We start from the raw sequence: 55,377 nt of genomic DNA on the forward strand, positions 1-55,377 counted from the left end.
GACGGTTCGCCGACCTCGGCCTCGGTCACGTTGTTGCTGGTCATCGATGCATCTTCCATGATCGGGAGTTACACCGAACGTTTTACAGTCCCGTTCCAGCTGTCCGCACGGCCTCCACACACGAGTCCGAGCCGACGCCGAACGCAAAAAGGGCCCTGGTCAATGACCAGGGCCTTCATCAAAGAGCGGGTGACGAGAATCGAACTCGCGCTCTGAGCTTGGGAAGCTCATGTTCTACCATTAAACTACACCCGCGAGGCGCGCCGATCACCGGCGCTGCATCGTTCCACACTCTACCCCATGCCAGGCCCCCGGCGGATGAGCCGTGGGGCCTTCGCGTTGTGTGTCCGGTTGGAGTGGGTGGGTGGGTGGAGCGGGCGGGTGGAGCGTGCGGGTGGACGGGAGTGTGGTGGGCGGGAGTTGGGGGCGTAGCGTGGGTGGTCGGAGTGCCGCGTGAGGTGGCGTCCTGTTCATCCCCTAATGTGGCGTTCTCGTCCATATGTGGTTGGGGAAGGGACTTGATGGAGTCGATGGAGCGCACCGTCGTCCGCTGTGCCGCAGGGCACGTTTTCGCTACGCCGTCGTTCCCGATGCAGCAGCTCGGGTCCGACCGGATCGGGCCCGGGAGACTGATCCGGTGTCCTCGGTGTGCGCGGTTGCGGCAGGCCGTGCCGGTGGCGTTCGGGAAGCGGTAGGCGACACATCTCGGTGCACGGAGGCGTTTCCGGCCCTGCCCCAGTCGGTCGTGGCCGGCAGGAGCGTCGTCGCCGGACGGTGGTAGCCGGCGGCGGCCGCGCCGGGCGCCGGGCGCGTAGGCGGTAGCGGTAGGTGAAGAGGGCGTAGGCGGCTGGGCGGCGGAGGGGGTTTCGGCAGGCGCGCGGGTGGTCCGGTTGGGGCGGGCTCGCGCGTTCTGCGTATCCTCGGGACGTGCTTCTCTCAGACAAGGACATCCGGGCCGAGATCGACTCCGGCCGCGTCCGTATTGATCCGTACGACCCTTCGATGGTGCAGCCGTCGAGCATCGACGTGCGGCTGGACCGCTACTTCCGGGTGTTCGAGAACCACCGGTACCCGCATATCGACCCCGCCGTGGAACAGCCCGACCTGACCCGCACGGTCGAGCCGGAGGGCGACGAGGCGTTCATCCTGCACCCCGGGGAGTTCGTGCTGGCGTCCACGTACGAGGTGATCTCGCTCCCCGACGATCTGGCTTCGCGGCTGGAGGGCAAGAGTTCGCTCGGGCGGCTCGGGCTGGTGACGCACTCGACGGCCGGGTTCATCGACCCGGGGTTCTCCGGGCACGTGACCCTGGAGCTGTCCAACCTCGCCACGCTGCCGATAAAGCTGTGGCCGGGCATGAAGATCGGGCAGCTGTGCCTGTTCAAGCTGACCTCGTCGTCCGAGTTCCCGTACGGATCCGAGCGGTACGAGTCGCGGTACCAGGGGCAGCGGGGCCCGACGGCCTCGCGGTCGTTCCAGAACTTCCATCGGACCCAGGTGTGATGAACCATGGCGAGTGACGTGCGGGAGAACCTGACCTACGAGGGTTTCGGGCGGGCGGTGCGCGAGCTGGCGCAGGCCGTCGCCGACGACGGGTACGAGCCCGATGTGGTGCTGAGCATCGCGCGCGGTGGCGTGTTCGTCGCGGGCGGGCTCGCTTACGCACTGGACTGCAAGAACATCCACCTGGTCAATGTGGAGTTCTACACGGGCGTCGGGACCACGCTGGAGATGCCCGTCATGCTGGCGCCGGTGCCCAACGCGATCGACTTCTCCGAGAAGAAGGTCCTGATCGCCGACGACGTCGCCGACACCGGCAAGACGCTGAAGCTCGTCCACGACTTCTGCGTCGACCATGTCGCCGAGGTGCGCAGCGCCGTCATCTACGAGAAGTCCCACTCCCTCGTGAAGTGCGAGTACGTGTGGAAGAAGACCGATCAGTGGATCAACTTCCCGTGGAGCGTCGAGAAGCCCGTCGTGCGGCGGAGCGGGCAGGTCCTCGACGCTTAGGAAGCGTGATGGTTCCGGGCGCCTGGAAAGGCGCGTGGAGAACGGAAAAGGCCCCTGGCTCGCGTAACGCGGTCCAGGGGCTTTTTCGCGCGGTCGCTCAGATCGTGCCCAGTTTGATGATCGACAGCAGCGCGATCAACTGGATCGCCGAGGCTCCCAGCGCCTTGGGCCACGGCAGGTCGTGCGACTTGCTGACCATCGAGGTGAACAGCGCCCCGGCCGCCAGCCAGGTCACCCAGCCCACGATCTGGACCAGGGAGTTCTCGCCGCCCAGGAAGAGGGCGAAGAGGAGGCGCGGCGCGTCGGTCATCGACATGATCAGCATCGACAGGCCCACGGTCGGCTGCCACGAGCCCGTTCCGCCGAGCTGGCGGGCCAGGGTGTGGGTCACCGCGCCGAGGACCAGGCCGCCGAGGACGAAGCCGACGCCGGTGAACAGGACGTACGGGATGGCCGTCGAGATCGTCGCGTTGATCGCTTCTTCGCGCGCCTGGTCGAAGCCGAACAGCGCGAGCAGGCCGTAGACGAACGTGACGACGAGCGCCGGGCCCCAGACCGGGTAGTCCCGCATCTGCCAGAACGTCGGCCCCGGGCGCGTGACGATGCCGGTCAGCAGTTCCTTCCAGCGCAGCCGCGGGCCCGCCGGCGGGGCGGGGGCGGAACCGGCCTGGTAGGTGTTGCCGTCGCCGTAGGCGTCCTCGTCCACGCGGAACGCCTGCGTGTGACCCGGGTTGTTGGCGTACGGGTCGTGGGGTGCCGGGTCCGCGTACGGGTCGCCGAAGTACTCCGGCTCGCCGTGACCGTGCCCGCCCCGGGCGTGGTGTCCGCCGTGCCCGCCCTGTCCGGGGCCCGCGTAGCCGCCGGTGTTGTACGGGGGGCCCTGCGGGGCTCCGTACGGGGGTGGCGCGGCGCCGTGGCCGGGGGGTCCTCCTGCCGTCGGCCACGGCTGAGCACCGTACGGCGGCTGTGGTGCCTGCCCTCCGTACGGCTGCTGCCGCTGCTGCTGCGGTTGTTGCGGGGTGCGGTTGTCCCGGCCGCGTCCGATCCTGAATCCAGCCACCCGTCGAACGTACCTGGTCCCCGGCGGTGGCGGGCCGGGGGCGGGGGAACCCGCGGGCCATTGCGGCCGACCTGTGACATCCCCTAAGGGCTCCCGGGGGCCTCGGGGAGGGGGAGTTCAGGGGTGGGACAGCGCCGTGGAGAAGGCGAGTACCGGAGCGTCCGTGTTACCTGCCGTGTCGAGGGCGATCAGGTCCTGGCCCTGGCCCTGGCCTTGGTCGTGATCCTGTTACTGGTCCTGGCGTTCGCCTCGGTACGTCCGCACCACCGTGTCCGGCTCCTTGTCGCCGTCGCCGTCGCCGTCGCCGTTGCCGTTGCCGTCGCCGTCGCCGTCGCCGTCGCCGTGGCTGTCGCTGTCGTCGGACTGGCCGTGGCCCCCGCACGGAAAAGCGGCCGGTCCCGCCCCCGAGGCAGGTCCGGCCGCTCATCGCGTGTACCGCTTTACGTCGTTATGTCACTTCTCGTGCTGGTGTCCTGTGCTGGTGATGCGTTGCTTCCCGTGCCGCGTCACTTCGCCGGTTCGGGCTCCGGCGCGTTCGCCTGATCCTGGTCCCCCGCCGGGTCGGCCGGGGTCTTCACCGATTCCAGGAGGAGCTGGGAGACGTCCACGACCTGGATGGACTCCTTGGCCTGGCCGTCGTTCTTCTTGCCGTTGACCGAGTCGGTCAGCATGACGAGGCAGAAGGGGCAGGCGGTGGAGACGATGTCCGGGTTGAGGGCGAGAGCCTCGTCGACGCGCTCGTTGTTGACGCGCTTGCCGATCCGCTCCTCCATCCACATCCGTGCGCCGCCGGCGCCGCAGCAGAAGCCGCGCTCCTTGTGGCGGTGCATCTCCTCGTTCCGCAGCCCCGGGACGTTCGCGATGATCTCGCGCGGCGGCGTGTAGATCTTGTTGTGCCGGCCCAGGTAGCAGGGGTCGTGGTACGTGATCAGGCCCTCGACCGGGGTCACCGGGATCAGCTTGCCCTCGTCGATGAGGTGCTGGAGCAGCTGGGTGTGGTGGATGACCTCGTACTCGCCGCCGAGCTGCGGGTACTCGTTCGCGATCGTGTTGAAGCAGTGCGGGCAGGTCGCGACGATCTTCTTGGACGACTTGGGCTTCTTCGTCTCCGGCTCGACGTTGCCCTCGTCGTCGAAGGACTCGCCGTACGCCATGTTCAGCATGGCCACGTTCTCCTGGCCGAGCTGCTGGAACAGCGGCTCGTTGCCCAGGCGGCGGGCGGAGTCCCCGGTGCACTTCTCGTCGCCGCCCATGATCGCGAACTTGACGCCCGCGATGTGCAGCAGCTCCGCGAATGCCTTCGTGGTCTTCTTGGCCCGGTCCTCCAGGGCGCCCGCGCAGCCGACCCAGTACAGGTAGTCGACCTCGGTGAGGTCCTCGACGTCCTTCCCGACGATCGGGACCTCGAAGTCGACCTCCTTGGTCCACTCGACGCGCTGCTTCTTGGCCAGCCCCCAGGGGTTGCCCTTCTTCTCCAGGTTCTTGAGCATCGTGCCCGCCTCGGACGGGAACGCGGACTCGATCATCACCTGGTAGCGGCGCATGTCGACGATGTGGTCGATGTGCTCGATGTCGACCGGGCACTGCTCCACGCAGGCGCCGCAGGTGGTGCAGGACCAGAGGACGTCCGGGTCGATGACGCCGTTCTCCTCGGCGGTGCCGATGAGGGGGCGCTCGGCCTCCGCGAGGGCGGCGGCCGGGACGTCCTTGAGCTGCTCCTCGGTGGCCTTCTCGTTGCCCTCCATGTCCTTGCCGCCGCCGGCCAGGAGGTAGGGGGCCTTGGCGTGCGCGTGGTCGCGCAGCGACATGATCAGGAGCTTCGGCGAGAGCGGCTTGCCGGTGTTCCACGCGGGGCACTGGGACTGGCAGCGGCCGCACTCGGTGCAGGTGGAGAAGTCGAGGATGCCCTTCCAGGAGAACTGCTCGACCTGGGAGACGCCGAAGGTGTCGTCCTCGCCCGGGTCCTCGAAGTCGATCTCCTTGCCGCCCGAGGTCATGGGCTGGAGTGCGCCCAGGGCCACCTCGCCGTCGGCGTTCCGCTTGAACCAGATGTTCGGGAAGCCGAGGAAACGGTGCCAGGCGACACCCATGTTGGTGTTGAGCGAGACCGTGATCATCCAGATCAGCGAGGTGCCGATCTTGATCATCGCGACGAAGTAGATGAGCGTCTGGAGGGTGCTGAGGCTCAGCCCCTTGAAGGCGAGGACCAGCGGGTACGAGACGAAGTACGCGGGGCCGTAGCTCTCGACGTGGTGGATCGCGCCCTCCAGGCCGCGCAGCACCAGGATCGCGAGGCCGATGATCAGGATGACGTACTCGACGAAGTACGCCTGCCATGCCTTCGAGCCCGCGAAGCGAGACTTGCGGCCGGCCCGGGAGGGCAGGTTCAGCAGCCGGATCGCCATCAGCGTCACGATGCCGACGACCGTCATCAGCCCGATGAACTCGATGTACATCTCGAACGGCAGGAAGGTGCCGATGATCGGCAGCACCCAGTCCGCCTGGAAGAGCTGCCCGTACGCCTGGAGCAGCGTGGGCGGAAGTGTCAGGAAGCCGATGGCGACGAACCAGTGGGCGAAGCCGACGATCCCCCACCGGTTCATCCGGGTGTGGCCGAGGAACTCCTTGACCAGGGTGATCGTCCGCTGCTTGGGGGCGTCGGTGCGGCTGCCTGCTGGTACGGGCTGTCCCAGACGGACGAAGCGGTAGATCTGCGCGACGGCTCGGGTGATGAGCGCAACGCCGACGACCGTCAGCACCAGCGACACAATGATCGCGGCGAGTTGCATTTCGGGGCTCCTCGGGCCTGCGAGAGCGGGATCCTGTGACTACTACCCACTACTACTAAGCAGTAACTTAATTAGTCTGTGCTGACACTATCCACTTATTCCACCGCGCTGTAGCCAGGTCGTCGGTGATCTGTGTCGCTCAGGGGTGCCTTGGTTCGGCGGGCCTTCCGGAGCAGCGTCCCCACGGGGTGGCGCGCGGCTTCGGCGAGGATCGCCAGGTCGAGCACTACTCCATGGTGCTCTGCGTAGTGCTGGTCCAGCAGGGCGGGGTCGTCCCACGGCATGCCGGACCGTGAGCGCACCTGCGCCAGTCCGGTCAGCCCCGGGCGCAGCTCCTGCCGCCACTGCCGGGCGCCGGGCCCCGCCGCCCGCGGGTCGCCGGGGGCGAGCGGGACGGGGCCGACCAGGGACAGATCGCCCCGGACGACGTGGGGCAGCCGCGAGAACAGGTCCAGCCGGAGTCTGCGGGTGCGCAGGCTGCGCAGTTCGAAGACCCGGCCGCCCAGGCCGGTCCGGGGCCGGCGGTCCCAGGCCCCGCCCGGGGTGCGCCGCACGGTCAGGACGAGGGCCGCTACGGCGACGGCGGGGGCGGTCAGGGCCAGCAGGGCGGTGCCGAGGAGCAGGTCGAGCACGCGTTCGGCCGGGGTGCGCGGAGCGAGGCGGTCCGCCAGCCGCCCGGCCCGGTCGGTGATGCCGGTCAGGTGTACGGCGGAGCGGGAGGGGAAGTGGCCCCTGGCCGTCCCCGTCGCCGCGCGGGGCCGAGGGGTTCGCCGGTCCCCGCGGGCGCTCCTTCGGTCCGTCCGGTCCGTCTGGTTCTTCCGCCGTACGCGCGGCTTCCTCGCGTTCTGCATCGCGCCCGCCCGGGGTTCGAGGTTCGATGGTGTGACGATCCACGGTGAAACCTGCCGGTCGGCGACGGTTGCGACCGTCTCACGGCATTTTGTGCCAGAACGATCCCATGGTGAGACGGTGGGACGGGTGGTGCGCGAGGGGTGTGGCGTGCGCGGGTGCGGCCGTGAGGGGGCGGAGACCGGCGGGCTGAGCCCGGCTGTGCTGTGTCTGAGCACATAAGTTGAGCGTAAGCGACTCAGGTCTGTTGACTCCGGGAGCGGCGTCATGCATCCTTGAGTCAGATCCACTCAAGTAGTCAGTTGGAGGAATTGAAATGGCACGTGCGGTCGGCATCGACCTGGGCACGACTAACTCCGTCGTCAGCGTTCTCGAAGGCGGCGAGCCCACCGTCATCACCAACGCCGAGGGCGCCAGGACCACGCCGTCCGTCGTCGCCTTCGCCAAGAACGGCGAGGTGCTCGTCGGCGAGGTCGCGAAGCGCCAGGCGGTCACCAACGTCGACAGGACCATCCGCTCCGTCAAGCGCCACATGGGCACTGACTGGAAGATCGACCTGGACGGCAAGAGCTTCAACCCGCAGCAGATGAGCGCCTTCATCCTGCAGAAGCTGAAGCGTGACGCCGAGTCCTACCTGGGCGAGAAGGTGACCGACGCGGTCATCACCGTCCCGGCGTACTTCAACGACTCCGAGCGTCAGGCGACCAAGGAGGCCGGTGAGATCGCGGGCCTGAACGTCCTGCGCATCGTCAACGAGCCGACCGCCGCCGCCCTGGCGTACGGCCTCGACAAGGACGACCAGACGATCCTCGTCTTCGACCTCGGCGGCGGCACCTTCGACGTGTCCCTCCTGGAGATCGGCGACGGCGTCGTCGAGGTGAAGGCCACCAACGGTGACAACCACCTCGGTGGCGACGACTGGGACCAGCGCGTCGTCGACTACCTGGTGAAGCAGTTCGCCAACGGACACGGTGTGGACCTGTCCAAGGACAAGATGGCTCTCCAGCGTCTCCGCGAGGCCGCGGAGAAGGCGAAGATCGAGCTCTCGTCCTCGACCGAGACCACGATCAACCTGCCGTACATCACGGCGTCCGCCGAAGGCCCGCTGCACCTGGACGAGAAGCTCACGCGCTCGCAGTTCCAGCAGCTGACCGCGGACCTGCTGGACCGCTGCAAGACCCCGTTCCACAACGTCATCAAGGACGCGGGCATCCAGCTCTCCGAGATCGACCACGTCGTTCTCGTCGGTGGCTCCACCCGTATGCCCGCCGTCGCCGAGCTCGTCAAGGAGCTGACCGGCGGCCAGGAGGCCAACAAGGGTGTGAACCCGGACGAGGTCGTCGCCATCGGCGCCTCGCTCCAGGCCGGTGTCCTCAAGGGCGAGGTCAAGGACGTCCTGCTCCTCGACGTCACCCCGCTCTCCCTCGGCATCGAGACCAAGGGAGGGATCATGACGAAGCTCATCGAGCGCAACACCACGATCCCGACCAAGCGCTCCGAGATCTTCACGACGGCCGAGGACAACCAGCCGTCCGTGCAGATCCAGGTCTACCAGGGCGAGCGCGAGATCGCGGCGTACAACAAGAAGCTCGGGATGTTCGAGCTGACCGGCCTGCCGCCCGCCCCGCGTGGCGTGCCGCAGATCGAGGTCGCCTTCGACATCGACGCCAACGGCATCATGCACGTCGCCGCCAAGGACCTCGGCACCGGCAAGGAGCAGAAGATGACCGTCACCGGCGGCTCCTCGCTGCCGAAGGACGAGGTCAACCGGATGCGCGAAGAGGCCGAGAAGTACGCGGAGGAGGACCACGCCCGCCGCGAGGCCGCCGAGTCGCGCAACCAGGGCGAGCAGCTCGTCTACCAGACGGAGAAGTTCCTCAAGGACAACGAGGACAAGGTCCCCGCGGACGTGAAGACGGAGGTGGAGACCGCCGTCGGCGAGCTGAAGGAGAAGCTCAAGGGCGAGGACTCCGCCGAGATCCGCACGGCCACCGAGAAGGTCGCGGCCGTCTCCCAGAAGCTGGGCCAGGCGATGTACGCCAACGCCCAGGCCGAGGGTGCGGCCCCGGGCGCCGAGGCTCCGGGCGACGCCCAGGCCAAGGCCGACGACGACGTCGTCGACGCCGAGATCGTGGACGACGAGAAGGACTCCAAGGGAGGTGCGGCGTGACCGAGGAGACTCCGGGCTTCGAGGAGAAGCCCGACGTCCCCTCCGGCGCCACCCCTGATGACGCCGAGCCGAAGGCCGCCGACCCCTCCGAGGAGGAGGCGGCGGCCCCGGCCGGGGACACCGACCCGACCGTCGGTCTGACAGCGGAGCTGGACCAGGTGCGCACCGCGCTCGGTGAGCGCACCGCGGACCTCCAGCGGCTCCAGGCCGAGTACCAGAACTACCGTCGCCGCGTCGAGCGGGACCGGGTGACGGTCAAGGAGATCGCTGTCGCGAACCTCCTGTCCGAGCTGCTGCCCGTGCTCGACGACGTCGGCCGCGCACGGGAACACGGCGAGCTCGTCGGCGGCTTCAAGTCGGTCGCCGAATCGATGGAGACCGTCGTCGCGAAGCTGGGCCTCCAGCAGTTCGGCAAGGAGGGCGAGCCCTTCGACCCGACGATCCACGAGGCTCTGATGCACAGCTACGCGCCGGACGTCACCGAGACGACCTGCGTGGCGATCCTGCAGCCGGGGTATCGCATCGGCGAGCGCACCATCCGCCCCGCGCGGGTGGCCGTCGCCGAGCCGCAGCCGGGCGCCACGCCCGCCGCGGCCAAGGAAGAGAAGACAGACGACGAGGAGAGCGGTGGCACCGAGGAGGTCTGACGGGAGCCCGTCCGACCACCACGCTGCACACCGACCGGCCCGGCGGCCGGCCCACGGGCCGGCCGCTCGGCCGATCGTCCGGAAGGAGGGACGTCGATGAGCACGAAGGACTTCGTCGAGAAGGACTACTACAAGGTTCTCGGCGTCCCCAAGGACGCCACCGACGCCGAGGTCAAGAAGGCGTACCGGAAGCTCGCCCGCGAGTTCCACCCGGACGCCAACAAGGGTGACGCCAAGGCCGAGGAGCGCTTCAAGGAGGTGTCCGAGGCGAACGACGTCCTCGGTGACCCCAAGAAGCGCAAGGAGTACGACGAGGCGCGCGCGCTCTTCGGCAACGGCGGCTTCCGCCCCGGCCCCGGTGGTGCGGGCGGCAACTTCAACTTCGACCTGGGCGACCTCTTCGGAGGGGGAGCCCCGGGTGGCGGACAGGGCGGCGCGGGCGGCGGCTTCGGCGGCGGTGGCGGTCTCGGCGACGTCTTCGGCGGGCTGTTCAACCGCGGCGGCGCGGGCACCCGCGTCCAGCCGAAGCGCGGCCAGGACATCGAGTCCGAGGTGACGCTCAGCTTCACCGAGGCGGTCGACGGGGCCACGGTCCCGCTGCGGATGTCGAGCCAGGCACCCTGCAAGGCGTGCTCGGGCACCGGCGACAAGAACGGCACCCCCAGGGTCTGCCCGACCTGTGTCGGCACCGGTCAGGTCTCGCGCGGCAGCGGCGGCGGCTTCTCGCTCACCGACCCCTGCGTGGACTGCAAGGGCCGGGGCCTCATCGCCCAGGACCCCTGCGATGTCTGCAAGGGCAGCGGCCGGGCGAAGTCGGCGCGCACCATGCAGGTGAGGATTCCGGCGGGCGTCTCCGACGCCCAGCGGATCCGGCTGCGCGGCAAGGGCGGCGCGGGCGAACGCGGCGGCCCGGCAGGCGACCTCTACGTCGTCGTCCACGTCGACGCCCACCCGGTCTTCGGCCGCAAGGGCGACAACCTCACGGTCACCGTGCCCGTCACCTATCCGGAGGCGACGCTCGGCGGCGAGGTGAAGGTCCCCACTCTCGGCGGCCCCCCGGTCACCCTGAAGCTCCCCGCCGGCACCCCCAACGGACGTACGATGCGCGCCCGGGGCAAGGGCGCGGTGCGCAAGGACGGCACCCGCGGCGACCTGTTGGTCACCGTGGAGGTGGCGGTCCCCGGGGACCTGGGCCAGGAGGCCCGGGACGCCCTGGAGGTCTACCGGAAGGCGACCGCGGACGTGGACCCGCGGGCGGAACTGTTCCAGGCGGCGAAGGGAGCTTGAGATGGACGGCCGTCGACGCAATCCGTACCAGCTGACCGACGAGACACCGGTGTACGTGATCTCGATCGCGGCCCAGCTCTCGGGCCTCCACCCGCAGACACTGCGCCAGTACGACCGCCTCGGCCTGGTCTCCCCGGACCGTACGGCCGGGCGCGGCCGGCGCTACTCGGCCCGCGACATCGAGCTGCTGCGCACCGTGCAGCAGCTCTCGCAGGACGAGGGCATCAACCTCGCGGGCATCAAGCGGATCATCGAGCTGGAGAACCAGGTCGCCGCCCTCCAGCAGCGCGTCGCCGAGCTCTCGGCGGCGGTGGACGGCGCGGCGGTCGCCTTGCGGCAGCGCGAGGCCCAGGTGCACGCCTCCTACCGCCGGGATCTGGTGCCGTACCAGGACGTGCAGCAGACCAGCGCGCTGGTGGTCTGGCGGCCGAAGCCGAAACGGCCGATGGACTGAGGACCATCCCGCCCTCGCCGGCGGGATGGTGCGCGACGGGGCCGGGAGAGCGGATGACGCTCTCCCGGCCCCGTCGTCGTGTTCGCTTCCCCGGCCCCCGCCCCGGCCGACGAGCGCCCGCCCGTCCCCGGTGGCCGGAAACCTCCGCCGTGATCGGTCGCGCGTCTCCGACAGCACGCCCGTCGGTGTGGGCGTGGGACCGGTGCCGGCCAGGGCGGCGAGGCCGGTGGCCGCCGGGCCGGGGCCTCCGGCGCTATCCGGGCAGGGCTGTGCTGATCGCGTCGACCAGCATCATCCACATCGGCTGGCCGCCGGTGCCGAAGGCCGCCGACAGCGCGTAGCCGATGGCCGCGTCGAGCGGTTCGACGGTCCCGGCGTCCTCCCGCCACTCGGCGATCACCCGGCGGTCGCCGTCCGACGAGAAGTCCCCGAGGCGCTTGCCGTCCCGGGTCAGCCGGCTGCTGGGGATCGAGTCGGGGACGAGCCGGTAGCGCGTGCCCGCGCAGACGACGTCGACCCGGTACGACCGCCGCCGCAGCTTGCCCTTGGCGGGGGTGATCGTCGCGGCCTCGCCGTCCACCGTGATCGTGAGGTGCCGGGGGTCCCGGGTGCCGATGACGATGTGGTCGTCGACCTCGGCCCCGGGCGCGCGGACGAGGGTGACCGTGGGAATCCGCTCGCCACTCACGACGAGCTTCTCCCGCCGGTCGCCCAGGAGTTCGACGGAGATTTCGCCGTAGTGGTCGTCCTCGGTCGCGGCGGGCAGAGGCAGGGGCGTGGTGTCGGTCATCTGGATCCTTGAACCCTTCGGTCGTGCTGAGGGGGGTGTTCAGCGAGGGAGTGTCCCGCAAGGGGGCGTGGTGGCGAGGGGGCGCCCGGCGGGGCGGTGTCCGGTGGGCGGGGCTCTCGGCCGGGCGGTGGTCGGTGAGCGGACGTCTCGTTCGGTGAGGGGGAGCGCCCGGCGAAGAGGCGTTCGGTACACGGGTGTTCGGTTCGGGTGGGTTGACGCACGGAATTCTCGCAGGGCCGGGGCGGCTGCCCGAATCATCCGTTCAGCGGGGTGCGGTCGGCCCGGCGGGGGTCAACTGCGTCGCGGTGAGGACCCGGTGGAGGGCGTTGTGCTCCAGCAGCTCCTCGTGACGTCCGTGGTCGCTGACCCGGCCGCTCTCGAACAGTTCCAGCCGGTCCGCCGAGGTGGCCGTCGAGAGCCGGTGGGCGATGAGCGGCACCGTGCGGTCACGCCGTGCGTCCTCCTCGGCTACGCGTCAGCCTTGCCGGACGCCGTGGCTGCCTCGTACGGGCTGCTGCTGACCGTGGGGTGGGCGGCGGGGCCGGGTCTCGCGCGGGCGGCCGTCTCCCCGTCCGCCGTGACCTCTGGCGCTCCGCCGGGACGCCTGGCGTGCGACGCTCCGCCGGGACGCCTGGTGTGACGCTCCGCCGCGGTGCCCGGCGTGCGACGCTTCGCCGCGATGCCGGAGCCCGGCTGTTCCGTCGCCGTCGGGGTCACGCACCGGCGCCGGGCGGGATCGCGTGATCGGGGCCCGATTCCAGGATTCCCGACCGTGCGATCAGATATCCGAGTTGAGCCCGGCTGTTGCTGCCGAGCGCGACGCTGAGCTTGGCGATATGCGACCGGCAGGTGCGTACGTTCATGCCGAGGCGGCGGGCGATCGCCTCGTCGACGTGCCCCTCCACGAGGAGTTTCGCGATCGAATGCCTCACCCCGGAAATTCCGTCCGTCCCGGAGTCGTACGGAATCTGTTCCTGAAGGGGCACCGCGCGGTGCCAGAACTGCTCGAAGACCTTGGTGAGGTACTCCACGATGCCGGGATGCCGCAGCTCAAGGGCGACGGTGCGGTCGTCCGTGGCCGGTATGAAGGCGACGGTGCGATCGAAAATCATCAGCCGTTCTATCAGCTCTTCGAGCGTCCGGATCTCGACTTTGCTCTCGGCCATCCGGGCCGCGTAATTGAGAGTTCCGTGGCTGTGGCGGACGGTGTGCTGGTACAGACTTCGCATCCCCACGCCGCGTGCCGTGAGCATCTGGCCGCGTTCCATGGCAATGGTGAGCGCGTTCTCGCTGCGCCCGCCGCCCGGCTGAATGGTGAGGACTTCCGAGCGGCACTCGGCGAGGGCCAGCTCTATCGAGGCGTTGATGCGGCCGATGCCTTCGAGAACGGTGATCGCGTGCGTCGTCGGCGGAGCCTGGGCGCTGATCGCCATGAAGGGTTCGAACGCCTCGGTGAGCTCGACGGAGAGCCGCCTCCGCTCCTGGATCTCCCGCTCGATCGGATGCAGGCGCTGGGTGAGCGCCGCGGACGGGGGTACCGGACGCAACCAGTCGGCGTCGTCGGGATCAGGATGCAGGAGGGCGAATTCCAGCAGACAAGGGGCCTCTTCCGCCTCCACACGAGCTATCTTGCCCACACTCAACGCACTGGCGTAGAGCCGTGCGCCCTCGTCACACAAGGCACTAACCGAGTGGGGATGTACCGCTTTGGTGTTGTCTGTGGTCAATTCTCCACCCCCCAGGAACATGAATCAGCAGGAACATGATGCATCGCTTCTGTGGCGTTGACGTGCCTGGATGAGCCATCGTCTTGTTCTGCGGGGGAGAGGAAACCTTGGAAGTGAGGACGAAGCCCATCATGAGTAACAAAACGCTTCGCTCGGTGCTTGCTGTTGCCTTCTCCGTTGGGCTGACGACCGGGGCGCTGAGTGTTCTTGACCTCGTTGAGGGCGGCGTGACCCACGGTACGGCCGGCCAGCAGGTGCAGGCCGCTCCGCCTCCGGACCTGGCCTGGGACTCGATGCCCGCACGGACGACGGACACGGCGCCGGGATCGCCGGCGGAGAGCACTCCGGCCGTACAGGGCCGGGCATGAGCACCCCGCCGGACGACCGCACCTTCCGACGCGAGATGGCGACCGCCTACCGCTCCGGGTGGCATTTCATCGATCTGCTCACGGCCCTCCCCCGCCGTGGCGACTCGGTGATGGTCACCCTGTTCGGAGAGCCGATCGTCGTGGTGATGGAAGAGGACGAGGACGTCCGCGCCTATCGCTGTCTCCGTCGGCCCCGCGGCGCGCCGCAGCCGGTCCGCTGTGCCGTCAGGTACGGCATGATCTTCGTCAATCTCGATCAGCGGGACCACGAGCTGTTCGAGGCAGAACCCCTTTCCGCCACCCCCCGCAGTGCCTGAGCGATTCCCCCGTCGTCACCTATCGCTCCGGCGCTTCCCCCACACAGCGGCGCCACCGTGACCTGAACACGGTGGCGCCGTTGTGCTGTTCCCGTCCGGGGGCGGAGCGAGGGGGCGGTGGCCGGGAAGGGCGTCAGGCTTTGCCGAGCGCCCGTTCGAGGGTGATCTCGATGACGACCCGGGTCGGGTTGATCCGCGGGGCGCGGCCGTAGCGCTCCGTGTGGCGGGCCTCCGCGTCCGCGACGGCCTCCGGTTCGGTGCGGATGACCGCGCGGCCCTCCAGGGTCGCCCAGCGGGCCCGGTCGATCTGGCATACGGCCACGCGCGCCCCGTCCGGCCCGGCGGCCCGGATGTGCGCGACCTTGCGGCTGCCTCCGTCGGTGATCACGCGCGCGACCCCGGCCTCCGGGTCGTACGTCACGCACACCGGCACCACGTGCGGCGTGCCGTCCGGGCGGGGAGTCGTCAAGGTGGACAGGTGGCTCTCACGCCAGAACGCGACGTATTCGGGAGCGGGATTGCGTACGTCTGCCATGGATGCAGCGTACGAGGGACGCCGCCGGGGCTCCGCAGCGCGTGCGCCCATCGCCTTGAGTGGAATAGACTCAACTTTGTGCAGGTTATCGAAGTCAATACAGGACTCACGAGTTCCCTGCCCGACCCACCAGCCGCGAGGAGGAGTGACCACACGTGGACGCCGAGCTGACGAACAAGAGCCGGGACGCCATCCAGGCGGCCACCGGCAGGGCCGTGAAGGACGGACATCCCGACCTCACCCCGGGGCACCTTCTCCTCGCCCTGCTGGCGGGCGAGGAGAACGAGAACATCATCGACCTGCTCGCCGCCGTCGAGGCCGACCAGGCGCTGGTGCGCGGCGAGACCGAGCGGCTGCTCGGGTCCCTGCCCAGCGTCACCGGCTCCACCGTCGCCCCGCCGCAGCCCGACCGCGAGCTGCTCGCCGTCATCCAGGACGCCTCGGAGCGGGCGAAGGAGCTGGGCGACGACTACCTCTCCACCGAGCACCTGCTGATCGGCATCGCGGCCAGGGGCGGCCGTGCCGGTGAGATCCTCGACCGGCAGGGCGCCAGTGCCGGGAAGCTGCTGGCCGCATTCGAGACGAGCAGGGGAGGGCGCCGGGTGACCACACCCGACCCGGAGGGCCAGTACAAGGCCCTGGAGAAGTTCGGCACCGACTTCACGGCGGCCGCGCGCGAGGGGAAGCTGGACCCGGTCATCGGCCGTGACCAGGAGATCCGCCGCGTCGTGCAGGTGCTGTCGCGCCGGACGAAGAACAACCCCGTCCTCATCGGCGAGCCCGGCGTCGGCAAGACCGCCGTCGTCGAAGGGCTCGCCCAGCGCATCGTCAAGGGCGACGTCCCCGAGAGTCTGAAGAACAAGCGGCTGGTCTCCCTCGACCTCGGCGCGATGGTCGCGGGCGCGAAGTACCGCGGTGAGTTCGAGGAGCGGCTGAAGACCGTCCTCTCCGAGATCAAGGAGAGCGACGGCCGGATCATCACGTTCATCGACGAGCTGCACACCGTCGTCGGCGCGGGCGCCGGCGGCGACTCCGCCATGGACGCGGGCAACATGCTCAAGCCGATGCTGGCCCGCGGTGAGCTGCGCATGGTCGGCGCGACGACGCTCGACGAGTACCGCGAGCGCATCGAGAAGGACCCCGCCCTGGAGCGCCGCTTCCAGCAGGTGCTGGTCGCCGAGCCCTCCGTCGAGGACACCATCGCGATCCTGCGCGGGCTCAAGGGCCGCTACGAGGCCCACCACAAGGTGCAGATCGCGGACTCGGCGCTGGTGGCCGCCGCCACTCTCTCCGACCGCTACATCACCTCCCGCTTCCTTCCCGACAAGGCCATCGACCTGGTCGACGAGGCCGCGTCCCGGCTCCGTATGGAGATCGACTCCTCGCCCCTGGAGATCGACGAGCTCCAGCGCTCCGTCGACCGCTTGCGCATGGAGGAGCTGGCGCTCAAGAACGAGTCGGACGCCGCCTCCAAGGAGCGCCTGGAGAGGCTGCGCCGCGACCTCGCCGACAAGGAGGAGGAGCTGCGCGGCCTCAACGCCCGCTGGGAGAAGGAGAAGCAGGGCCTCAACCGGGTCGGTGAGCTGAAGGAGCGCCTCGACGAGCTGCGCGGCCAGGCCGAACGCGCGCAGCGCGACGGCGACTTCGACGCCGCCTCCAAGCTGCTGTACGGAGAGATCCCGGGCCTGGAGCGGGAGCTGGAGGAGGCCGCCGAGGCGGAGCAGGAAGCCTCCAAGGACACCATGGTCAAGGAGGAGGTCGGCCCGGACGACATCGCGGACGTGGTCGGCGCCTGGACGGGCATCCCGGCCGGGCGGCTGCTGGAGGGCGAGACCCAGAAGCTGCTGCGGATGGAGAGCGAGCTGGGCAAGCGGCTGATCGGGCAGAGCGAGGCCGTGCAGGCCGTCTCCGACGCCGTGCGCCGCACGCGGGCCGGGATCGCGGACCCCGACCGGCCCACCGGCTCGTTCCTCTTCCTCGGGCCCACCGGCGTCGGCAAGACGGAGCTGGCCAAGGCGCTCGCGGACTTCCTGTTCGACGACGAGCGGGCCATGATCCGCATCGACATGAGCGAGTACGGCGAGAAGCACAGCGTCGCCCGCCTAGTCGGCGCCCCGCCCGGTTACGTCGGGTACGAGGAGGGCGGCCAGCTCACCGAGGCCGTCCGCCGCCGCCCGTACAGCGTGGTGCTCCTGGACGAGGTCGAGAAGGCCCACCCAGAGGTCTTCGACATCCTGCTCCAGGTCCTCGACGACGGCCGGCTCACCGACGGCCAGGGCCGCACGGTCGACTTCCGCAACACCATCCTCGTCCTCACCTCCAACCTCGGCAGCCAGTTCCTGATGGACCCCCTGGTCAAGCCCGAGGTGAAGAAGCGGCAGGTGCTGGAGACGGTGCGGGCCTCCTTCAAGCCGGAGTTCATCAACCGGCTCGATGACCTGGTCGTCTTCTCCGCCCTGTCCGGGGACGAGCTGGCGCACATCGCCGGGCTCCAGATCGACCGGCTGGCGGCCCGGCTGGCCGACCGGCGGCTCACCCTGGAGGTCTCGCCCGAGGCGCTGGCCTGGCTCGCCGAGGAGGGCAACGACCCGGCGTACGGCGCCCGGCCGCTGCGCCGGCTCATCCAGACGGCGATCGGCGACCGGCTCGCCAAGGAGATCCTGTCCGGCGAGATCCGCGACGGTGACACCGTACGGGTGGACCGTGCCGAGGACGGGCTGATCGTCGGCCGCGCCTCGTAACCGCCGGTCACGGGTCGTCGCAGTCTGTGGACGAAAGCCCGGCGGGCCCCGTCCCCGCGCGCTGTGTGTCAGCTTGTGGCGGATCGGGGCCGCCGGGGCTTGCCATGCCCCGCCCGCCATGGGAGAGGATGGCCGGACTCGTCACGAAGGGAAATAACGGTGAGCATCGATCCGTCCTCGATTCCTAATTTCGGGGGCCAGCCCGAACCGCAGGCGGCAGGACCGGAGGGCCCCGTCGTCCCCGACCAGGACCTCGTCAAGCAGCTCCTCGACCAGATGGAGCTGAAGTACGTCGTCGACGACGAGGGCGACCTCGCGGCGCCGTGGGAGGAGTTCCGGACGTACTTCATGTTCCGGGGCGAGGACGAGCAGCAGGTCTTCTCGGTCCGTACGTTCTACGACCGCCCCCACGACCTCGACCAGCGTCCCGTCCTCCTGGACGCCATCGACGACTGGAACCGCCGCACCCTGTGGCCCAAGGTCTACACCCACGCCCACGAGGGCGAGGAGGGCGAGGCGGGTTCCGTCCGGCTGATCGGTGAGGCGCAGATGCTCATCGGCACCGGCGTCAGCCTGGAGCACTTCGTCTCCTCGACGGTGAGCTGGGTCCGCGCCTCGATCGAGTTCGACAAGTGGCTCGTCGAGCGCCTCGGCATCCAGCCCGCCGAGGGCAAGCCGGAGGGCGAGGAGCCCGCGGGCGCCTGACGTCCCGGCCCATGGCAGCGGCCCGGGGGACGGTCCCAGCGACCGTCTCCCGGGCCGTCGCCGCACTCAGCCGAGCCGGCTCAGCCGCTCCACCGCCTCCTCCAGCACGTCGTCGCGCTTGCAGAAGGTGAACCGGACCTGGCTCCGGCCCGCCTCCGGGTCGTCGTAGAAGACGGAGTTCGGCACCGCGGCCACCCCGCAGCGTTCGGGGAGCGCGCGGCAGAAGGCGTAGGCGTCCTCGTCGCCGAACGGGGCGATGTCGGTGGTGACGAAGTACGTCCCCTCCGGTTCGTACACCCGGAAGCCCGCGGCGCGCAGGCCCTTCGCGAGCAGGTCCCGCTTGCGGCGCATCCCCTCCCGGAAGCCGGTGAAGAAGGTGTCGGGCAGGGCGAGCGCCTCGGCGATCGCGTACTGGAACGGGCCCCCGCTGACGAAGGTCAGATACTGCTTCGCCGCGCGCACGGCGGCCACCAGCGGGGCTTCCCCGGTGACCCAGCCGATCTTCCACCCCGTGTACGAGAACGTCTTCCCCGACGAGGAGACGGACACCGTGCGCCCGCGCATTCCGGGCAGGGCGGCGATCGGGTGGTGCGCGCCCGCGAACACCAGGTGCTCGTACACCTCGTCGGTGACCACCAGCAGATCGTGCTCCACCGCGAGGGCCGCGATCCCGGCCAGCTCGTCGGGGGTGAGCACGGTGCCGGTCGGGTTGTGCGGGGTGTTCAGGAGCAGCAGCCGGGTGCGCGGGGTGATCAGGGTGCGCAGCTCGTCGAGGTCCGGGCGGAAGGCGGGGGCCCGGAGCGTCAGCGGGACGCGTACCGCGCCCGCCATCGCGATGCAGGCGGCGTACGAGTCGTAGTACGGCTCCAGCGCGATGACCTCGTCGCCCGGCTCCAGCAGGGCGAGCAGCGAGGCGGCGATCGCCTCGGTCGCCCCGGTCGTCACCAGGACCTCCGTTTCCGGGGACCAGGTCAGGCCGTAGAAGCGTTCCTGGTGGGCGGCTACGGCGGTGCGCAGCTCCGGGACGCCGGGGCCCGGCGGGTACTGGTTGCCGTGCCCGGCCCGCAGCGCCCGGACCGCCGCCTCCCGGATCTCCTCGGGGCCGTCGGTGTCGGGGAAGCCCTGGCCGAGGTTGATGGAGCCGGTCCGCACGGCCAGCGCGGACATCTCCGCGAAGATCGTCGTGCCGAACGCGGCGAGGCGGCGGTTGAGCAGTGGTCGTCCCTGTGTCGCTCGTCCCTGTGTCATGGGCGCCATCCTGGGCCGAAGCTCTGGAGTTGCTCAAGTTCGCTTTGGCGCGCGGAGGTCCGGGGAATCCCCCTGTCACACGACAACGGGGAAGCGGCGGGGGACCGCGCTTCGGGGGAAGGGCGGGTGGGGGACATGAGTATCTTCGCGGTGCTGATCGTCGTGGCGGCTGCGGGAGTGCTGCTGGCCCGGAGGAGGGGCGGCGGCGGGCACGGCCTGCCGCGGGTGCGTGGCGGGCGCAGGCGCTCCGCGGGCGGGTCCTCGGCCGGGGAGGCCGGCGGCGGCGCCTGGTGGGCGGGCGGCGGTGACTCGGGTACGTCCTGCGGCGGCTCCGGCGGGCATTCGGGCGGCCACTCCTGCGGCGGCGGCTCGTCGAGCGGCGGCGGGGGCGGCTGCGGCGGCGGCAGCTGACCGGGCCGCCACTCGCACGGACATTCGGCGGTGAGGTGACGCCGGGCGCCCGGGGGACGAACTCCCTCCGGGCGTCTTTTCGTTGCACGACTCGGACGTTTTCGGTTGAACAAGTGAACCCGTGGGCCCCCGAGGGGATGGAAACCACGGCAAGTTGGGCGAAAACGCTGTGGGTGGGCGTACTTCGTGATTCCCTCGTTGAAGAGAACAATCAGCCCTCGGACCCCAGTTGGACCAGATCGGGCGCTCCCCACCTCCCACGCGCAGTCACCCGGGGGCGTCCTGCTGTCCATGCGTCCATGTGTGTTTGCGGAGCCCACCCATGCTCACCACCCTCCAGACGGCCTATTCCGATACCCGCGCCGCCGACCTGGCCTGGATGCTGGGACGGGAGCCGCTGCCCGCCCTGGCGGTCCTCGACCTCCGGCTCGACGGCGCCGAACTCCAGTTGAGGCTGCTCGGCGCCTCCCATCAGGTCCTCCTCCAGGAGGAGCGCGGAGTCTGCTCCGAGACCGTGGCCTGCATGCCCGGCAGCAGCACCCCCCTGCCCCTCGGCGTCGCCAAGCGGCTCGGGGACTGGGAGTACGAATTCGCGGCCCGCGTGGAGACCCTGACCCAGGGACAGTTCGCGGGCCGCGCACAGGAGTTGCTCGCCCTGGTGAGCGACCACCCGCACGGCCTGGCGGGCACCTTTCCCGGCAGCCCGCACGCCTTCACCGCGATGCTCGCGCAGCGCACCGAGGGCCAGGTGCGGTGGCGCACCTGGCACGCGTACCCGCAGGAGGGGCAGTTGGTGGTCACCCGGACCCGGGTGGGGGTGCGCATTCCCGCGCCCGCGGCCTGAGCGGCAGCGGCACTTGCACCCGTGTGGGTGACAAACCGCGACGATGCGGTGACGTAGCGTTCGGTCATGATCGACCAGCAGATGTCGCTGCGAGGGGGCGCGGCGCGGCTTCCCGTGCGGCCGAGGACCGGCCGGTTCCTCGTGCTGGCCGCCGTCTTCGTCTGTGCCGCCTGCGGACTCGTCTACGAGCTCGAACTGGTCGCGCTCGCCTCCTACCTGATCGGCGACTCGGTCACCCAGGCGTCCGTCGTGCTCTCCGTGATGGTGTTCGCGATGGGCATCGGCTCCCTTCTCGCGAAACGTTTGCGCTGCCATGCCGCCGTCGGTTTCGGCATGGTCGAGGCGGCCCTCGCGCTGATCGGCGGCTCCTCGGCCCTGGTGCTCTACGCCTCGTTCGCCTGGCTCGGCGAGTCGCAGTACGCCCTGGTCGGGTTCTCGCTGGCGATCGGAGTGCTGATCGGCGCGGAGATCCCGCTGCTGATGACGCTGATCCAGCGCGTCGACCGGCAGGACGCGGGCGGGGCCGTCGCGGACCTCTTCGCCGCGGACTACGTGGGCGCGCTGGTCGGCGGGCTGGCGTTCCCCTTTCTGCTGCTGCCGATGCTCGGGCAGTTGACGGGGGCGCTGTTCACCGGCGCGGTCAACGCGGCGGCGGGCGGGGCACTGGTCCTGTGGGTGTTCCGGCGCGACCTCAGCTCCCGTTCCCGGTGGCTGCTCGTCCTGGCGAACGTCTCGGTGATCGCGGTCCTGGCCACCGCCACGGTGCTGGTCGACGACTTCGAGCGGGCGGCGCGGCGGGCGGTCTACGGGGACCAGGTGCGGGTCGCCGTGCAGACCGGGGTGCAGGAGGTCGTCCTGACCGGCTCCGACCGCGATTCCCTCGGCCTCTATCTGGACGGCCGGCTGCGGGTCAGCGCCCGCGACGAGTACCGCTACCACGAGGCGCTGGTGCATCCCGTGATGAACGGGCCCCGCGCCCGCGTGCTCATCCTGGGCGGCGGCGACGGGCTCGCCGCCCGCGAGGTGCTGCGGTACGGGGACGTCCGCTCGGTCACCGTCGTGGAGCTGGACCCCGCCGTCACCCGGCTGGCCCGCACGGACCCCGCCCTCTCCGAACTGAACGGCCACGCCTTCCGCGACCCGCGCCTCACGGCGGTCGGGGCGGACGCCTTCCCGTGGCTGCGATCCGGGCGGGGGCGCTACGACGTGGTGATCTCCGACCTCCCGGACCCGGGCATCACCGCCAGTACGAAGCTGTACTCCGCCGAGTTCTACGGGCTGGTCGCGGAGACGCTGGCGCCGGGCGGGCGGCTCGTGGTGCACGCCGGTCCGCTGGGCGCCCGGCCGCAGACCTACTGGACGGTGGAGGCGTCGATGCGCGCGGGCGGCCTCACGACCCGCCCGTACCGCGTCACCGGCCGGTACGCGGGCTTCGCCGCCGGGCCGGACCGGGGCGGCGGCGACGGCCGGAAGCCGGAGGACTGGGGCTTCCACCTCGCCGGCCGGGGCGCGGTGGCGCGGCCCGCGCTGGCCCCCCAGGGCCCCGCACCGCGGTCGCTGGCGGACCGGGAGCTGCGCGAGGGTGCGCGGGCCGCGGCCGGCGCCCGGCTGCCGGGGCTGCCCCCGTCGACGCTGGTCCATCCGCGGTACTGAGGGGGGCGGTGAGCCTGCCCGGGTGCGGGGCCCGGGGTGCCGGCAGGGCGCGCGGGCCCCTGCGGGTGGGGGGCCGGGCCTTCCCCGGCGGGTCCGTCCGGCTGCTTCCGGCGGGCGGAAGCGCTGACGTCCGGGCCCGGTCCGATTAGGCTCGGTTGCCATGGAGCATGAGGTGTTCGTTCCGGTTCCCGTCCCGGCCCTGCGGCGCGCGCTGGGCGACCCCGCCCGGGTCGCCCGCTGCGTTCCCGGTCTCCAGCAGGACGCCGACGCTTCGGCGTCGCCCCTGGCGGGCCGGCTGAAGTTCCGGGCCGACGGCCACACCATCACCTACCGGGGCGAGTTGCGGCTCACCGGCCCGGAGGGCGGCGGCGGTGCGGACGGGCAGCGCTTCTCGGTGTCCGGCAAGGGCGTCGAGGCCCGGGGCACCGGTGCGGTGGAGCTGTTCCTGACCATCAACCTGACGGAGGCGGACGGCGGGACGGTGCTCGCCTACCGCGGCACCGCCGGCGGGGACGGGCGGCTGGCCGGGCTGGAGGCGGACGCGGCGCTCGCGGCCGCCCACCGGCTGCTGGACCGCTTCACCCGGCAACTGGTGACGGAGTCACTGGCCGCGCGGGACGAGGACGTGCCCGAGGACCGGCGGGCGCGACCGGGCGAGACCCAGGACCCGGACGCGGGCGCGGATGCGGACGCCGGCGCGGGCGGGGCCCGGGGCTCGGACGCGGGCGAGGTCGGGGGCCCGGTGGCGGCCCAGGACCCACGTGCGGGCGGGGATGCGGACGCCGGCGCGGGCGGGGCCGGGGGTCCGGAAGCGGCCCAGGGCCCACGTGCGGACGCCGGCGCGGGCGGGGCCGGTGCCGACGATCCCGGGCCGGAGGAATCCGGGTCCGTGTTCGACTCGCCCGTGCCGCCGCCCTCGCTCGATCCCGTCGCCGGGGTGGAGTTCACCGTTCCGGACGAGCCGCCCGCCGAGGCCGCGCACGCCCGCCGCACCATGATCGGGCGCAGTGCCGAGGAGGTCGACCACGCGCCTCCGCGGGGCCGCTACGCCCCCGTGCCCTCCCCGGAGGCGGGCGGGGCGAGCACCACCCTGCGGTGGGCCGCCCCGGCCGCCGCCCTCGCGCTCGCCTCCGCCGTGGTGCTGGGCCGGGCGTTGCGACGCCGGAGGTGAGCGGTGGCCAGTAGGGTCGTCGGGTGAGCAGGAGCGAAGAGAACGTCAGGCTGGCCGTCGGCGACGCCGAGTTGACCGTCGACCCCGTGCACGGCTGCCGGATCAGCAGCCTCCGGATCGGGGGCGCCGAACTGCTCCGTCAGGGCGAGCGGTACGGCAGCTTCCCGATGGTGCCCTGGTGCGGACGCACCGGACAGGGGCGGTTCCGCAACGGCGACGTGCTCCACGAGCTGCCGCTGAACTCCCCGCCGCACGCCATGCACGGCACCGGCCGGGACACCGCCTGGCACACCGTCCACGCGGACGGGGACCGGGCGGCCTTCTACTACGACCTCGCCGAGCCCTGGCCGTATCCGGGGCGGGTGACGCAGACCTTCGAGCTGACCGGGGACACGCTGACGCTCGGCCTCGCCGTGGAGACGTACGGCGACTCCTTCCCGGCCCAGGCCGGCTGGCACCCGTGGTTCCGCCGCACCGTCGACGGCGTGGACGCCGAGCTGTCCTTCGACGCGGCCTGGCAGGAGGAGCGCGGCGCCGACCATCTCCCCACCGGACGCCGCATCGACCCCCGGCCCGGCCCGTGGGACGACTGCTTCGGGATGCCCGACGGCGTGGACGTGAGGCTCACCTGGCCGGAGCGGCTGGAGCTGACGGTGAGGAGCCGCAGTGAGTGGGTGGTGGTCTACGACGAACAGGACGAGGCGGTCTGCGTGGAGCCCCAGTCCGGGCCGCCGAACGGGCTGAACACCACGCCCCGGCTGGTCACGCCGATCGACCCGCTGGAGTTGGCGACCACCTGGAGCTGGGTGCGGCTCGGGGCCGGGCGGGGGCCTGGCGTGCCGTGAGGGTTTCCGGCACCGCTTACCCTCGTGGACATGACTGACGTACGCGCTGACCTGCTCCAGCAGATCAAGGACAAGGCCGTGGTGCACGGCAAGGTGACCCTCTCCTCGGGTCTGGAAGCCGACTGGTACATCGACCTGCGCCGCATCACGCTGGACGGCAAGGCCGCGCCGCTGGTCGGCCAGGTCATGCTCGACGCCACCGCCGAGCTGGACTACGACTGCGTGGGCGGGCTGACCCTGGGCGCCGACCCGGTCGCCACCTCGATGCTGCACGCCTCCGCCGCCCGCGGCGGGAGCCTGGACGCGTTCGTCGTCCGCAAGGCGCAGAAGGCGCACGGGATGCAGCGCCGGATCGAGGGCACCGACGTGAAGGGCCGCCGCTGCCTGGTCGTCGAGGACACCTCGACGACGGGCGGTTCGCCGCTGACCGCCGTCGAGGCGGTGCGCGAGGCGGGCGGCGAGGTCGTCGCCGTCGCCGTGATCGTGGAGCGCGGGGCCGCCCCGGCCATCGCCGAGGCCGGTCTGCCGTACGTCCACGTCTACTCGGTGGCCGATCTCGACCTGGGCTGAGCCGCTCGATCCCATGGCCAGGGCGTGACCTGCGGTTTTCGGCGGGGGGGGGGGGGGTGGGCGGGAAAAACACCCCCCCCCCCCCCCCCCCCCCCCGGGGCAACGGGGGCGCCCGGGGGGGCCCCGGGGGGGGGGCCGGCCGGCCCTACCATGTGGCGGGGGGCCCCGACCCCGCCGGGGGCGCCGCCGCCCCCCCCCGGGCGGGGGGGGGGGCGGGGGTTGGGGGGGGGGGGGGGGGGTTCCCCGGCCCCCCCCCCCCCCCCCGCCCCGTAACCGCCCCGTGTCCAACGGGGTCCGCCGGGTGGAGCCGGAGGGAGAGTCTGGGAAGATGGGGGCGACGATGACGTCGCCCCCAGGTCAGGGAATCAAGCCTGCACACCCGCACATCCCAAGGAGCGGTCAGATGCCCATCGCAACCCCCGAGGCTTACGCCGAGATGCTCGACCGGGCAAAGGCGGGCAAGTTCGCCTACCCGGCCATCAACGTCACCTCGACGCAGACCCTGCACGCGGCCCTGCGCGGCTTCGCGGAGGCCGAGAGCGACGGCATCGTCCAGATCTCCACGGGCGGTGCGGAGTTCCTGGGCGGCCAGTACAACAAGGACATGGTGACGGGCGCCGTCGCCCTGGCCGAGTTCGCGCACATCGTCGCCGCCAAGTACGACGTCACCGTCGCGCTGCACACGGACCACTGCCCGAAGGACAAGCTGGACGGTTATGTACGTCCGCTGCTCGACGTCTCCGCCGAGCGCGTCGCCAAGGGTCTGAACCCGCTGTTCCAGTCCCACATGTGGGACGGCTCGGCCGAGACCCTCGCCGACAACCTGGCCATCGGCCAGGAGCTGCTGGCCAGGGCCGCCGCCGCCAAGATCATCCTTGAGGTCGAGATCACTCCGACCGGCGGCGAGGAGGACGGCGTCACGCACGAGATCAACGACGAGCTGTACACGACCGTCGACGACGCGCTGCGCACCGCCGAGGCGCTCGGTCTGGGCGAGAAGGGCCGCTACCTGCTGGCCGCCTCCTTCGGCAACGTCCACGGCGTCTACAAGCCGGGCAACGTCGTGCTCCGTCCCGAGCTGCTGAAGGACCTTCAGTCGGGCGTCTCCGAGAAGTACGGCAAGCCCGCCGGAAGCCAGCCCTTCGACTTCGTCTTCCACGGCGGCTCGGGCTCCACCGCCGAGGAGATCGCCACCGCGCTGGAGAACGGCGTCGTGAAGATGAACCTCGACACCGACACCCAGTACGCCTTCACCCGTCCGGTCGCGGACCACATGTTCCGCAACTACGACGGCGTCCTGAAGGTCGACGGCGAGGTCGGCGACAAGAAGACCTACGACCCGCGCACCTGGGGCAAGGCAGCCGAGGCCGGCATGGCCAAGCGCGTCACCGAGGCGTGCGCGAACCTGCGCTCCACCGGTACGAAGCTGAAGTAGGCGTCCCACGTGCCGAGGTAGGCACCACACGTACGGACAGACGTACGGACGTACGGTCGCGGGCCCGGTCCTCCTTCAGGGGGCCGGGCCCGTCGCCGTGTCGGGAGTCACGACACAAGGACGAGAGGGGCTGCTGTGACGGAAGCGAAGACGGCCACGGGCGCGGAGGCGCGCTACGACTTCGACACCCCGGTGGACCGCCGGGGCACCTGGTGCGTCCAGTGGGACGGCGTCGCGGACCGGTTCGGGGCAGACGGGCTGCTGCCTTTCACCATCTCCGACATGGACTTCGCCACGGCCCCCGAGGTCCTGGCCGCGCTCCGGGCCCGTCTGGAGCACGGGGTGTTCGGCTACACCACCTGGCAGCAGGACGACTTCCGCTCGGCGATAGCCCACTGGTACGCCACCCGGTACGGCACCACGATCGACACCGGGCAGCTGGTCTACGGCCCGTCCGTGCTCAACCAGCTCTCCCAGCTGCTGCGGATGTGGACGGGGCAGGGCGACGGCGTCGTCGTCCACACCCCCACGTACGACGGCTTCCGCAAGGCGATCACCGGACTCGGGCGGGAGCTGCGGGGGGTGCCCGTGGGGGACGAGGAGGCGCTGGAGCGCGAGCTGGCCCGGCCCGACGCGAAGGCCCTGGTGCTGTGCTCGCCCCACAACCCCACCGGGCGGGTGTGGACGGCCGCCGAACTGGCCCGGACGGCGGAACTCGCGGAGCGGTACGGGGTCGCGGTGATCAGCGACGAGATCCACGCCGACTTCGTGCACGAGGGGGGTGTGGGCCGCGTCCACGTGCCGTGGACGCGGGTGGCGGGCGCGGGTCGCTGGGCGCTCATCACCTCGGGGTCGAAGTCCTTCAACTTCCCGGCGCTGACCGGTTCGTACGGCCTCATCGGCGATCCGGCCGACCGGGCGGAGTTCCTGCGCCGGATGGAGACGGGGGAGGGGCTGGCGTCGCCGGCCGTTCTGTCGCTGACCGCGCACATCGCCGCGTACCGGGAGGGGGCGGCGTGGCTGGACGCGGTACGGGCGTACGCCGAGGGGAATCTGGCGTACGTGGCGGAGCGGCTGGGCGCCGCCCTTCCCGAGCTGGGGTGGACGCCGCCGCAGGCCGGGTACCTGGCGTGGATCGACCTCCGGCCGCTGGGGGTGGACGACGCGGCGTTGCAGCGGGTCCTGGTGGAGCGGGAGAAGGTGGCGATCATGGGGGGCGCGGTGTACGGGGCGCCGGGGTTCGTCCGGCTGAACGTGGGGTGCCCCCGGGAGAAGGCGGTGCGGGGGGTCGAGGCGTTGGTGCGGGCGGTGGGGGCCGTGCGGTAGCGGTGGCCTTGGGGGCTCCGCCCCCGCGCCCCCCCCGTGGCGGGGGCTCCGCCCCCGCGCCCCCGCTCCTCAATCGCCGGAGGGGCTTGATTTCGTGCCCCGGTCCGGCGGGCGCGGGAAGGAGCGGGTGGTGCTTCGCCCGGTCCGGCGGGCGCGGGAAGGAGCGGATGGTGCTTCCCCCGGTCCGGCGGGTGCGGGGAGGGGTGGGCCGGGGCAAGCTGCTTCCATGGCTGCTGCCCCCGCGCCCGGAGAGATCCGGGTCGCCTCGTCCGTCGGGCGCTGGGTCGTCCTGACCACCGTCCTCGGCTCCAGCATGGCGATGCTGGACTCCACGGTCATCAATGTGGCCCTGCCCCGCATCGGCGAGGACCTCGGCACCGGCATGGCCGCGCTCCAGTGGACCGTCAACGCGTACATGCTCACGCTCGCCGGGCTGATCCTCCTCGGCGGGGCGCTCGGGGACCGGTACGGGCGGCGGCGGGTGTTCGTGGTGGGGGTGGTGTGGTTCGCGGGGGCCTCGCTGCTCTGCGGGATCGCGCCGGACGCGGGCGTCCTCGTCGCCGCCCGGGCCCTCCAGGGGGTCGGTGGGGCGCTGCTCACGCCCGGCTCGCTGGCGCTCATCCAGGCGAGCTTCCATCCGGACGACCGGGCCCGCGCGGTGGGCCTGTGGTCGGGGTTCGGCGGGGTGGGGGCGGCGGTCGGGCCGTTCGTGGGCGGCTGGCTCGTCGACGGGCCCGGCTGGCGGTGGGTCTTCCTGCTCAACGTGCCGCTCGCGGCCCTCTGCGTACCCGTCGCGCTCCGGCACGTGCCGGAGTCGCGGGACCCGGCGGCGCACGGCCGGTTCGACGTGCTGGGGGCCGCCCTCGGGGCGCTGGCCCTCGCCGGGGTGACGTACGCCCTGATCGAGGCCCCCGGCCGGGGCGCGTCGCCGGTGGTGATCGGGTCGGCGCTCGGCGGGCTGCTGCTGGGGGTCGCGTTCGTGGTGGTGGAGCGACGGCGGGCGGACCCCATGCTGCCGCCGTCGGTGTTCCGCTCCCGCCTGTTCACCTCGGTCAACCTGGTGACCTTCTGCGTCTACGCGGCGCTCGGCGGCTTCTTCTTCCTCTCCGCGATCCAGCTCCAGGTCGTCGCCGGGTACTCCGCGCTCGGCGCGGGCACGGCCCTGCTGCCGACCACCGTCCTGATGCTGCTGTTCTCCGCCTGGTCGGGGGAGCTGGGGCGGCGGATCGGGCCGCGGATCCCCCTCACGGCGGGGCCGCTGCTGGCCGCCGCCGGGATGCTCCTGATGCTGCGGGTGGGGCCCGGCTCCCCGTCCGTCGGCTCGTACGCCGGTGAGGTGCTGCCCGCCGTCCTGGTCCTCGGGGCCGGGCTCGTCGTGGTCGTCGCCCCGCTCACCGCGACCGTGCTGGCCGCCGTGGACGCCGGGCGGTCCGGGCTGGCCAGCGGCATCAACAACGCGGCGGCGCGGGCCGCGGGGCTCATCGCGGTGGCCGCCCTGCCGCTGCTCGCCGGGATGGGGCCCGAGGCGTACCGGGACGCGGACGAGTTCGCCGCGACCTTCCGGCGGGCCATGCCGATGTGCGCCGGGCTGCTGGTGGTCGGCGCGGTCATCGCCTGGTGGACGGTGCGGACCCCGCCCGCCGCCGTGCGGGACGAGCGGCCCGAGTGCGCGGTGCACTGCGGGGCCGTCGCCCCGCCGCTGGAACCGGAGCACCGCGAACGGTGACCGTGCCCCCAACGGGCGTCCGGGGGTCCCGATGCGGCCAGGCCGGGGCGCGGCGCCGCCGGGCGGTGTGCGGCCGGGGGCGGGCGGCGGGGGCGGGCGCGGTGACGTGGTGCCGCCCGGCCCTCGCGGCAGGCACACTTGAGCCATGTCCATCCACGAGAACCTGCTCGGGGGCCCTGCCCCGACCCACCTGCCCGACGACCCGGAGCCGCGCGAGCTGCTCGCCGTCGGCACCCCGCCCGCCGACGTCGCCGCGAAGTACCCCACCTCCTCGCTCGCCTGGGCGCAGCTCGCCGACGAGGCGTACGAGGGCGGCCGGGTGGTCGAGTCGTACGCGTACGCCCGGACCGGCTACCACCGCGGCCTCGACTCCCTGCGCCGGGCCGGCTGGAAGGGCCACGGCCCCGTCCCGTTCGAGCACGAGCCGAACCGCGGCTTCCTGCGCGCCCTGCACGCCCTGGCGCGGGCCGCCGGGTCGATCGGGGAGACGGAGGAGCACGAGCGCTGCTCGACGTTCCTGCGGGACTCCTCGCCGACCGCCGCCGACATCCTCAGCTGATTCGGGGCGGCTCCCCGCCCAAGCGCGCCGGGCGGGGAGCCGCTTAGTATGCGAGCAGGGGACCGGAGCTCCATCACCTCACGGAAGGGGCGGACCGCTACCCGGAAGCTCGTGTCGAGGAGACAGAAATGTCGACGAATCACCCCGACCCCGAAGCCACCGGTGCGGACACCCCGCACCTCGACTTCGAGGGAACGACTCCGTACGAGGACTATGTCCAGGCGGATGTCCTGACCCACCTCCAGCACCTGCGCTCGGACGATCCCGGCGAGATGGTCTTCCTGGTCACCACCCAGGTCATGGAGCTGTGGTTCACGGTCATCGTCCATGAGTGGGAGACCGCGACCCGCGCCCTGCGCGAGGACCGCATACCCGTCGCCCGCGACGCGCTGAAGCGGTCGCTGCGCGAGCTGGAGGCGCTCAACGAGTCCTGGCGGCCGCTGGCCGGACTCACCCCCGCCCAGTTCAACTCCTACCGGGGGTCCCTCGGCGAGGGGTCCGGGTTCCAGTCCGCGATGTACCGCCGGATGGAGTTCCTGCTCGGCGACAAGTCCGCCTCCATGCTGGTGCCGCACCGGGGCGCGCCCCGGGTGCACGCCGAGCTGGAGAAGGCGCTGGGGGAGCCCAGTCTGTACGACGAGACCCTCGCCCTGCTGGCCCGGCGCGGCTACGCGATCCCCGAGTCGGTCACCGGACGGGACCTGACCCAGCGGTATGAGCCGTCGCCCGAGGTCGAGGCCGTGTGGGCGCAGATCTACGCCTCCGACGACCAGAACGACGAGCTGGTGCGCCTCGGCGAGCTGCTCACCGACGTCGGCGAGCTCGTCTGGCGCTGGCGCAACGACCACCTCGTCGCCACCCGGCGTGCGATGGGCTCCAAGACCGGCACCGGCGGCTCCGCCGGAGTGGCCTGGCTGGAGAAGCGCGCCACGAAGAACGTCTTCCCCGAGCTGTGGACGGCGCGCAGCCATGTCTGAGACCTCCCCCGACCTCCTGCGCGAGCGGGCGCTGACGCTCGACGCCGCCGACCCGCTCGCCGCGCGGCGCGAGCTCTTCGCGCTCGACGACGGGGTCTACCTCGACGGCAACTCGCTGGGCGCGCTGCCCCTGCACGTCCCCGCCCGGGTCCAGGACGTCCTCACCCGCCAGTGGGGCGAGCTGCGCATCCGGTCCTGGGGCGAGAGCGGCTGGTGGACCGCGCCCGAGCGGATCGGCGACCGGATCGCCCCGCTCGTCGGGGCCGCCGCCGGACAGATCGTCGTCTCCGACTCGACCAGCGTGAACGTCTTCAAGGCCGTCGTCGCCGCCTGCCGCCTCGCGGGCGGGGGACGCGACGAGATCCTGGTCGACGCCACGACCTTTCCCACGGACGGGTACCTCGCCGCCTCCGCCGCCCGGCTCACCGGGCATCGGATCGTGCCCGTCGCGCCCGCCGACGTCCCGGCCGCGCTCGGTCCGCGTACCGCCGCCGTGCTGCTCAACCACGTCGACTACCGCTCCGGCCGGCTGCACGACCTGCCCGGTCTGACCGCCGCCGTCCACGCGGCGGGGGCGATCTCCGTCTGGGACCTCTGCCACAGCGCCGGGGCGCTCCCGGTCGGGCTGGACGGGCACGGGGTGGACCTGGCGGTCGGCTGCACCTACAAGTACCTGAACGGCGGCCCCGGTTCGCCCGCGTACCTGTACGTCGCCGAGCGCCACCAGGCCGCCTTCGACTCGCCGCTGCCGGGCTGGAACTCGCACGCCGACCCGTTCGGCATGGCCCCCGACTACGCCCCGGCGGACGGTTCCGTGCGGGGCCGGGTCGGCACCCCCGACATCGTCTCCATGCTGACGCTGGAAGCGGCGCTGGACGTGTGGGACGGGGTGTCCGTCGACGTGGTGCGGGCCAAGTCCCTCGCCCTGACGGACTTCTTCCTGGAGTGCGTCGAGGCGTACGTCCCGGCGGGCCGGGTCACCTCGCTCACCCCGGCCGCGCACGCCGAACGCGGCAGCCAGGTCGCCCTGCGCTGCGAGGGGGCGGAGCCCGTGATGCGCCGGCTGATCGAGCGGGGCGTCGTCGGCGATCTGCGGCGGCCGGACGTGCTGCGGTTCGGCTTCACCCCGCTGTACGTGGGATTCGCCGACGCGGAACGGGCGGCGCGGATTCTCGCCGAGGTGCTCGCCGAAGACACCGTCGGCTGACGGTTCGTCACTCTCTGCCGGTCCGGGCGGGGACGGTGCCGAGTGCTGGTACCGTCCCCGCAGGTCAACCCAGTTGGGCGCCGGCCGCAGGCACAGGACACAGGCATAGGACGGTTGAGCAGCATGTCGGATTCCGCCGCGCGTGATCGGGACGCCGCCGAGACGCGGTCGGCGTTCGCGCATCCGGAGGTCGCCCCCGACCGGTCCGCCGCCTACGGGGGCCACCCCGACCAGATCGTCGACTTCTACGGCCCCCGCGACGGCCGCACCGGCGCCCCGCTCGTCGTCCTCCTGCACGGAGGCGCCTGGCGGGCCCCGTACGACCGGGCGCACGTCTCCCCGCTCGCGGACTTCCTGGCCCGCCGGGGCTTCGCCGTGGCGAGCGTGGAGTACCGGCGCGGCGGCGACATCCCGCGGCAGCGCGGCGAGGAGGACGCCCGGCCGGGCGGCGCGGACCCGGTCGCCGGACGCTGGCCGGAGACCTTCGACGACGTGGCCGCGGCCCTGGACGCGATGCCCGTGATGGCCGCCCGCGAGCTGCCGGGGACCGATGTGCGGCGGATCGTGGTCACCGGGCATTCGGCCGGCGGGCACCTCGCCCTGTGGGCGGCGGCACGGCACGTCCTGCCCGAGGGGTCGCCGTGGCGGCTGCCCGCTCCGCCGCCGCTGCGCGGGATCGTCGCCCTGGCCCCGATCGCGGACTTCGGGACGGCGGTCGAGCTGGGCGTGTGCGGCGGCGCCGTCTCCCAGCTCCTCGGCGCGGGAGCGGACTTCGAGGAGCGGGCGGCGCAGGCCGACCCCGGGGTGCTGCTGCCGACCGGGATCGCCACCGCGATCGTGCAGGGCGTCGAGGACATCGTCGTCCCGCAGGCGGTCTCGGAGGCGTACGTCGACGCGGCGGCCAGGTCGGGAGAGATGGTCGGGCTGACGCTCCTCGGCGGCGTCGGGCACTTCCCGCTGATCGATCCGTCCGCCGACGCCTGCGCCGTGGTGGCCGAGGAGATCACCCAGCTCGCCTGGTGACTCCGGTCGGCCCGCCGGACTCCGCGACCCGGCCCGGGCCGAGTTGCGGACCAAAGGTGTCCGCAAGGGTCCCTACGTTGGTCCTGTTCCGGCTCGGACGGAGCCGGAACCGACGAAGGAGATCCTCATGACGATCCTGGTGACCGGGGCCACGGGAACGGTCGGCCGCCGCGTGGTCGAGCAGCTGCTGGAGCGCGGCGAGCACGTCCGGGCCCTGACCCGTGACCCGGCACGGGCGGCGGACTTCCCGGCCGGCGTCGACGTCGTCCGGGGCGACCTCACCGACCCGGCGTCGCTGGTCCCCGCGCTGGACGGGGCGAGCGCCCTGCACCTCATCACCTTCGGCGGGGAGTTCTTCGCCCCGCTGGAGACCGGTGAGGAGATCCTCGCGCTGGCCGGGAAGGCGGGTGTGCGGCGGGTGGCCGTGCTCCACGGCGGCGGGGACACCCCGATGGAGAGCGCGGTGCGCGCGAGCGGGTTCGACTGGACCGTCGTGATGCCGGTGGAGTTCATGGCGAACGCCCTGGAGTGGGCGCCCGGTATCCGGAGCGAGGGCGTGGTGCGCGAGCCCTTCGTCGGCCGGCTGAGCGCGATGGTGCACGAGGCGGACATCGGGGCGGTGGCGGCGGCGGCCCTCACGGAGGACGGTCACGGCGGCCGGGAGTACCTGATCACCGGCCCGCAGGTGCTGACCGTCGGTGACAAGGCGGCGGCCGTCGCCGCGGCGCGGGGCGCGGCCGTGGAGCTGGTCGAGCTGACCGAGGAGCAGGCGCTGGAGACCTGGCGGGGCCGGGGCATGCCGGAGGACGTGATCGCCTTCCTGATCGACGTCTACCGGGACACCCCGCCCGAGGGCCGGACGGTGACCGACACGGTGGAGAAGGTCACGGGGCGGCCGGGGCGGACCTTCGCGCAGTGGGCCGAGGAGCACGCGCACCACTTCCGCCCGGGGGCCTGACCGGGGCGGGCGGGCCCGGTCCGGCCGGGCCTCCGGCCACGCGCCCGGCCAGGGGTTCTCCGGTTCCCCGGGCGGCACGGTGGAGACGGGTAGTCCTTGAGACGGACGCCCCGGAATCCGTAGCGATGCTGACGACCCGCCGTCCGCCGCCGCCTACCGTGAGAGCGTGACCGAGACCCAGACAAAGACCAGCAGCCCGGAGTTCCGGGCGGCCGCAGGGGCGATAGACGGCCTGCGGGAAGACCTCCTGCGCCGAGTGTTCGACTACCGTCCCCTGCCGCCTCTGAACCCCGACGGACGGATGGTCCGGCGGCTGCCCGAGGGGATGCGCAGGGTCGTCGTCTGGACTCCGCACGCCCTGGTGCTGTTCGCCGCCTTCGTCGTGATGATGGCCGGGTTCGCGAACTGGCACTACCGCTTTCTGCTGGGCGTGGTGCCCGCGATCCCGGTGGCGATGACCCTCATCAGGCCGGTCGCCGCGTTCTGGGCCTCGATGCTGGCGATCGTCTTCTGCGCGATCCTGGGCAGCGACGGGCTCCTGGGGCCCAGTGTCTTCGTCGCCCAGATGGTGGTCATGGTGGTCGTGGCCGCCCGGACCCGGCCCCGTACGGCAGCCTGGATGTGGTTGCTGACTCTCCTGTTCGGCGTGCTGCTGGAAGGCGGCGAACCGGCGAACACCGCGCCCCTGGCCACGCTCTCCGCCTTCGCGCTGCTCGTCGTCGCCGTGGTCCAGATCCGGCGCGACGCCGAGCGCGAGGTCACCGTGCAGCGCACCGTCACCGCCGTCGAGCGCGACCGGCGGACCCTGCTGGAGGAGCGCACCACCATCGCCCGGGAGCTGCACGACGTGGTGGCCCACCACATGTCGGTCGTCGCGATCCAGGCCGAGGCCGCTCCCTACCGGGTCGAGAACCCGCCGCCGGAGCTGGAGCAGGCGTTCGTCACCATCCGGGAGAACGCCGTGGCCGCCCTCACGGAGCTGCGGCGCGTCCTCGGCGTCGTACGGGCGGAGGACTACGAGGCCCCGGACGCCCCCCAGCCCACCCTCGCCGCGCTCGACGGGCTGCTGGACAACGTGCGCGAGACGGGCCTGGAGACGGAGAAGGTCATCACCGGGGCCGTCCGCGAGCTGCCGCAGGGCGTCGAGCTGTCGGCGTACCGGATCGTCCAGGAGGCCCTGAGCAACAGCCTGCGGCACGCGCCGGGCGCCTCCGCCCGTGTCGAGCTCGGCTATGTCCTCGGCGGGCTGGGGCTGCGGGTGGTCAACGGTCCGCCGCGGGGGCTGGTCAAGCCCTCGCCGGGGGCCGGGCACGGGATCACCGGGATGCGGGAGCGGGTGGCGATGCTGAGCGGTGAGATGACGGCGGGCGCGACCGAGGACGGCGGGTACGAGATCGCCGTCTTCCTCCCCGTACCGCTGTCCCGGGAGCCGGAGGAACGGGACGGGCCGGGGAGCGCGGACGGCACGCGCGGCGCGGACGGGCCGGGCGACGCCGACACCGTCGTCATCGAGCGGGACGGCCGGGCATGAGCGGCACCGGCATCCGGGTCCTGATCGTCGACGACCAGATGATGGTCCGCGAGGGCTTCTCCGTCCTGCTCAACGCGATGCCGGGGATCACGGTCGTGGGCGAGGCGGTCGACGGCCGCCAGGCCCTCGCCCAGGTCGCCGCCCTGCGCCCGGACGTCGTCCTCATGGACATCCGGATGCCGGAGATGAACGGCATCGAGGCGACCCGCGAGATCGTCGCACGGGACGCCGACGCGAGAGTCCTGGTGCTGACGACCTTCGACCTCGACGAGTACGTCTACCAGGCGCTGCGGGCCGGGGCCTCGGGCTTCCTCCTCAAGGACGCCTCCGCCCGGCAGCTGGCCGACGGGGTGCGGGTGGTGGCCTCGGGCGAGGCGCTCCTCGCCCCGACGGTGACCCGGCGGCTGATCACTGAGTTCTCCAAGCTCGCGGAGACCCCGCGCCCGCCCGCCCTGGCCCGGATCGGCGATCTCACCGAACGCGAGACGGAGGTGCTCGTCCTGATCGCGCAGGGTCTCTCCAACGCGGAGATCGCCTCGCACCTGATCGTCGCGGAGTCCACGATCAAGACGCACGTCAGCCGCATCCTGGTGAAGCTGGGGCTGCGCGACCGGACCCAGGCGGCGGTGTTCGCGTACGAGGCGCGGCTGGTCACTCCGGGGTAAGGGCCGGCACGCCCTTGCGGTGGCGGCGGGCGCGGGTAGCGTCGGGACATGCACGTCTCCTTCGATCCCTGGTCGCCCGCGTTCGTCGCCGACCCGTACCCCGCCTACACCGCGCTGCGCGCCGCCGGCCGGGCGCACTGGTTCGAGCCGACGGGGCAGTGGCTGATCCCGCACCATTCCGACGTATCGGCCCTGCTGCGCGACCGGCGGCTCGGCCGGACGTATCTGCACCGCTTCAGCCACGAGGAGTTCGGCCGCACCCCGCCGCCCGCCGCGCACGAGCCGTTCACCACGCTCAACGGGCAGGGCATCCTCGATCTGGAGGCCCCCGACCATCCCCGGATCCGGCGGCTGATCTCCAAGGCGTTCACCCCGCGTACGGTCGAGAACCTCGCGCCGACCGTACGGCGGCTGGCGGCCGGGCTGGTCGACGCGTTCGTGGCGAAGGGCGGCGGGGACCTGCTCGCGGACGTCGCGGAGCCGCTGCCGGTCGCGGTGATCGCGGAGATGCTGGGCGTCCCGGAGGCGGACCGGGGCCTGCTGCGGCCCTGGTCGGCGGCGATCTGCGGGATGTTCGAGCTGAACCCCCCGGAGGAGACGGCCGCGGCCGCCGTCCGGGCCTCCGTCGACTTCTCCGCGTATCTGCGCGGGCTCATCGCCGAGCGGCGCGCGAACCCGGGTGACGACCTGGTCTCGGCGCTCATCGCCGCCCACGACGAGGGCGAGCGGCTGACCGAGCAGGAGATGATCTCGACCTGTGTGCTGCTGCTGAACGCGGGCCACGAGGCGACGGTGAACACCACCGTCAACGGCTGGCGCACGCTCTTCCACCACCCGGAGCAGCTCGCCGCGCTGCGCGCCGATCCGTCCCTGCTGCCCACCGCGATCGAGGAACTTCTGCGCTACGACACCCCGTTGCAGATGTTCGAGCGCTGGGTGCTGGACGACATCGAGATCGACGGCCAGGTGATCGGGCGCGGCGCGGAGGTGGCGCTGCTGTTCGGTTCCGCCAACCGGGACCCGGAGCGGTTCGCGCGGCCGGACACCCTGGACCTGGCCCGGGAGGACAACCCCCACATCACCTTCGGGGCGGGCATTCACTTCTGCCTGGGAGCCCCGCTGGCCCGGCTGGAGCTGGCCGCCTCCTTCGGGGAGCTGCTCCGCAAGGCGCCCGCGCTGCGGATGACGGCGGAGCCCCGATGGCAGCCGGGGTATGTGATCCGGGGGCTGAAGGAGCTGCGGGCCGAGGTGTAGGGCGGGGCTTCCCGGGACCCGCTGTCTCAGCAGGGGTCGTAGCACTCCGGCCTCGGCGCTCCGGCCAGCGCGTCGACGCCGACGCCGAGGCCGGCCAGGGCGGCGATGGTCAGGACGAGGCCGAGCGCCCGCAGCCAGTGGCCCCGGACCAGGGCGAAGACGGCCAGGGCCGCCGCGATGCCGCCGAGGATCATGAGGGGCAGGCCGATCCAGAGCACGTTCCAGTTGGAGGCCCCCTCGATGCCGTCCAGGAGGCCGCCCTTGCCGTGCGGGGCCCAGAGCACGATGCCGGCGAGCGCGCCGGCGAAGGCGGTCACGCAGCCGGCGGTTCCGACGACGGCTTCCCGCCGCGAGTCCTGGGTGTCGTTCCGGGTGTTCATGCCCGGGGAGACGCCGCGGGGGCGCGGGGCGGTTCCTTCCCGCGGTCAAGCCGCGCCCGGGCCTCCGCTCCCCGGGCTCCGGGGGCGAAACGCTAGGTCAGGGGGTACGACGCGCGGCCCGACGCCTCGTCGATCTCGTCGTGCGCCTTGGTCAGCAGTTTCATCGCCAGTTCGTTGAGCGCCCTGGCTCCGGCGATCTCCTCGCCGACTCTCTGCTGGTCGGCGTCCGAGGGGTGGCGGCTGGCGTAGCCGTGGGCGCGTACCTCTGTTCCGTCGGAGAGGCGGACGAGCGCCGCCGCGCGGGTGCGGTGGGTGTCCTCCTCGAATTCGAGGTCGATGTGCCATCCGACAGCGATCCTGGTCATGACGGTCACCTCCGGGACGTTCGCGGGCCGTCTCCTACCAGCGTGCGCCCCTGGTCCCGTCCGCGCTCGCCGGGCCCGGCAGCATCAGCCCCCACGCGCCGGCCCGGACCGTCCAGGTCCGGGTGCGCACCGGTCCTGCGGTGCGTATGTCCGCCCGGTAGCGGAAGTCCGCGCCGGAGACCGTGACGGCCTTGGCCTCCGCCGTGACGTTCTCGCCCGAGGCGGTGCGGACGACGACGTCGGCCAGGCCCCCGCCGCCCCGGGACGTCATGGAGATGCCCCGTACCGGCGTGTCCAGGTCGCTCAGCAGTATTCCGTCCGCCTCGACGCGCAGGCGGTGCGTGCCCGGGTGCGTGGTGGCGGCGACCGGGGCCGGGCGGACCAGGGACGTCATCAGCGAGCGGCAGGTGTCCCAGACGGCCGTGACGCCCGAGTGCGGGCCCGCCGCGTCGGGCGGCGGGGCCGGTGCGGGGATGCGCAGGCGGCCCAGGACGACGCCGTCGCTGTCGTCGACCAGGAGGTCCAGCCGGCGCACCGCACCGTCCAGCGCGGTGCGGGCGGCCGCCACCGCGCCCCGGGGGACGCCGAGGGCGTGGGCCACCTCCAGGGCGTGCGCGGCGCCGACGGGGACCAGGGAGAGGACGCCGGCGGCCAGCTCCCGTTCGCGGTGGAGCTGGGCCACCGCGCGCAGCAGCGCGTGGTCGTCGCCGACCACCACGGGCCTGCGCGCACCCCGCCGGGACAGGGCCCGGGCGAACTCGTCGGGGGTGTCCGGATGGCAGATCTTGGCGTGCGAGCCGGCGCTCAGCACGTCCTTGGCGATACGGACGGACTCGCCGTCGGTCCGGCGGGCGACCGGGTCGATGACCACCAGGAGCTGGTCGTCGCCGTCGTCGGGGGGCTCTGCAGCCGACACCTCGGTCCTTCCTCGGGTAGCATCTTGGTGCAAGAGCCCCTTGCGCTATTGCGCCAGGGGCTTCGTCTATTCCGGGGCACCCGGTTCGACGGCTCAGGCTTTGCCGTACATCGTCGTGCGGCAGGTACGACCTTTACGTACGCCCCCTGGCCTTGGACATGCCCCGCCCGGAAGGGGTGTACGCCTGTGCCCGCACTTGTGCTGCTCGGTGCTCAGTGGGGTGACGAGGGCAAGGGGAAGGCCACCGACCTCCTCGGTGGATCCGTGGACTATGTCGTGCGATACCAAGGCGGTAACAACGCCGGCCACACGGTCGTCGTGGGCGACCAGAAGTACGCACTGCATCTCCTCCCCTCCGGAATCCTGTCGCCGGGCTGTACCCCGGTCATCGGGAACGGTGTCGTGGTCGACCCGGCGGTCCTGCTCTCCGAGCTGAGCGGTCTGAACGAGCGAGGCGTCGACACGTCCAAGCTTCTGATCAGCGGCAACGCTCACTTGATCACTCCGTACAACGTCACGCTCGACAAGGTGACCGAGCGCTTCCTCGGGAAGCGCAAGATCGGCACGACGGGCCGGGGTATCGGCCCGACGTACGCCGACAAGATCAACCGGGTGGGGATCCGCGTCCAGGACCTCTACGACGAGTCGATCCTGGAGCAGAAGGTGGAGGCGGCCCTGGAGCAGAAGAACCAGCTCCTGGCCAAGGTCTTCAACCGCCGGGCCATCGAGGCCGGCAAGGTCGTCGAGGACATGCTCCAGTACGCGGAGCAGATCAAGCCGTTCGTCGCCGACACGACCCTGATCCTGAACGATGCCATCGACGCGGGCAAGGTCGTCCTCTTCGAGGGCGGCCAGGGCACCCTGCTCGACGTCGACCACGGCACGTATCCCTTCGTCACGTCGTCGAACCCGACGGCGGGCGGTGCCTGCACCGGCGCCGGCGTCGGCCCGACGAAGATCAGCCGCGTCATCGGCATCCTCAAGGCTTATACGACGCGGGTCGGGGCCGGTCCGTTCCCGACGGAGCTGCACGACGAGGACGGCGAGGCGCTGCGGCGCATCGGCGGCGAGCGCGGTGTCACCACCGGCCGTGACCGCCGCTGCGGCTGGTTCGACGCCCCGATCGCGCGGTACGCGACCCGGGTCAACGGCCTGACCGACTTTTTCCTCACCAAGCTCGACGTCCTCACCGGCTGGGAGCAGATCCCGGTCTGCGTGGCGTACGAGATCGACGGCAAGCGCGTCGAGGAACTCCCGTACAACCAGACCGACTTCCACCACGCGAAGCCGATCTACGAGAACCTGCCGGGCTGGTCCGAGGACATCACGAAGGCCAAGACCTTCTCCGACCTGCCGAAGAACGCGCAGGGTTACGTGAAGGCCCTGGAGGAGATGTCGGGCGCACCGATCTCCGCGATCGGCGTCGGCCCCGGCCGGACCGAGACCATCGAGATCAACTCGTTCCTGTAGGGAACGGGGCGGGCGACACCGCGGCGGCGGCGGACGACGGGCACGAGACGTCGTCCGCCGCCGCGCGTGTGTCCGCACGGCACTCCGCGGCATCGCCCGCACCGGCTTCCGCGGCGTTCCGCCGCCGTCGGGGCCGGGTGCCGGTCTGCCGCCCGGAACCGTCCGCATGCTGGGCGGGCCGGAAGATTTTACCTTCGGGCCAGCCCCGGTTCGCGGGGGGATCCGGATGGAATCCTTCCGGAATAGCGGCTGTTGAGAGCGCTCTTGGCGCGATCGTCCCAGGTGTCGGCGGCCGGGACCGGTGGAGCCTCTCCGTTACCGAGGTTGGTCTAGACCTTGACAGGTCCAGGCCATTCTCGCTTGAGTGTCGGGCACCCCCACGGCGGCGCACGGCCGGACGTCGCGCCGCGCCCAAGGAGTGTGATCACGTGATCCGACGTGTCCTGAGTCTGCTGGTGGCGCTCGGCGCGCTCGTCGCGGCGCTCGTCGTCCTTCCCGCCGCCACCGCGCAGGCCGCCACCTGCGCCACGGCCTGGAACTCCTCGTCCGTCTACACGAACGGCGGCACCGTCTCGTACAACGGCCGCAACTACACCGCCAAGTGGTGGACCCAGAACGAGCGTCCGGGCACATCGGACGTCTGGGCCGACAAGGGGGCCTGTGGCACCGGTGGTGAGGACCCCGGTGAGAACAACGGCTTCGTCGTCAGCGAGGCCCAGTTCAACCAGATGTTCCCGAACCGGAACTCCTTCTACACCTACCAGGGCCTGACCGACGCCCTGAGCGCCTTCCCGGCCTTCGCCACCACCGGAAGCGACGCGGTCAAGAAGCGGGAGGCCGCGGCCTTCCTCGCCAACGTGAGCCACGAGACCGGCGGGCTGGTCCACATCAAGGAAGTCAACGAGGCGAACTACCCGCACTACTGCGACACCAGCCAGTCCTACGGCTGCCCGGCCGGCCAGGCCGCCTACTACGGCCGCGGTCCGATCCAGCTGAGCTGGAACTTCAACTACAAGGCCGCCGGGGACGCGCTGGGCATCAACCTGCTGGCCAACCCCTACCTGGTGGAGCAGAACGCCTCCGTGGCCTGGAAGACCGGCCTCTGGTACTGGAACACGCAGAACGGCCCCGGCACGATGACCGCCCACAACGCCATCGTCAACAACGCCGGCTTCGGCGAGACGATCCGCTCGATCAACGGCGCGATCGAGTGCAACGGCGGCAACCCCGCCCAGGTCCAGAGCCGCATCAACAAGTTCACGCAGTTCACCCAGATCCTCGGCACCACCACCGGTCCGAACCTGAGCTGCTGACCCCGCCCGGAACGGGGGGTGCGTCCGGCGTACGCCGGACACACCCCCCGTTCCGGCGTCCGGCCGGAAGGGCGGCGGGCCCCGGCGGCCGACGACCCGGCGGCCTGCCCGGAACGCGCACGCCCGCCACGGACTCCACGCCCGCCACGCATGGCGAGCGCGGCCGCGCGAGTGGTGCGTCAGGCGCGGTTCAGCGCGGTCCGGAGGGTGACCCCGTGGTGCAGGCGCAGTTGGCGCAGCTCCGCGTAGGACAGTGCGGTCACCGAGACCGGGGGGCCGATGAGGAAGAGGATGCGGAGCAGCAGCGGGAGGCCGGCCATCGGCGGGTCGGCGAGCTGGATGACGAAGAGCGACCACACCAGGAACGGTGAGACCAGCGGGGGCAGGGTCTCGTGGACGTCGGCGAGGCGGAAGACCGTCGAGACCGCGAAGGCCGTGCCGATGATGAGGAACAGGCCGGCCACGAGGTAGGAGGGCAGGAGCACCAGCATGGTCAGCAGCATCGGCACGATCTCGTAGTCCTCCACGGCGGTTCGCCCGATGGCGGGGCAGACCACGAAGGTCAGGTAGTAGACGCCCGCCAGGGTGCCCACGGCCAGGAGCGGGCCCGGGGTCCGGCTGAGGTAGCGCTCCCGGTGCGGGCCCCGGGCGGCCAGGACGAAGGCGGCCAGGACGACGGGGACGGCGAAGACCAGGATCGTGGCGGCCTGCGACAGTTCTTCGAACTTCGCTTTCAGCGGGTCGTCGGCCGAGTCCCAGTAGGCGACGGTGATCCAGATGACGGCGACCGCTCCGATGAGGGAGCGGGCGACCTGGAGTGCGGTGATGGTCTCGTCGACGATCCGGTCGGCGCGCTTGGGCCTGAATATCAGCAGTGCCGTCTGGAACAGCCGCGCGAACAGTTCCTGCCCGTTCATCTCGATCCCCCGTGTCGCTCAACGAGCAGCGATCATAGTGCTGTTGACAGTCCCGCGGCACTCATGCGAGCTGCGGTCTCACCGACATCAGCAGGTGCCGGTGGGCGGCGGCGGAGTCCGTCCCGTCCGTGATCATCGCGCGCTGGCCCGCCCCCAGCAGCAGGAGCCGCAGGGACGGCCCGTCGAAGGAGGCCAGGGCGTCCGCGAGATAGCCGGGATGGAACGCCACGGTCAGCTCCTCGGCTCCCTCCAGGGCGGCCGGCAGCCGCTGGGACGCCACGTCGTCCTCGTAACCCGCCCGCAGGAGCACGGAGGCGTCGGCGCGGGAGAAGGTCATCTGCACCGGGCTGTCCCCGTCGGCGACGACGGAGACCCGCTTGACCGCCTCCGTCAGCCGGACCCGGTCCACCGCCGCGGCGGCCGGGTCCTCCATCGCGAACAGCTTCTCGTGGCGCGGCAGCCGGCCCTCCAGCAGCCGTACGGTGGTGCGCGTCCCGGCGTGCTCGAAGCCCGCCGAACCGGCGTCCAGGGCGACGCTCACCGGCCCGGACCGGCCCAGCGCGCGGGCGATCTCGGTGAGGCGGCGGGCGGAGACGATGACATCGGCCGCCTCGCCGGGGGCGGCCGCCCTCCACGGGACGGTCCGCACGGCGAAGCGGTACCGGTCGGTCGCGGCGAGCGTCATCGTGTCGTCGTCGAGCTCCAGCCGGATTCCGGTGAGCACGGGCAGTGTGTCGTCGCGCCCGGCGGCGACCGCCACATCGGCCACGGCCGCCGCGAACAGGTCCGCGTCCACCGCGCCCCGGACCCGGGGGAGCGGGGGCAGCGCCGGGTAGTCGTCCAGCGGAAGTACGGAGAGCCCGAACCGGGCCCCGTCGCCCGACACCGTGAACCGCGAGCCCTCGACCGCGCACTCCACGGGCCCTTCGGGCAGCACCTTGCAGATGTCCAGCAGCCGCCGCCCCATGACGAGGACCTTCCCGCGGCGCGGGACCTCGGCGTCCACGTCGATGCGTGCGGACGCCTCGTAGTCGAGCCCGGAGATCCGCAGCCGCCCGCCCCCGCCGTCCCCGTCGCCCCCGCCCTCCGTGTCCAGCAGCAGCCCGCCCAGCACGGGGACGGGCGACCGCACGGGCAGGACGCGGGCCGCCCAGGACACGGCGTCGGTCAGGGCACTGCGCTCGATACGGAACTCCACGGGGACCTTTCCTCGCACGTCGAAAGCCGGCTGCCGAAGGCCGAGAGCCGGCAATCAGGAACCGGCAGCCGGCAATCAGGAACCAGCAGTCGGCCGCCGCCAACCGGCAATCAGAAGCCGGAAGCCGGAGCCGGCGACCGACTCCTGCGACATCGACGTTAGAAGGCACCACTGACAATCGACCGCCGACGATCCGGCGGGCCGCGGTTCACCGCCCGGGCGGGCAGGGCCCTCAGGGCCCCGGCGGGCGGGAGCGGAGGAGGGGCGGCCGGCCGGGAACCGGCGACAGCGACCACCCCCGTGAGCCGCTGCCGCCGTGTTCCCCGCCCGCCCCCGTTCCGGCGTCGCCCCCGACGAGCCGAAACATGTTCGGACGATAGAACGCAGGGTAAGGAGACGGGAGATTCAATGCGCCCAGTGGGGCGGCCGCGGGGGTATCGGTCCGCACAGTCGGACGGGCGCCGGACCACCGGTGCCGCGGCTGCGTCCCGGGCGGGGAACGGGGAACGGGTGCGGGCACGGGAGCGTGCGGACGATCTTCTGCGGATGCACCGGCTGGCCCGCACGGGCGGAACGGCCGAGTTGCTGCGCTGGCTGGCCGGGCGGGCGGAGGGCTGGGCGGGGCTCGTCGGGCCGGACGGGACGGTGCTGCACGCGGCGTCCCGGACGGCGCGTGCCGTGGTGCCCGATGTCGCGGGGCTCGTCGCCGAGGGCGCCAGCGCTCTCACGGAGCGCGGGGCCCAGGCGTACTCCCTCGACACCGGCGCGCACACCGCCCTGCTGTTTCCCCTGAGCGCCGGAGATCCCGCGGCCCCGGTGCTCGTCGTCGTCACTCCCCGGCCGGTGGCCGCCGGGCTCGCCACGCTGCTGGCCGACGTGGTCCAGCCGCTGTCCCTGTGCCGGCAGGCCGAGACGCTGGAACGCAAGCGGCGGCGGGTGGATCTCGCCGAGTCCCGGGGCCGGGAGGCGGTGCTGCACCTGCTGATGACGGGCCAGCTGTCGATCGCGCAGCAGGTGGCCGGTGCGCTGCGGCCCCGGCTCCCCGATCCGGTGCGGGTGTGCGTCGTGGAGTGTTCCGGCGACGGGCGCGACGAGGTGGCCCGGGTCTGCGGGGAGGCGGACGGTGGCCGGTCCTGGATCGTGCGGTGCCCCGTCTACGCCCGCCACCTCATCCTCGTGATGCCCGCGCAGGAGCGGGGCCCGGGGGCCGCACCGACCGATGAGACCGTCGCCGCCCGGGTGGGCGACTGCGTGGTGGGCGTCAGTGAGCCGGTGCCGCTGGCCGACACCGCGACGGGCTACCGCCAGGCGTTCCACGCCCTGGCCGTCGCCCGCGAACTGCCGTCCCGGCACGCCCGGTTCGGCGTCTCGCCGGACCCCGCGCTGGTCGTCGGACCGGCCGGCCGGCAGTGGGCGAACGATCTGCTGGCTCCGCTCCTGACCCATGTGCCGCGCCGTGCGCAGGACCCCGGGAGCCAGGAGCTGGCGGCCAGCGCCGCCTCCTGGCTGGCGTTCTCCTCGCACGCGACCGACCACCTCAAGGTCCACCGCAACACGCTGGCCGCCCGGCTGAAACTCATCGGTGAGCTGCTCGGCCTCGATCTGCACCGGCTGGCCGACCAGGCCGCGCTCGATCTGGCCCTGCGCGTGCGTGCGACCCCCGCCCCGGCCTGCACTCCGGAGCCCGCCCCGTACGCCGCCGCCACCCGGTCCGGTACGCGGGAGGCGGCGGGGGATCTGGACGCGATCCTGTGCCGCCCCGCCGTACGGGACTGGGCCGAGCAGCAACTGGCCCCCGTCCTGGGGGCCGAGGAGACCCTGCGCACCTGGCTGCGGTGCGAGGGCCGCCTCGGGCCGACGGCCGCCGAGCTGGGCATCAGCGTGCCCGGCGCCCGCAAGCGGCTCGTCCGCCTGGAAACGGTCCTCCAGCGCTCGCTGCTCCGGCCCCCGAGCGCCCGCTACGACCTGTGGCTGGCGGTGAGGTCGCGGGATCTCGCCGACGCGTGAGGCCGCGCGCGGGGCCCGGCGCGCGGGTGCCCGACGCGCAATCGTCCGGTGACCGCGCGGGCGCCCGGTGACCGCCCGGGGTCACTGCTGGAGGTCGCCGCCCAGCAGCAGCCCGCTGGCTTTCGTGAGCCCCAGACCGGCGGGGCCGAAGGAGGCCGACGACGTGTAGGAGGGCGAGGACGCTCCGCCGGGCAGGACCCACACGGCCCCCTGGTCGTTCTCCCACGCCGCGCCCACCACGAGGTCCGGCCGCCCGTCCCGGTTCAGGTCCCCGGCGCTCACCGTCGCCCCGAACTGGTCCCCCGCCTCGACCCCGCCCGGCACCCCGGCGGTGTTCTGCGTGAAGGAGTAGGAGCCCGCGCCGAGCTGTCCCGTACGGCGGCCGGGAACGACCACGACGGCCCCCGCACCGGCCTTGCTGCCGATCGCCTCGCCGGGGGATCCGATGATGATCTCGCCCGCCCCGTCCCGGTTCAGGTCCGCGACCGCGACGGACGCCCCGAACGCGTCGTGCCGTTCGCTGCCGCCGGGCACTCCGGCCGTGTTCTGGTGGATGACCATCGGCGCCTTGTCGTACGCCACGCCGTTCGCCGACCCGAACCACACGTGCACCGCGCCGCCGAGGTGGCCCCACAGGCCCTCCACCGTGCCGGGCTCGTCGGGGTCGCCGACGACCAGGTCGCCGTATCCGTCCCCGTCGACGTCCCCGACGGCGGAGGTGAGCCCGTCGCCGCCCTGCATACGGTGGTCGAAGAGGCCCGCCTCGTTGGTGGAGTTGACGAACACGTAGCCGCCGCTGAGCCCGCCCATGCGGCCGTTGACGAGCACCCGGTCGGCGGCCTTGTCCCCGTTCAGATCGCCGTAGGCGGCGGAGCGCATCCACCCCGTCTCGTCGTGCAGGTAGGACGACGCGACGCCGCCCGACCGGGTGAACGGTCCGGTGAGGCGGGTGGTGGTGTTGTTGTTGACGACGAGGACCTGGGTCCCGTCCGGCCCGGACCAGGCGGCCACGTCCCGGCCCGCCTGCCCGTCCGTCTCGACGGTGGTGGGCAGCGCGGCCCCGGACACCAGCCCGTTCTTGCTTCCCCACAGCACGGTCGCCGCGCCGGCCGACTCCGCGGAGCCGATCTTCTCGTACGGGGACCCGATCACGACGTCCGCGTAACCGTCCTTGTCGAGGTCCGCGACGGCGCTCGACGCACCGAAGGCGTCCCCCGCCTCCGCGACCCCGGGCACGCCCGGTGACGCCTGGGTGATCACGGCCCGTCGGGCGGCGGAGGCCCCCTTCGCGGACCCGTAGAGCACGACGACGGCTCCGGCCCACTCCTGCCCGTTGACGGTGGCGCGCGGCGCCGGGAGGACGGCGTCCCGGTACCCGTCCCCGTTGATGTCCTGCGGCACCGGAAGGGGCGCGGCCTGGGCTGTCCCGGCGGACAGCGTGGTCGCGGCCACGGTCATCGCGGCGATGGCGGCCAGTGCGGCCGTGCGTCTGGTCCGTGCGGTCGTTCCGGTCATGTGTAGTGCCCCCACCCTGAGTTGCCCGACATGTGTGGGGGTATTCAGCCACGGGACCTCGCGCCGCCGCCACGCGGGGTCCCGGATCGGCGGACTGACTGCTCAGCCGGTCCAGGTGAGGAACGTGGACCAGGCGTCGGGCGCGACGGCGAAGGCGGGCCCGTCGGGCACCTTGGAGTCACGGACGTGGACGGCGTGGGGGCAGGCGGCGACCTCGACGCAGTCGCCGCCGCTGGAGCTGCTGTAGGAGGACTTGTGCCAGTCGAAGGCGACCTCGATGCACTCGCCGCCGCTGGAGCTGCTGTAGCTCGACGTGAACCATCGGAGGGTGCTGCTCATTCCACTACTCCTGCCAACCGCTTGATGAGGTCCAGCGATTCACGAGGACCCAGGGCCTGTGACCGGATCTTCGCATAGCGCTGAGCGTAGGTGCTCACCTTTGCCGGGTCGCTGATCAGCAGACTCTCGTCCTGCGGCTCCAGATAGACGAGGTGCTCGTGTGCCGAGGTCTCCACCAGGTTCATGGAGCCGCGATCACCTGCGTACTCCCCGTACTGGCCGGCGTCCAGCGGCAGCATCAGAAGTGTGACATTGCGGCGGCGGGCGCACTCCACGAGGTGGAGCAGCTGCTCCCGCATGATCTCCTCGTCGCCGATGATCCGGCGCAGGACTGCCTCGTCGATGATGATCTCGATCATCGGGACCGGCTCCCGGTCGAAGAGGACCGTGCGCTCCATCCGCAGCTGGACCAGCTCCTCCACGCGCTGGTCGGAGAGCGGCGGGTACCCGCCGCCGATCAGCGCCCGCGCGTACGCCTCCGTCTGGAACAGCCCGTGGATGACGTTCGTCGCGAAGAGCTGGAGGCTGAGCGCCGCCTGCTCCAGCAGCGCGTAGTCCTGGAACTGCTGCGGGTACTTCTCCATCCGCATGTACCGCCGCGCGGTCTCGAACACGGTGGTTCCGTTGCCGAGTACGCGTTCGAGCTCCACCAGCATCGCGTCGCTCGCCGGCTGCGCGCACGTCTCCATGGCGCTCACGGCCGCTGCCGAGTAGCCGAGCTCATGACCGAGCTGTTCCTGGGTCCACCCCCGCTGGACGCGCATCGTCCGGGCCACCTCCGCCACCATGAGGGCCATCGGGCTCGCGGCTTCCTTGTTCTCAGCACTCGCCATCACGCGATCTCTTTTCGACTCGACCGGACTCAACCGGTCACTACTCGAAGTCGTTGAAATCCACCCCACTTCAGTGAAGTTCGAGCAGGTCAACGGCTGTACGACGCACCCCGGCAGATAGAGGAAACGCTAGGTGATCGGGGTCACAATCATCTCGTGAACGCACTTAATGGTGGGCTGAGGGCCGAGTGGATTCCGGACTCCGGATTTCACCTCCGCAAGGCGGGCGTGCAGTTCGACGCCGTCCGCGTGGACGGCGACGACGGGCGGCGGCTGGCCGTCCTGATGGAGGAGTTGGTCGGCGGCGAACCGGGGCCCGTCGTCACCGAGTCGAACGGGCGGCGCGGGGTGTACTTCCTCGTGCCGGCGGGCTCCACGGCCGGGCGGCCGTGGCCGCGGGCGGTGACGACGTTCAACGCGGCGACGGGCCGGATCGGTTACGTACCCGTACCGGCGCTCGGCGGCGACACCTGGCCGCTGATGTGGCGCTACCCGCCCACGCGCGCCGGGCGGTTCGTGCACACGCTGATCCTGTTCAACGCGGCGTGCGCGTTACTGCGTTGAGCGCCCGAGGCGGGTGAAGGAGCCGGCGCCCGCGACGACCGGGGCCTCGTGGAAGGGGAATCCGGCGCGGTCGCGGAAGGCGCGGGCCCGGGGGCCGGCCGTGAGCATGCCCGAGCGGACCTCGCCGTGAGGGCGGGAAGACTTGACACAAAAGTGCATGATCGTGCAACCTTCTGGACGTCCGTCAACTCCTGCCGCACTGCCGGGGGATGTTGTTGCTTGCGCGTTCAATGACCTGGAGGTCTGCGCATGGCTGATCCCGTGAAGATCAAGATCTGGTCCGACTACGTCTGCCCCTTCTGCATGCTGGCCGAGGGGCCCCTCGAAGAGGCGCTCAAGGATGTCGGCGCCGAGGTGGAGGTCGAGTGGATGCCGTTCGAGCTGCGTCCCCACCCCCAGCCCACCCTGCGGCCGGAGGACGACTACCTGCCCGACATCTGGAAGCGCGCCGTCTACCCGATGGCCCGCCGTCTGGGGGTCGACATCACACTCCCCGACGTGTCTCCCCAGCCCTACACGGCCCTGGCCTTCGAGGGCTACCAGTACGCGGCCGAGCACGGCCTGGGTACGGCCTACACCCGGCGGATGTTCCGGGCCTTCTTCCAGGAGAGCCAGGACCTGGGGCAGCTCGACGTCCTCGTCGCCCTGGCCGGAGAGATCGGCCTGGACGAGGCCGGGTTCCGGGCCGCGCTGGCGGACGGCACCTACCGCGCCCGGCATCAGGAAGCCCTCCGGGAGGCGGCGGCCCACCGGGTGCAGGCGGTTCCCACGATCCTCATCGGCGACACCCGGATCGAAGGCGTTCCGCGTGCCGCCCAGGTGCGCAAGGCGGTCCTGGACGCCCAGGCGCGGCAGGCGGAGGACGCCGGCTACGGCGCCGCCTGCGGCATCGACGGGAGCTGCTGACGTGCCCGGCGCCCATCCCGCTCTCACCGCCTGCCGGCTCGCGGGAATGGAGCTGCGCAACCGATTCGCCGTCGCCCCCATGACCCGGGTCTCCGCGACCGAGGACGGCCGGGCCACCCCGGAGATGGCCGCGTACTACGCGGCCTTCGCCGAGGGCGGCTTCGGGCTCCTGATCACCGAGGGGACCTACACCGACACGGCCTTCGGCCAGGGGTACCTGCACCAGCCCGGCATCACCGACGAGGCGCAGGCGGCTGCCTGGCGCCCCGTCGTCGAGCGGGCGCACGCCGCCGGCGCGCGGGTCGTCCTCCAGCTGATGCACGCCGGGGCCCTCGCCCAGGGCAACCGGTTCCGCGACCGGGCCGCGGGCCCCTCGGCCGTACGGCCGCTGGGTGAGCAGCTGACCAAGTACCGCGGCTCCGGCCGGTGGCCCGTGCCGATGGAGATGACCCGCCGCCAGATCGCGGAGGCCGTCAGCGGCTTCGCCGCCGCCGCCGTCCGCGCCCGTGACGCCGGCTTCGACGGTGTGGAGATCCACGCCGCCAACGGCTACCTGCTCGACCAGTTCCTCACGCCGTACACCAATCTGCGCACCGACGGCTACGGCGGAGGCGTCGAGGGGCGCCTGCGGCTCGTGCGGGAGGTGACGGCCGAGGTCAGAGACGCGGCCGGGCCCGGCCTCACGGTCGGTGTCCGCTTCTCCCAGGGGAAGATCAACGATCCCGGCTGGCGCTGGCCGGGAGGGGACGCCGAGGCGGAGGCCGTCTTCACGGCGGCAGCCGGGGCCGGGGCCGACTACCTGCACATCGCGGGAGGAGGACGGGACTGGTTCCCGCAGGGGCCGACGCTGCCCGCGCTCGCCCGGACGGTCACCGGGCTCCCCGTGATCGCCAACGGCGGGCTGCACAGGGACGCGGTGGCACGGCGCGTCCTGGACGAGGGGCACGCGGACGTCCTCGCCGTCGGAACGGGCGCGCTGGCCAACCCGGACCTGCCGCGCAGGGTGGCCGCCGGTGAGCCCCGGGCGCCCTTCGACCCGCGGGTGCTGGAGCCGCTGGCGACGCTGGACAACGCCCGTACGCACGCGCCCGCTTGACACCAGTTACATGCACATGCAAGATTAGTGTCCTCGGAACAAGCCGCCACCGGCGACTTGCGAGAAGAGTCGCTTGCATGTGCAGGCAAACGATAGACCGGCCACTCGGGAGACGAGCTGCTCATGGGTACACACGAAAGCGAACTGATGGACTACGCCCACGAAGCGGTCCGGCTCAGCCGTGAGCATGTCGCACAGGGCGGCATCCCCTTCTCCGGCGTGGTCGTGGGCAGCGGACGAATCCTGGGGACCGGCTTCAACCGGGTGCGCGAGGACAACGACCCGACCGCGCACGCCGAGGTCGTCGCCCTCCGGGAGGCCACCACGCGGCACGGGATTCGCGCGGTGGCGGGAGCCACCCTGATCGCTTCCGGTGAACCCTGTGCCCTGTGCTACCTCGCCGCGCGGTACGCCGGCGTCGGCCACATCGTGCACGCCGCCGACCGCAGGACCGCTGCCCGGTACGGCTTCGACTACACGAGCACGTACACCCTCTTCGCCGAGGACCCGACGGACTGGCCCCTCAAGGTGACGGCGCTCCAACTCCCGGAGGCGGAGCAGCCGTTCCAGGACTTCCTCACCATGAGCCGAGCCCACTGACGGCCCCGGCCCCCTCGCCGCCCGGCATCGCCGCACGGCGCCCCGCACGCTGATCTCCCCGCGTTCCCGCACACTCCCGCTCACTCACCGCACGGAAGGACCTCCCATGCACTGGCTCTACCTCGCCATCGCCGTCGCCTTCGAGATCTTGGTCGCCATCGCCGCCGGAAAGGCCGAGGGCTTCAAGAACCGCAAGTGGACCGGGATCACCCTGGCCAGCGGCGCCGCCGCGACCTTCTTCCTCAGCAAGGCGCTGCTGACCTTCGACGTCGGCGTCGGCTACGCCCTGTGGACGTCCGTCGCGGGCGTCGGAATCACCGTGCTCGGGGCGCTGTTCTTCGGCCAGCGTCTGAACACGAACAAGGCGATCGGCATTCTCCTCGTCATCGGTGGCGTCGTCGGCCTGCAGCTGAGCGGTTCCGCCTGAGCCCGGAGCCCGACTCCGGCCGCGCACGCATCGCACTCCCACGCAACCACCTGACGCCATCCCTGAGAGAGGACTCACCTCCCATGTCCAACGCAGCCAAGAGCTCCACCAACGCCTGGCTCTCGCTCCTGCTCGCCGGAGTCTTCGAGATCGGATACGCGCTCGCCGTCGGCGGCAGCGAGGGTTTCACCGTCCTGACCTGGTCCCTGGTCGCGGTGGTGTTCTTCCTGCTGACGCTCTACGCGCTGAGCCTCGCCCTCCGCACGATCGACGTGAGCATCGGCTATGCCGTCTGGGCGGGCATCGGCGCGGTCGGCGCCGCGGTTCTCGGCCCGCTGTTCTTCGACGAGACGCTCACCCTCGCCAAGGGCATCTGGCTGGCCGTCATCATCGTCGGGGTCATCTGGCTCAAGCTGGCCGACCGTACGAAGCCCGAGGCTGCCGCCGCGCCGCGGTCCGAGCCGCTCACGGAGCGCCCCGGCGCGCTTCAGGTCTGACGCTTCTTCCGCCGACACGCCGCAGGCGCCTGCTGTCCATTCGGGAATGGGCAACAGGCGCCTGCGGCGTGTCGGCATCACTTCGCGGTTCGGCCGCCGTCCACCGCGATGGCGGCCCCGGTGGTGAAGGACGAGGCGTCCGAGCAGAGCCAGGCGGCGGCGCGGGCGATCTCGGCCGGGTCGGCGAGGCGTCGCTGGATCGCCTTGCCGCCGAATCCGGCGCGCACGGAGGGGCCGGCCGAGAGGACGCCGTCCATCATCTCCGTGTCGGTGCTACCCACCACGAGGGCGTTGACGCGGATGCCTTGCTCGCCGTACTCGGCGGCGGCCGCCCTCGTCAGACCGATGACCGCGTGCTTCGCCGCCACATACGGCGCCGAGGCGGCGGTGGCCCGTACGCCCGCGACACTGGAGGTGTTGACGACCGAACCGGAGCCGGCCGGGAGCATGGCGGGGATCTGGGCGCGCAGGCAGTTCCACACACCGCGCACATTGACGTCCATGGTGCGGTCGAAGACGTCGTCGGCGAGTTCGTGCAACACCGTCCCCGCACTGGCGTAACCGGCGTTGTTGAACGCGCAGTCGAGCCTGCCGAACCGGTCGACCGCCGTGGCGACGGCGCGCTCCATGTCCGCCGGGCGGGTGACGTCACCCGGAGCGGCCACGGCCCGGCCGCCGTCCTTCCTGATGCGCGCGGCGAGTTCTTCCACCAGGTGGGCCCGGCGGGCCACGAGCACGACGGCGGCCCCTTCGTCGGCGAAGTGCCGGGCCGCCGCGGCGCCGATGCCGCTGGACGCTCCGGTGACCAGCGCCACCTTGCCGGCCAGCAGCGGTCCGCCCGGCGTCACGCGGCACCGCCCCGGACGGTCGCGGACAGGGGCGTTCTCCAGAACGTGCCCGAGCCCATCTCCCGGTCGATCCCGTGCAGCAGGTCGTCGTCGAGCGCGTCCAGGCCGCTGATCAGGTGGCGTACCCCCGCCTCCCGCATGAGCTCGCGCTGGTGGCTGTGGACGAAGTCGGAGGGGTGCCCGACGAAGGCCGCGCCGAACTCGCGGGCCGCCTCGGCGACCCGGGCTACGTCGTCGACGAAGAGGGCCTGGCCGGGGCGGAGCCGGAACACGTCCTCGGTGATCTCCTTGAGGCCGGGTCGGAAGTCGTTGGTGCAGACGTATCCGGGGCCGTCGAACAGGCCGGCGTAGTGGCCCAGGTGGCGGTCGAAGTGCTCCTTGCCCAGGCCGCCGTAGCAGACCGTGCGCAGGCCGGCCGCCCGCAGCCGCTGGAGCAGGCCGAGGGCTCCCGGTGTGACCGTGACCGGGTGGCGGGCGATGTGGGCGGCGCGCTCCTCGAAGTACGCGGCGAGCGCCTCTTCGCCCGTCATGCCGCCGCCCGCGGCGGCCGCGAGTAACCGGCCGGCGATGTGCTGCGGCTGGGAGAAGACCGAGCGTTCCAGTTCGGCGGAGTACGTGCCGCCTCTGCTGACGATGAAGTGGTGGATCACCGGGCTGAAGGTGTCGTTGAGCAGGACACCGTCGATGTTCAGGGCGGCCAGGCGCAGGGAGTTCATGCGGCTCCGTAAGGGCTCGTTCGCAACAAGCGGGACAGAGAGACGGGACAGAGGCGGGACGGTCGGCGCGGGCAGGGCGGGGCAGGGCGGGGCAGGACCGGGTGGTGCGGTCAGGCCGGTCAGCCAGGCAGGCCGGTCAGAGCGGCCGGCCGGCCAGGCAGACCGGTCGGAGCAGGTGCAGCGGTCGGAGCAGGTGCAGCGGTCGGTCAGGGCATCATCGAGGCGCCGCGCGCGGGATGCGCCTCGGCGCGGGCGATCACGGACGGGACCGCGACGCCCGGAAGAATCAGGCTCCACATCTGCTGGGTGCGCTCGGGGAGGTCCGTGCGACCGCTGACGACGTTGGAGTACATCTGCATCCCCGTGCAGGCGGCGATCACGAACTCGGCGACCACGGTCGGATCGACGCCCGGTTGCAGCTCGCCGGCGTCCCGGGCCTCCCGCAGGCACCCGGTCATGATCCCGCGGAAGTTCTCGTACGGGTCCGCGTTCAGGGAGTCGCCCATGGACGCCTGTTCGTTCGTCAGCCGTACGCCGGCCCGGAGCATCGGGTCCTTCTGCAACTGCCACGACCACACGAGGGTGAGGTCGATGAGCCGCTGGAGGCCACCGGCGGCG

The 55,377-nt window shown here is 71.9% G+C and carries 56 protein-coding genes, 1 tRNA gene and 1 pseudogene (1 of these 58 only partly in view); 37 read left to right on the forward strand and 21 right to left on the reverse strand.

All coding sequences use genetic code 11. The features are described 5' to 3' along the window. Window positions 1-216: hypothetical protein (locus tag ACIQMU_RS29795; RefSeq protein ID WP_402690092.1), on the forward strand; the 216-nt coding region annotated here is incomplete at its 5' end. Here ACIQMU_RS29795 and ACIQMU_RS29800 read toward each other — a convergent pair. Next, a tRNA-Gly gene (locus tag ACIQMU_RS29800) sits at window positions 185-255 on the reverse strand. The genes ACIQMU_RS29795 and ACIQMU_RS29800 overlap by 32 nt on opposite strands. Window positions 256-927: 672 nt before the next feature. Between ACIQMU_RS29800 and dcd the strand changes: the two genes are divergently transcribed. After that, window positions 928-1,503: a dCTP deaminase gene (gene dcd / locus ACIQMU_RS29805; RefSeq protein WP_030588741.1), complete on the forward strand. Its 576-nt coding sequence runs from the start codon at window positions 928-930 to the stop codon at window positions 1,501-1,503. A gap of 6 nt (window positions 1,504-1,509) precedes the next feature. Further along, window positions 1,510-2,010 carry a phosphoribosyltransferase gene (locus ACIQMU_RS29810; protein WP_352239809.1) on the forward strand — a complete coding sequence of 167 codons (501 nt, stop codon included), beginning with the start codon at window positions 1,510-1,512 and terminating at the stop codon, window positions 2,008-2,010. Window positions 2,011-2,107: 97 nt separating this feature from the next. Here the strand turns inward: ACIQMU_RS29810 and ACIQMU_RS29815 are convergent, their stop codons facing one another. From ACIQMU_RS29815 to ACIQMU_RS29830, 4 genes and pseudogenes are all read right to left on the reverse strand, one after another. Next, window positions 2,108-3,070 (reverse strand): Yip1 family protein, encoded by a 963-nt coding sequence (locus ACIQMU_RS29815; protein ID WP_352239808.1) that lies wholly within the window; start codon window positions 3,068-3,070, stop codon window positions 2,108-2,110. 117 nt (window positions 3,071-3,187) lie between these two features. Continuing rightward, a pseudogene (locus ACIQMU_RS29820) lies at window positions 3,188-3,370 on the reverse strand (hypothetical protein); the annotation flags it as partial. 206 nt (window positions 3,371-3,576) lie between these two features. Next, window positions 3,577-5,859 (reverse strand): heterodisulfide reductase-related iron-sulfur binding cluster, encoded by a 2,283-nt coding sequence (locus tag ACIQMU_RS29825; protein WP_402690093.1) that lies wholly within the window; start codon window positions 5,857-5,859, stop codon window positions 3,577-3,579. A gap of 95 nt (window positions 5,860-5,954) precedes the next feature. After that, a complete protein-coding gene (locus ACIQMU_RS29830) occupies window positions 5,955-6,710 on the reverse strand; it encodes a sugar transferase (protein WP_402690094.1) in 756 nt (251 codons plus the stop codon). A gap of 314 nt (window positions 6,711-7,024) precedes the next feature. Between ACIQMU_RS29830 and dnaK the strand changes: the two genes are divergently transcribed. From dnaK to ACIQMU_RS29850, 4 genes are all read left to right on the forward strand, one after another. Next, window positions 7,025-8,878: a molecular chaperone DnaK gene (gene dnaK, locus ACIQMU_RS29835; RefSeq protein ID WP_352239805.1), complete on the forward strand. Its 1,854-nt coding sequence runs from the start codon at window positions 7,025-7,027 to the stop codon at window positions 8,876-8,878. Beyond that, a complete protein-coding gene (gene grpE / locus ACIQMU_RS29840; RefSeq protein ID WP_352239804.1) occupies window positions 8,875-9,525 on the forward strand; it encodes a nucleotide exchange factor GrpE in 651 nt (216 codons plus the stop codon). The genes dnaK and grpE overlap by 4 nt, the downstream gene beginning before the upstream one ends. 96 nt (window positions 9,526-9,621) lie before the next feature. Next, the gene (gene dnaJ, locus ACIQMU_RS29845; protein WP_402690095.1) at window positions 9,622-10,812 is read left to right on the forward strand and encodes a molecular chaperone DnaJ; all 1,191 of its coding nucleotides are present in this window, start codon (window positions 9,622-9,624) and stop codon (window positions 10,810-10,812) included. Between the two features lies 1 nt (window position 10,813). After that, window positions 10,814-11,266, forward strand: coding sequence for a heat shock protein transcriptional repressor HspR (locus tag ACIQMU_RS29850; protein WP_352239802.1), 453 nt, complete (start codon window positions 10,814-10,816; stop codon window positions 11,264-11,266). 253 nt (window positions 11,267-11,519) lie between these two features. On the opposite strand, the gene ACIQMU_RS29855 is transcribed toward ACIQMU_RS29850, so the two are convergent. The 3 genes from ACIQMU_RS29855 to ACIQMU_RS29865 all read right to left on the reverse strand — a co-directional run bounded on the left by ACIQMU_RS29855 (window position 11,520) and on the right by ACIQMU_RS29865 (window position 13,804). After that, the gene (locus ACIQMU_RS29855; protein ID WP_352239801.1) at window positions 11,520-12,056 is read right to left on the reverse strand and encodes a hypothetical protein; all 537 of its coding nucleotides are present in this window, start codon (window positions 12,054-12,056) and stop codon (window positions 11,520-11,522) included. A 262-nt stretch (window positions 12,057-12,318) separates the two neighbouring features. Further along, entirely contained in the window at window positions 12,319-12,495 is a 177-nt protein-coding gene (locus tag ACIQMU_RS29860; protein ID WP_352239800.1) for a hypothetical protein, read from the reverse strand. Window positions 12,496-12,769: 274 nt separating this feature from the next. Continuing rightward, on the reverse strand, window positions 12,770-13,804 hold the full coding sequence (locus ACIQMU_RS29865; RefSeq protein WP_352239799.1) for a helix-turn-helix transcriptional regulator: 1,035 nt from the start codon (window positions 13,802-13,804) through the stop codon (window positions 12,770-12,772). 134 nt (window positions 13,805-13,938) lie between these two features. Here ACIQMU_RS29865 and ACIQMU_RS29870 point away from each other — a divergent pair, with 134 nt between their 5' ends. Together ACIQMU_RS29870 and ACIQMU_RS29875 are read left to right on the forward strand one after the other, a co-directional pair. Beyond that, window positions 13,939-14,151 carry a hypothetical protein gene (locus ACIQMU_RS29870; protein ID WP_352239798.1) on the forward strand — a complete coding sequence of 71 codons (213 nt, stop codon included), beginning with the start codon at window positions 13,939-13,941 and terminating at the stop codon, window positions 14,149-14,151. Further along, window positions 14,148-14,468 (forward strand): (2Fe-2S)-binding protein, encoded by a 321-nt coding sequence (locus ACIQMU_RS29875; RefSeq protein WP_352239797.1) that lies wholly within the window; start codon window positions 14,148-14,150, stop codon window positions 14,466-14,468. Before ACIQMU_RS29870 ends, ACIQMU_RS29875 begins: the two co-directional genes overlap by 4 nt. A gap of 133 nt (window positions 14,469-14,601) precedes the next feature. Here the strand turns inward: ACIQMU_RS29875 and ACIQMU_RS29880 are convergent, their stop codons facing one another. Further along, window positions 14,602-15,003 carry a TIGR03618 family F420-dependent PPOX class oxidoreductase gene (locus tag ACIQMU_RS29880; RefSeq protein WP_352239796.1) on the reverse strand — a complete coding sequence of 134 codons (402 nt, stop codon included), beginning with the start codon at window positions 15,001-15,003 and terminating at the stop codon, window positions 14,602-14,604. A 155-nt stretch (window positions 15,004-15,158) separates the two neighbouring features. On the opposite strand from ACIQMU_RS29880, the gene clpB reads away from it, so the two are divergent. Beyond that, entirely contained in the window at window positions 15,159-17,744 is a 2,586-nt protein-coding gene (gene clpB / locus ACIQMU_RS29885) for an ATP-dependent chaperone ClpB (RefSeq protein ID WP_402690096.1), read from the forward strand. A 159-nt stretch (window positions 17,745-17,903) separates the two neighbouring features. Then, window positions 17,904-18,449, forward strand: a complete 546-nt coding sequence (locus ACIQMU_RS29890) for a YbjN domain-containing protein (RefSeq protein WP_352239794.1) — start codon at window positions 17,904-17,906, stop codon at window positions 18,447-18,449. Window positions 18,450-18,515: 66 nt separating this feature from the next. Here ACIQMU_RS29890 and ACIQMU_RS29895 read toward each other — a convergent pair whose 3' ends face one another. Beyond that, complete coding sequence (locus ACIQMU_RS29895) at window positions 18,516-19,697, reverse strand: pyridoxal phosphate-dependent aminotransferase (RefSeq protein WP_352239793.1); 1,182 nt, start codon at window positions 19,695-19,697, stop codon at window positions 18,516-18,518. Between the two features lie 135 nt (window positions 19,698-19,832). Between ACIQMU_RS29895 and ACIQMU_RS29900 the strand changes: the two genes are divergently transcribed. From ACIQMU_RS29900 to ACIQMU_RS29980, 17 genes are all read left to right on the forward strand, one after another. Beyond that, on the forward strand, window positions 19,833-20,108 hold the full coding sequence (locus ACIQMU_RS29900) for a hypothetical protein (protein ID WP_352239792.1): 276 nt from the start codon (window positions 19,833-19,835) through the stop codon (window positions 20,106-20,108). 322 nt (window positions 20,109-20,430) lie between these two features. Further along, on the forward strand, window positions 20,431-20,952 hold the full coding sequence (locus ACIQMU_RS29905; protein WP_352239791.1) for a DUF2617 family protein: 522 nt from the start codon (window positions 20,431-20,433) through the stop codon (window positions 20,950-20,952). 66 nt (window positions 20,953-21,018) lie between these two features. Continuing rightward, window positions 21,019-22,605 carry a polyamine aminopropyltransferase gene (locus ACIQMU_RS29910; protein WP_352239790.1) on the forward strand — a complete coding sequence of 529 codons (1,587 nt, stop codon included), beginning with the start codon at window positions 21,019-21,021 and terminating at the stop codon, window positions 22,603-22,605. Window positions 22,606-22,765: 160 nt separating this feature from the next. Further along, complete coding sequence (locus tag ACIQMU_RS29915) at window positions 22,766-23,776, forward strand: carbon monoxide dehydrogenase (RefSeq protein ID WP_402690097.1); 1,011 nt, start codon at window positions 22,766-22,768, stop codon at window positions 23,774-23,776. Window positions 23,777-23,799: 23 nt separating this feature from the next. Beyond that, entirely contained in the window at window positions 23,800-24,621 is an 822-nt protein-coding gene (locus tag ACIQMU_RS29920) for an aldose 1-epimerase (protein ID WP_352239788.1), read from the forward strand. A gap of 30 nt (window positions 24,622-24,651) precedes the next feature. Further along, window positions 24,652-25,191 carry an orotate phosphoribosyltransferase gene (pyrE, locus tag ACIQMU_RS29925; RefSeq protein ID WP_352239787.1) on the forward strand — a complete coding sequence of 180 codons (540 nt, stop codon included), beginning with the start codon at window positions 24,652-24,654 and terminating at the stop codon, window positions 25,189-25,191. A gap of 403 nt (window positions 25,192-25,594) precedes the next feature. Further along, on the forward strand, window positions 25,595-26,626 hold the full coding sequence (fbaA, locus tag ACIQMU_RS29930; protein WP_352239786.1) for a class II fructose-bisphosphate aldolase: 1,032 nt from the start codon (window positions 25,595-25,597) through the stop codon (window positions 26,624-26,626). Window positions 26,627-26,761: 135 nt separating this feature from the next. Then, on the forward strand, window positions 26,762-27,952 hold the full coding sequence (locus ACIQMU_RS29935; protein WP_402690098.1) for a MalY/PatB family protein: 1,191 nt from the start codon (window positions 26,762-26,764) through the stop codon (window positions 27,950-27,952). A gap of 226 nt (window positions 27,953-28,178) precedes the next feature. Further along, window positions 28,179-29,678 carry an MFS transporter gene (locus ACIQMU_RS29940; RefSeq protein ID WP_402690099.1) on the forward strand — a complete coding sequence of 500 codons (1,500 nt, stop codon included), beginning with the start codon at window positions 28,179-28,181 and terminating at the stop codon, window positions 29,676-29,678. Window positions 29,679-29,823: 145 nt separating this feature from the next. Continuing rightward, window positions 29,824-30,237, forward strand: a complete 414-nt coding sequence (locus tag ACIQMU_RS29945) for a DUF3151 domain-containing protein (protein ID WP_402690100.1) — start codon at window positions 29,824-29,826, stop codon at window positions 30,235-30,237. Between the two features lie 128 nt (window positions 30,238-30,365). After that, window positions 30,366-31,214 (forward strand): tryptophan 2,3-dioxygenase family protein, encoded by an 849-nt coding sequence (locus tag ACIQMU_RS29950; RefSeq protein WP_352239784.1) that lies wholly within the window; start codon window positions 30,366-30,368, stop codon window positions 31,212-31,214. After that, window positions 31,207-32,421, forward strand: a complete 1,215-nt coding sequence (gene kynU / locus ACIQMU_RS29955) for a kynureninase (RefSeq protein ID WP_402690101.1) — start codon at window positions 31,207-31,209, stop codon at window positions 32,419-32,421. The genes ACIQMU_RS29950 and kynU overlap by 8 nt, the downstream gene beginning before the upstream one ends. A gap of 123 nt (window positions 32,422-32,544) precedes the next feature. Beyond that, window positions 32,545-33,444 (forward strand): alpha/beta hydrolase, encoded by a 900-nt coding sequence (locus tag ACIQMU_RS29960; RefSeq protein ID WP_352239782.1) that lies wholly within the window; start codon window positions 32,545-32,547, stop codon window positions 33,442-33,444. 127 nt (window positions 33,445-33,571) lie between these two features. Continuing rightward, the gene (locus ACIQMU_RS29965) at window positions 33,572-34,402 is read left to right on the forward strand and encodes an SDR family oxidoreductase (RefSeq protein WP_402690102.1); all 831 of its coding nucleotides are present in this window, start codon (window positions 33,572-33,574) and stop codon (window positions 34,400-34,402) included. 166 nt (window positions 34,403-34,568) lie between these two features. After that, a complete protein-coding gene (locus ACIQMU_RS29970; RefSeq protein WP_352239780.1) occupies window positions 34,569-35,933 on the forward strand; it encodes a histidine kinase in 1,365 nt (454 codons plus the stop codon). Further along, entirely contained in the window at window positions 35,930-36,598 is a 669-nt protein-coding gene (locus tag ACIQMU_RS29975; RefSeq protein WP_352239779.1) for a response regulator transcription factor, read from the forward strand. Before ACIQMU_RS29970 ends, ACIQMU_RS29975 begins: the two co-directional genes overlap by 4 nt. Before the next feature lie 48 nt (window positions 36,599-36,646). Then, window positions 36,647-37,852: a cytochrome P450 gene (locus tag ACIQMU_RS29980; protein WP_402690103.1), complete on the forward strand. Its 1,206-nt coding sequence runs from the start codon at window positions 36,647-36,649 to the stop codon at window positions 37,850-37,852. Window positions 37,853-37,878: 26 nt separating this feature from the next. Here ACIQMU_RS29980 and ACIQMU_RS29985 read toward each other — a convergent pair whose 3' ends face one another. From ACIQMU_RS29985 to ACIQMU_RS29995, 3 genes are all read right to left on the reverse strand, one after another. Then, entirely contained in the window at window positions 37,879-38,232 is a 354-nt protein-coding gene (locus ACIQMU_RS29985) for a hypothetical protein (protein WP_402690104.1), read from the reverse strand. Window positions 38,233-38,324: 92 nt separating this feature from the next. Beyond that, window positions 38,325-38,597, reverse strand: a complete 273-nt coding sequence (locus ACIQMU_RS29990; protein WP_356732337.1) for a DUF1876 domain-containing protein — start codon at window positions 38,595-38,597, stop codon at window positions 38,325-38,327. A 34-nt stretch (window positions 38,598-38,631) separates the two neighbouring features. Beyond that, window positions 38,632-39,513, reverse strand: a complete 882-nt coding sequence (locus ACIQMU_RS29995; RefSeq protein WP_402690105.1) for a diacylglycerol kinase — start codon at window positions 39,511-39,513, stop codon at window positions 38,632-38,634. Window positions 39,514-39,699: 186 nt separating this feature from the next. Between ACIQMU_RS29995 and ACIQMU_RS30000 the strand changes: the two genes are divergently transcribed. Together ACIQMU_RS30000 and ACIQMU_RS30005 are read left to right on the forward strand one after the other, a co-directional pair. Then, a complete protein-coding gene (locus ACIQMU_RS30000) occupies window positions 39,700-40,983 on the forward strand; it encodes an adenylosuccinate synthase (RefSeq protein ID WP_098007756.1) in 1,284 nt (427 codons plus the stop codon). A gap of 428 nt (window positions 40,984-41,411) precedes the next feature. Then, window positions 41,412-42,296, forward strand: coding sequence for a glycoside hydrolase family 19 protein (locus tag ACIQMU_RS30005; protein ID WP_352239774.1), 885 nt, complete (start codon window positions 41,412-41,414; stop codon window positions 42,294-42,296). A 179-nt stretch (window positions 42,297-42,475) separates the two neighbouring features. On the opposite strand, the gene ACIQMU_RS30010 is transcribed toward ACIQMU_RS30005, so the two are convergent. Then, window positions 42,476-43,213 (reverse strand): hypothetical protein, encoded by a 738-nt coding sequence (locus ACIQMU_RS30010; RefSeq protein WP_352239773.1) that lies wholly within the window; start codon window positions 43,211-43,213, stop codon window positions 42,476-42,478. Window positions 43,214-43,274: 61 nt separating this feature from the next. Then, window positions 43,275-44,411, reverse strand: a complete 1,137-nt coding sequence (dnaN, locus tag ACIQMU_RS30015) for a DNA polymerase III subunit beta (RefSeq protein WP_352239772.1) — start codon at window positions 44,409-44,411, stop codon at window positions 43,275-43,277. Window positions 44,412-44,957: 546 nt separating this feature from the next. Here dnaN and ACIQMU_RS30020 point away from each other — a divergent pair. Further along, window positions 44,958-46,418: a helix-turn-helix domain-containing protein gene (locus ACIQMU_RS30020; RefSeq protein ID WP_352239770.1), complete on the forward strand. Its 1,461-nt coding sequence runs from the start codon at window positions 44,958-44,960 to the stop codon at window positions 46,416-46,418. Window positions 46,419-46,499: 81 nt separating this feature from the next. Here ACIQMU_RS30020 and ACIQMU_RS30025 read toward each other — a convergent pair whose 3' ends face one another. The 3 genes from ACIQMU_RS30025 to ACIQMU_RS30035 form a co-directional block, all read right to left on the reverse strand. Next, window positions 46,500-47,933 (reverse strand): FG-GAP repeat protein, encoded by a 1,434-nt coding sequence (locus ACIQMU_RS30025; RefSeq protein WP_352239769.1) that lies wholly within the window; start codon window positions 47,931-47,933, stop codon window positions 46,500-46,502. Between the two features lie 102 nt (window positions 47,934-48,035). Further along, window positions 48,036-48,272, reverse strand: coding sequence for a DUF397 domain-containing protein (locus tag ACIQMU_RS30030; protein WP_352239768.1), 237 nt, complete (start codon window positions 48,270-48,272; stop codon window positions 48,036-48,038). Further along, on the reverse strand, window positions 48,269-49,105 hold the full coding sequence (locus tag ACIQMU_RS30035; protein ID WP_352239767.1) for a helix-turn-helix transcriptional regulator: 837 nt from the start codon (window positions 49,103-49,105) through the stop codon (window positions 48,269-48,271). Before ACIQMU_RS30035 ends, ACIQMU_RS30030 begins: the two co-directional genes overlap by 4 nt. Before the next feature lie 156 nt (window positions 49,106-49,261). On the opposite strand from ACIQMU_RS30035, the gene ACIQMU_RS30040 reads away from it, so the two are divergent. The 6 genes from ACIQMU_RS30040 to ACIQMU_RS30065 all read left to right on the forward strand — a co-directional run bounded on the left by ACIQMU_RS30040 (window position 49,262) and on the right by ACIQMU_RS30065 (window position 53,195). Further along, window positions 49,262-49,669 (forward strand): hypothetical protein, encoded by a 408-nt coding sequence (locus tag ACIQMU_RS30040; RefSeq protein ID WP_352239766.1) that lies wholly within the window; start codon window positions 49,262-49,264, stop codon window positions 49,667-49,669. A 249-nt stretch (window positions 49,670-49,918) separates the two neighbouring features. Then, the gene (locus ACIQMU_RS30045) at window positions 49,919-50,575 is read left to right on the forward strand and encodes a DsbA family oxidoreductase (RefSeq protein ID WP_352239765.1); all 657 of its coding nucleotides are present in this window, start codon (window positions 49,919-49,921) and stop codon (window positions 50,573-50,575) included. Between the two features lies 1 nt (window position 50,576). After that, window positions 50,577-51,671, forward strand: coding sequence for an NADH:flavin oxidoreductase (locus ACIQMU_RS30050; protein ID WP_402690106.1), 1,095 nt, complete (start codon window positions 50,577-50,579; stop codon window positions 51,669-51,671). A gap of 123 nt (window positions 51,672-51,794) precedes the next feature. Then, window positions 51,795-52,271: a nucleoside deaminase gene (locus ACIQMU_RS30055; RefSeq protein WP_402690107.1), complete on the forward strand. Its 477-nt coding sequence runs from the start codon at window positions 51,795-51,797 to the stop codon at window positions 52,269-52,271. A 106-nt stretch (window positions 52,272-52,377) separates the two neighbouring features. Next, on the forward strand, window positions 52,378-52,698 hold the full coding sequence (locus ACIQMU_RS30060; protein ID WP_352239762.1) for a multidrug efflux SMR transporter: 321 nt from the start codon (window positions 52,378-52,380) through the stop codon (window positions 52,696-52,698). Between the two features lie 83 nt (window positions 52,699-52,781). Further along, a complete protein-coding gene (locus ACIQMU_RS30065; RefSeq protein WP_352239761.1) occupies window positions 52,782-53,195 on the forward strand; it encodes a multidrug efflux SMR transporter in 414 nt (137 codons plus the stop codon). A gap of 77 nt (window positions 53,196-53,272) precedes the next feature. Here the strand turns inward: ACIQMU_RS30065 and ACIQMU_RS30070 are convergent, their stop codons facing one another. The 3 genes from ACIQMU_RS30070 to ACIQMU_RS30080 form a co-directional block, all read right to left on the reverse strand. Next, window positions 53,273-54,043 carry a glucose 1-dehydrogenase gene (locus tag ACIQMU_RS30070; RefSeq protein ID WP_352239760.1) on the reverse strand — a complete coding sequence of 257 codons (771 nt, stop codon included), beginning with the start codon at window positions 54,041-54,043 and terminating at the stop codon, window positions 53,273-53,275. Next, window positions 54,040-54,759, reverse strand: a complete 720-nt coding sequence (locus ACIQMU_RS30075) for an HAD family phosphatase (RefSeq protein ID WP_352239759.1) — start codon at window positions 54,757-54,759, stop codon at window positions 54,040-54,042. The genes ACIQMU_RS30070 and ACIQMU_RS30075 overlap by 4 nt, the downstream gene beginning before the upstream one ends. 206 nt (window positions 54,760-54,965) lie before the next feature. Beyond that, window positions 54,966-55,377, reverse strand: partial view of a ScbR family autoregulator-binding transcription factor gene (locus ACIQMU_RS30080; RefSeq protein ID WP_352239758.1) — the 3' portion only. Its footprint extends 221 nt past the window's final position; 412 of the gene's 633 nt are visible here — the last part of the coding sequence; its start codon lies off the right edge, out of view; it ends in the stop codon at window positions 54,966-54,968.

Origin of the sequence: Streptomyces sp. NPDC091649 (assembly GCF_044756785.1) — a bacterium.
Lineage (GTDB): Bacteria > Actinomycetota > Actinomycetes > Streptomycetales > Streptomycetaceae > Streptomyces.

Bases quoted from the DNA above. Each gene is read 5' to 3' on its own strand.
- pyrE (WP_352239787.1), top strand. From the start codon at position 24,652: ATGACTGACGTACGCGCTGACCTGCTCCAGCAGATCAAGGACAAGGCC.
- ACIQMU_RS29965 (WP_402690102.1), top strand. From the start codon at position 33,572: ATGACGATCCTGGTGACCGGGGCCACGGGAACGGTCGGCCGCCGCGTG.
- ACIQMU_RS29960 (WP_352239782.1), top strand. From the start codon at position 32,545: ATGTCGGATTCCGCCGCGCGTGATCGGGACGCCGCCGAGACGCGGTCG.
- ACIQMU_RS29980 (WP_402690103.1), top strand. From the start codon at position 36,647: ATGCACGTCTCCTTCGATCCCTGGTCGCCCGCGTTCGTCGCCGACCCG.
- ACIQMU_RS30060 (WP_352239762.1), top strand. From the start codon at position 52,378: ATGCACTGGCTCTACCTCGCCATCGCCGTCGCCTTCGAGATCTTGGTC.
- ACIQMU_RS29950 (WP_352239784.1), top strand. From the start codon at position 30,366: ATGTCGACGAATCACCCCGACCCCGAAGCCACCGGTGCGGACACCCCG.
- kynU (WP_402690101.1), top strand. From the start codon at position 31,207: ATGTCTGAGACCTCCCCCGACCTCCTGCGCGAGCGGGCGCTGACGCTC.
- ACIQMU_RS30035 (WP_352239767.1), bottom strand. From the start codon at position 49,105: ATGGCGAGTGCTGAGAACAAGGAAGCCGCGAGCCCGATGGCCCTCATG.
- ACIQMU_RS29900 (WP_352239792.1), top strand. From the start codon at position 19,833: ATGAGTATCTTCGCGGTGCTGATCGTCGTGGCGGCTGCGGGAGTGCTG.
- ACIQMU_RS30030 (WP_352239768.1), bottom strand. From the start codon at position 48,272: ATGAGCAGCACCCTCCGATGGTTCACGTCGAGCTACAGCAGCTCCAGC.
- ACIQMU_RS29905 (WP_352239791.1), top strand. From the start codon at position 20,431: ATGCTCACCACCCTCCAGACGGCCTATTCCGATACCCGCGCCGCCGAC.
- ACIQMU_RS29825 (WP_402690093.1), bottom strand. From the start codon at position 5,859: ATGCAACTCGCCGCGATCATTGTGTCGCTGGTGCTGACGGTCGTCGGC.
- ACIQMU_RS30045 (WP_352239765.1), top strand. From the start codon at position 49,919: ATGGCTGATCCCGTGAAGATCAAGATCTGGTCCGACTACGTCTGCCCC.
- ACIQMU_RS30065 (WP_352239761.1), top strand. From the start codon at position 52,782: ATGTCCAACGCAGCCAAGAGCTCCACCAACGCCTGGCTCTCGCTCCTG.
- ACIQMU_RS29945 (WP_402690100.1), top strand. From the start codon at position 29,824: ATGTCCATCCACGAGAACCTGCTCGGGGGCCCTGCCCCGACCCACCTG.
- ACIQMU_RS29810 (WP_352239809.1), top strand. From the start codon at position 1,510: ATGGCGAGTGACGTGCGGGAGAACCTGACCTACGAGGGTTTCGGGCGG.
- ACIQMU_RS29850 (WP_352239802.1), top strand. From the start codon at position 10,814: ATGGACGGCCGTCGACGCAATCCGTACCAGCTGACCGACGAGACACCG.
- ACIQMU_RS30010 (WP_352239773.1), bottom strand. From the start codon at position 43,213: ATGAACGGGCAGGAACTGTTCGCGCGGCTGTTCCAGACGGCACTGCTG.
- ACIQMU_RS29975 (WP_352239779.1), top strand. From the start codon at position 35,930: ATGAGCGGCACCGGCATCCGGGTCCTGATCGTCGACGACCAGATGATG.
- fbaA (WP_352239786.1), top strand. From the start codon at position 25,595: ATGCCCATCGCAACCCCCGAGGCTTACGCCGAGATGCTCGACCGGGCA.
- dnaJ (WP_402690095.1), top strand. From the start codon at position 9,622: ATGAGCACGAAGGACTTCGTCGAGAAGGACTACTACAAGGTTCTCGGC.
- ACIQMU_RS29880 (WP_352239796.1), bottom strand. From the start codon at position 15,003: ATGGCAGACGTACGCAATCCCGCTCCCGAATACGTCGCGTTCTGGCGT.
- ACIQMU_RS30075 (WP_352239759.1), bottom strand. From the start codon at position 54,759: ATGAACTCCCTGCGCCTGGCCGCCCTGAACATCGACGGTGTCCTGCTC.
- ACIQMU_RS29910 (WP_352239790.1), top strand. From the start codon at position 21,019: ATGATCGACCAGCAGATGTCGCTGCGAGGGGGCGCGGCGCGGCTTCCC.
- ACIQMU_RS29895 (WP_352239793.1), bottom strand. From the start codon at position 19,697: ATGACACAGGGACGAGCGACACAGGGACGACCACTGCTCAACCGCCGC.
- ACIQMU_RS29985 (WP_402690104.1), bottom strand. From the start codon at position 38,232: ATGAACACCCGGAACGACACCCAGGACTCGCGGCGGGAAGCCGTCGTC.
- ACIQMU_RS29915 (WP_402690097.1), top strand. From the start codon at position 22,766: ATGGAGCATGAGGTGTTCGTTCCGGTTCCCGTCCCGGCCCTGCGGCGC.
- ACIQMU_RS29875 (WP_352239797.1), top strand. From the start codon at position 14,148: ATGAGCACCCCGCCGGACGACCGCACCTTCCGACGCGAGATGGCGACC.
- dnaK (WP_352239805.1), top strand. From the start codon at position 7,025: ATGGCACGTGCGGTCGGCATCGACCTGGGCACGACTAACTCCGTCGTC.
- ACIQMU_RS29855 (WP_352239801.1), bottom strand. From the start codon at position 12,056: ATGACCGACACCACGCCCCTGCCTCTGCCCGCCGCGACCGAGGACGAC.
- ACIQMU_RS29990 (WP_356732337.1), bottom strand. From the start codon at position 38,597: ATGACCAGGATCGCTGTCGGATGGCACATCGACCTCGAATTCGAGGAG.
- ACIQMU_RS29830 (WP_402690094.1), bottom strand. From the start codon at position 6,710: ATGCAGAACGCGAGGAAGCCGCGCGTACGGCGGAAGAACCAGACGGAC.
- ACIQMU_RS30055 (WP_402690107.1), top strand. From the start codon at position 51,795: ATGGGTACACACGAAAGCGAACTGATGGACTACGCCCACGAAGCGGTC.
- ACIQMU_RS29865 (WP_352239799.1), bottom strand. From the start codon at position 13,804: ATGTTCCTGGGGGGTGGAGAATTGACCACAGACAACACCAAAGCGGTA.
- ACIQMU_RS30025 (WP_352239769.1), bottom strand. From the start codon at position 47,933: ATGACCGGAACGACCGCACGGACCAGACGCACGGCCGCACTGGCCGCC.
- ACIQMU_RS29940 (WP_402690099.1), top strand. From the start codon at position 28,179: ATGGCTGCTGCCCCCGCGCCCGGAGAGATCCGGGTCGCCTCGTCCGTC.
- ACIQMU_RS30020 (WP_352239770.1), top strand. From the start codon at position 44,958: ATGCACCGGCTGGCCCGCACGGGCGGAACGGCCGAGTTGCTGCGCTGG.